The organism is Perlucidibaca aquatica (assembly GCF_001676655.1).
GTDB classification, from domain to species: Bacteria; Pseudomonadota; Gammaproteobacteria; order Pseudomonadales; family Moraxellaceae; genus Perlucidibaca; species Perlucidibaca aquatica.
Map to the genome: position 1 here is coordinate 286,824 of NZ_LZDB01000002.1, position 56,553 is coordinate 343,376.

55 protein-coding genes, 1 tRNA gene and 1 pseudogene (1 of these 57 cut by a window edge) are annotated in these 56,553 nt (G+C 53.3%); 22 read left to right on the forward strand and 35 right to left on the reverse strand.

Annotated elements, in window-relative coordinates; genetic code table 11:
* The 3 genes in view from A8710_RS04975 to ccoN are tightly spaced (at most 12 nt apart) and all read right to left on the reverse strand, a layout consistent with a single transcriptional unit that may run on beyond the window.
* Positions 1–97, reverse strand: the 5' portion of a protein-coding gene (locus tag A8710_RS04975; RefSeq protein ID WP_068858394.1) for a CcoQ/FixQ family Cbb3-type cytochrome c oxidase assembly chaperone. 89 nt of this gene lie to the left of the window's left edge; 97 of the gene's 186 nt are visible here — the first part of the coding sequence; the start codon lies at positions 95–97; its stop codon lies off the left edge, out of view.
* A gap of 2 nt (positions 98–99) precedes the next feature.
* A complete protein-coding gene (gene ccoO, locus A8710_RS04980) occupies positions 100–720 on the reverse strand; it encodes a cytochrome-c oxidase, cbb3-type subunit II (protein WP_068858395.1) in 621 nt (206 codons plus the stop codon).
* A 12-nt stretch (positions 721–732) separates the two neighbouring features.
* Positions 733–2,154 carry a cytochrome-c oxidase, cbb3-type subunit I gene (gene ccoN / locus A8710_RS04985; RefSeq protein WP_198341621.1) on the reverse strand — a complete coding sequence of 474 codons (1,422 nt, stop codon included), beginning with the start codon at positions 2,152–2,154 and terminating at the stop codon, positions 733–735.
* Positions 2,155–2,602: 448 nt separating this feature from the next.
* Between ccoN and glnK the strand changes: the two genes are divergently transcribed.
* From glnK to A8710_RS05000, 3 genes are all read left to right on the forward strand, one after another.
* On the forward strand, positions 2,603–2,941 hold the full coding sequence (gene glnK, locus A8710_RS04990) for a P-II family nitrogen regulator (protein ID WP_068858396.1): 339 nt from the start codon (positions 2,603–2,605) through the stop codon (positions 2,939–2,941).
* Between the two features lie 29 nt (positions 2,942–2,970).
* The gene (locus A8710_RS04995; protein ID WP_068858397.1) at positions 2,971–4,284 is read left to right on the forward strand and encodes an ammonium transporter; all 1,314 of its coding nucleotides are present in this window, start codon (positions 2,971–2,973) and stop codon (positions 4,282–4,284) included.
* A 191-nt stretch (positions 4,285–4,475) separates the two neighbouring features.
* A complete protein-coding gene (locus A8710_RS05000; protein WP_068858398.1) occupies positions 4,476–4,862 on the forward strand; it encodes an SCP2 sterol-binding domain-containing protein in 387 nt (128 codons plus the stop codon).
* Between the two features lie 83 nt (positions 4,863–4,945).
* Here A8710_RS05000 and A8710_RS05005 read toward each other — a convergent pair whose 3' ends face one another.
* The 8 genes from A8710_RS05005 to msrB form a co-directional block, all read right to left on the reverse strand.
* A complete protein-coding gene (locus A8710_RS05005; protein ID WP_068858399.1) occupies positions 4,946–5,368 on the reverse strand; it encodes an MAPEG family protein in 423 nt (140 codons plus the stop codon).
* 81 nt (positions 5,369–5,449) lie between these two features.
* The gene (locus tag A8710_RS05010; protein ID WP_068858400.1) at positions 5,450–6,847 is read right to left on the reverse strand and encodes a sensor histidine kinase; all 1,398 of its coding nucleotides are present in this window, start codon (positions 6,845–6,847) and stop codon (positions 5,450–5,452) included.
* Positions 6,840–7,511, reverse strand: a complete 672-nt coding sequence (locus tag A8710_RS05015) for a response regulator transcription factor (protein WP_068858401.1) — start codon at positions 7,509–7,511, stop codon at positions 6,840–6,842. The genes A8710_RS05010 and A8710_RS05015 overlap by 8 nt, the downstream gene beginning before the upstream one ends.
* Positions 7,512–7,538: 27 nt before the next feature.
* Complete coding sequence (locus A8710_RS05020; protein ID WP_068858402.1) at positions 7,539–8,318, reverse strand: PaaX family transcriptional regulator C-terminal domain-containing protein; 780 nt, start codon at positions 8,316–8,318, stop codon at positions 7,539–7,541.
* Positions 8,315–9,409, reverse strand: coding sequence for a fatty acid desaturase (locus A8710_RS05025; RefSeq protein ID WP_068858403.1), 1,095 nt, complete (start codon positions 9,407–9,409; stop codon positions 8,315–8,317). Before A8710_RS05025 ends, A8710_RS05020 begins: the two co-directional genes overlap by 4 nt.
* 130 nt (positions 9,410–9,539) lie before the next feature.
* Positions 9,540–10,562, reverse strand: a complete 1,023-nt coding sequence (locus A8710_RS05030) for an AraC family transcriptional regulator (protein WP_068858404.1) — start codon at positions 10,560–10,562, stop codon at positions 9,540–9,542.
* A 13-nt stretch (positions 10,563–10,575) separates the two neighbouring features.
* The gene (msrA, locus tag A8710_RS05035) at positions 10,576–11,175 is read right to left on the reverse strand and encodes a peptide-methionine (S)-S-oxide reductase MsrA (protein WP_068858405.1); all 600 of its coding nucleotides are present in this window, start codon (positions 11,173–11,175) and stop codon (positions 10,576–10,578) included.
* Positions 11,176–11,177: 2 nt separating this feature from the next.
* On the reverse strand, positions 11,178–11,681 hold the full coding sequence (gene msrB / locus A8710_RS05040) for a peptide-methionine (R)-S-oxide reductase MsrB (RefSeq protein WP_068858406.1): 504 nt from the start codon (positions 11,679–11,681) through the stop codon (positions 11,178–11,180).
* A gap of 139 nt (positions 11,682–11,820) precedes the next feature.
* On the opposite strand from msrB, the gene A8710_RS05045 reads away from it, so the two are divergent.
* The 3 genes from A8710_RS05045 (at position 11,821) to A8710_RS05055 (ending at position 14,421) form a co-directional block, all read left to right on the forward strand.
* Entirely contained in the window at positions 11,821–12,720 is a 900-nt protein-coding gene (locus A8710_RS05045; RefSeq protein ID WP_198341622.1) for an AEC family transporter, read from the forward strand.
* Between the two features lie 118 nt (positions 12,721–12,838).
* Positions 12,839–12,914, forward strand: a tRNA-Asn gene (locus A8710_RS05050).
* Positions 12,915–13,080: 166 nt separating this feature from the next.
* Complete coding sequence (locus A8710_RS05055; RefSeq protein ID WP_068858407.1) at positions 13,081–14,421, forward strand: tyrosine-type recombinase/integrase; 1,341 nt, start codon at positions 13,081–13,083, stop codon at positions 14,419–14,421.
* 201 nt (positions 14,422–14,622) lie between these two features.
* Here A8710_RS05055 and A8710_RS05060 read toward each other — a convergent pair whose 3' ends face one another.
* Both A8710_RS05060 and mobQ read right to left on the reverse strand, forming a co-directional pair.
* Complete coding sequence (locus A8710_RS05060; protein ID WP_157686300.1) at positions 14,623–15,261, reverse strand: hypothetical protein; 639 nt, start codon at positions 15,259–15,261, stop codon at positions 14,623–14,625.
* A 373-nt stretch (positions 15,262–15,634) separates the two neighbouring features.
* Entirely contained in the window at positions 15,635–16,975 is a 1,341-nt protein-coding gene (gene mobQ / locus A8710_RS05065) for a MobQ family relaxase (RefSeq protein WP_068858409.1), read from the reverse strand.
* Positions 16,976–17,152: 177 nt separating this feature from the next.
* Here mobQ and A8710_RS05070 point away from each other — a divergent pair, with 177 nt between their 5' ends.
* Positions 17,153–17,377, forward strand: coding sequence for a hypothetical protein (locus A8710_RS05070; RefSeq protein WP_068858410.1), 225 nt, complete (start codon positions 17,153–17,155; stop codon positions 17,375–17,377).
* Between the two features lie 149 nt (positions 17,378–17,526).
* Here the strand turns inward: A8710_RS05070 and A8710_RS05075 are convergent, their stop codons facing one another.
* Positions 17,527–17,889, reverse strand: coding sequence for a hypothetical protein (locus A8710_RS05075; protein ID WP_068858411.1), 363 nt, complete (start codon positions 17,887–17,889; stop codon positions 17,527–17,529).
* A 134-nt stretch (positions 17,890–18,023) separates the two neighbouring features.
* Here A8710_RS05075 and A8710_RS12310 point away from each other — a divergent pair, with 134 nt between their 5' ends.
* From A8710_RS12310 to A8710_RS12565, 5 genes and pseudogenes are all read left to right on the forward strand, one after another.
* Positions 18,024–19,757, forward strand: a complete 1,734-nt coding sequence (locus tag A8710_RS12310; protein WP_068858412.1) for a hypothetical protein — start codon at positions 18,024–18,026, stop codon at positions 19,755–19,757.
* Between the two features lie 234 nt (positions 19,758–19,991).
* Positions 19,992–20,270, forward strand: coding sequence for a helix-turn-helix domain-containing protein (locus A8710_RS05085; RefSeq protein ID WP_068858413.1), 279 nt, complete (start codon positions 19,992–19,994; stop codon positions 20,268–20,270).
* 3 nt (positions 20,271–20,273) lie between these two features.
* Positions 20,274–20,768: a hypothetical protein gene (locus tag A8710_RS05090; protein WP_068858414.1), complete on the forward strand. Its 495-nt coding sequence runs from the start codon at positions 20,274–20,276 to the stop codon at positions 20,766–20,768.
* Positions 20,769–21,012: 244 nt separating this feature from the next.
* Positions 21,013–21,438: a DUF6088 family protein gene (locus A8710_RS05095; RefSeq protein WP_068858415.1), complete on the forward strand. Its 426-nt coding sequence runs from the start codon at positions 21,013–21,015 to the stop codon at positions 21,436–21,438.
* Positions 21,439–21,515: 77 nt separating this feature from the next.
* Positions 21,516–21,644: pseudogene (locus A8710_RS12565) on the forward strand (OST-HTH/LOTUS domain-containing protein); the annotation flags it as partial.
* A gap of 66 nt (positions 21,645–21,710) precedes the next feature.
* Here A8710_RS12565 and A8710_RS05100 read toward each other — a convergent pair.
* Positions 21,711–22,052 (reverse strand): hypothetical protein, encoded by a 342-nt coding sequence (locus A8710_RS05100; RefSeq protein WP_157686302.1) that lies wholly within the window; start codon positions 22,050–22,052, stop codon positions 21,711–21,713.
* A 522-nt stretch (positions 22,053–22,574) separates the two neighbouring features.
* Complete coding sequence (locus A8710_RS05105) at positions 22,575–23,303, reverse strand: coiled-coil domain-containing protein (protein WP_068858417.1); 729 nt, start codon at positions 23,301–23,303, stop codon at positions 22,575–22,577.
* Between the two features lie 226 nt (positions 23,304–23,529).
* On the opposite strand from A8710_RS05105, the gene A8710_RS12040 reads away from it, so the two are divergent.
* The gene (locus tag A8710_RS12040) at positions 23,530–23,769 is read left to right on the forward strand and encodes a helix-turn-helix domain-containing protein (protein WP_082968676.1); all 240 of its coding nucleotides are present in this window, start codon (positions 23,530–23,532) and stop codon (positions 23,767–23,769) included.
* A 553-nt stretch (positions 23,770–24,322) separates the two neighbouring features.
* On the opposite strand, the gene A8710_RS05110 is transcribed toward A8710_RS12040, so the two are convergent.
* The 6 genes from A8710_RS05110 to A8710_RS05140 all read right to left on the reverse strand — a co-directional run bounded on the left by A8710_RS05110 (position 24,323) and on the right by A8710_RS05140 (position 33,739).
* Positions 24,323–25,429 carry a PDDEXK family nuclease gene (locus tag A8710_RS05110; RefSeq protein ID WP_068858418.1) on the reverse strand — a complete coding sequence of 369 codons (1,107 nt, stop codon included), beginning with the start codon at positions 25,427–25,429 and terminating at the stop codon, positions 24,323–24,325.
* A 37-nt stretch (positions 25,430–25,466) separates the two neighbouring features.
* Complete coding sequence (locus tag A8710_RS05115; protein ID WP_068858419.1) at positions 25,467–27,191, reverse strand: restriction endonuclease subunit S; 1,725 nt, start codon at positions 27,189–27,191, stop codon at positions 25,467–25,469.
* On the reverse strand, positions 27,188–28,657 hold the full coding sequence (locus tag A8710_RS05120; RefSeq protein ID WP_068858420.1) for a type I restriction-modification system subunit M: 1,470 nt from the start codon (positions 28,655–28,657) through the stop codon (positions 27,188–27,190). Before A8710_RS05120 ends, A8710_RS05115 begins: the two co-directional genes overlap by 4 nt.
* Before the next feature lie 30 nt (positions 28,658–28,687).
* The gene (gene hsdR, locus A8710_RS05125; RefSeq protein ID WP_068858421.1) at positions 28,688–31,093 is read right to left on the reverse strand and encodes an EcoAI/FtnUII family type I restriction enzme subunit R; all 2,406 of its coding nucleotides are present in this window, start codon (positions 31,091–31,093) and stop codon (positions 28,688–28,690) included.
* 548 nt (positions 31,094–31,641) lie between these two features.
* On the reverse strand, positions 31,642–33,066 hold the full coding sequence (locus A8710_RS05135; protein WP_068858423.1) for a heavy metal sensor histidine kinase: 1,425 nt from the start codon (positions 33,064–33,066) through the stop codon (positions 31,642–31,644).
* The gene (locus A8710_RS05140; protein WP_068860600.1) at positions 33,047–33,739 is read right to left on the reverse strand and encodes a heavy metal response regulator transcription factor; all 693 of its coding nucleotides are present in this window, start codon (positions 33,737–33,739) and stop codon (positions 33,047–33,049) included. Before A8710_RS05140 ends, A8710_RS05135 begins: the two co-directional genes overlap by 20 nt.
* A gap of 152 nt (positions 33,740–33,891) precedes the next feature.
* Between A8710_RS05140 and A8710_RS05145 the strand changes: the two genes are divergently transcribed.
* The 7 genes from A8710_RS05145 to cueR all read left to right on the forward strand — a co-directional run bounded on the left by A8710_RS05145 (position 33,892) and on the right by cueR (position 41,168).
* Positions 33,892–34,200, forward strand: a complete 309-nt coding sequence (locus A8710_RS05145) for a hypothetical protein (RefSeq protein WP_068858424.1) — start codon at positions 33,892–33,894, stop codon at positions 34,198–34,200.
* Positions 34,200–35,576, forward strand: a complete 1,377-nt coding sequence (locus tag A8710_RS05150) for a TolC family protein (RefSeq protein ID WP_068858425.1) — start codon at positions 34,200–34,202, stop codon at positions 35,574–35,576. The genes A8710_RS05145 and A8710_RS05150 overlap by 1 nt, the downstream gene beginning before the upstream one ends.
* Before the next feature lie 53 nt (positions 35,577–35,629).
* Positions 35,630–37,003, forward strand: a complete 1,374-nt coding sequence (locus A8710_RS05155) for a multicopper oxidase family protein (RefSeq protein WP_068858426.1) — start codon at positions 35,630–35,632, stop codon at positions 37,001–37,003.
* Between the two features lie 277 nt (positions 37,004–37,280).
* Positions 37,281–37,676, forward strand: a complete 396-nt coding sequence (locus tag A8710_RS05160) for a copper-binding protein (protein WP_198341623.1) — start codon at positions 37,281–37,283, stop codon at positions 37,674–37,676.
* Between the two features lie 352 nt (positions 37,677–38,028).
* Positions 38,029–38,229, forward strand: a complete 201-nt coding sequence (locus tag A8710_RS05165; protein WP_068860602.1) for a heavy-metal-associated domain-containing protein — start codon at positions 38,029–38,031, stop codon at positions 38,227–38,229.
* A 135-nt stretch (positions 38,230–38,364) separates the two neighbouring features.
* Complete coding sequence (locus tag A8710_RS05170; protein ID WP_068858427.1) at positions 38,365–40,773, forward strand: heavy metal translocating P-type ATPase; 2,409 nt, start codon at positions 38,365–38,367, stop codon at positions 40,771–40,773.
* Entirely contained in the window at positions 40,770–41,168 is a 399-nt protein-coding gene (gene cueR, locus A8710_RS05175; protein WP_068858428.1) for a Cu(I)-responsive transcriptional regulator, read from the forward strand. Before A8710_RS05170 ends, cueR begins: the two co-directional genes overlap by 4 nt.
* A 486-nt stretch (positions 41,169–41,654) precedes the next feature.
* On the opposite strand, the gene A8710_RS12205 is transcribed toward cueR, so the two are convergent.
* The 6 genes from A8710_RS12205 to umuD form a co-directional block, all read right to left on the reverse strand.
* Positions 41,655–41,801, reverse strand: coding sequence for a hypothetical protein (locus A8710_RS12205; protein ID WP_157686304.1), 147 nt, complete (start codon positions 41,799–41,801; stop codon positions 41,655–41,657).
* A 101-nt stretch (positions 41,802–41,902) separates the two neighbouring features.
* Positions 41,903–42,205: an MbcA/ParS/Xre antitoxin family protein gene (locus tag A8710_RS05185; RefSeq protein ID WP_068858430.1), complete on the reverse strand. Its 303-nt coding sequence runs from the start codon at positions 42,203–42,205 to the stop codon at positions 41,903–41,905.
* 31 nt (positions 42,206–42,236) lie between these two features.
* The gene (locus A8710_RS05190) at positions 42,237–42,578 is read right to left on the reverse strand and encodes a hypothetical protein (protein ID WP_157686306.1); all 342 of its coding nucleotides are present in this window, start codon (positions 42,576–42,578) and stop codon (positions 42,237–42,239) included.
* 31 nt (positions 42,579–42,609) lie between these two features.
* A complete protein-coding gene (locus tag A8710_RS05195) occupies positions 42,610–42,972 on the reverse strand; it encodes a DUF3024 domain-containing protein (protein WP_068858432.1) in 363 nt (120 codons plus the stop codon).
* 54 nt (positions 42,973–43,026) lie between these two features.
* Positions 43,027–44,298, reverse strand: coding sequence for a Y-family DNA polymerase (locus tag A8710_RS05200; protein ID WP_068858433.1), 1,272 nt, complete (start codon positions 44,296–44,298; stop codon positions 43,027–43,029).
* Positions 44,295–44,750 (reverse strand): translesion error-prone DNA polymerase V autoproteolytic subunit, encoded by a 456-nt coding sequence (umuD, locus tag A8710_RS05205; protein WP_068858434.1) that lies wholly within the window; start codon positions 44,748–44,750, stop codon positions 44,295–44,297. The genes A8710_RS05200 and umuD overlap by 4 nt, the downstream gene beginning before the upstream one ends.
* A 322-nt stretch (positions 44,751–45,072) precedes the next feature.
* On the opposite strand from umuD, the gene A8710_RS05210 reads away from it, so the two are divergent.
* Positions 45,073–45,627 carry a hypothetical protein gene (locus A8710_RS05210; RefSeq protein WP_068858435.1) on the forward strand — a complete coding sequence of 185 codons (555 nt, stop codon included), beginning with the start codon at positions 45,073–45,075 and terminating at the stop codon, positions 45,625–45,627.
* A gap of 161 nt (positions 45,628–45,788) precedes the next feature.
* Here A8710_RS05210 and A8710_RS05215 read toward each other — a convergent pair whose 3' ends face one another.
* The 3 genes from A8710_RS05215 to A8710_RS05230 form a co-directional block, all read right to left on the reverse strand.
* A complete protein-coding gene (locus tag A8710_RS05215; RefSeq protein WP_068858436.1) occupies positions 45,789–46,280 on the reverse strand; it encodes a hypothetical protein in 492 nt (163 codons plus the stop codon).
* A gap of 354 nt (positions 46,281–46,634) precedes the next feature.
* Complete coding sequence (locus A8710_RS05225) at positions 46,635–47,279, reverse strand: DUF4145 domain-containing protein (RefSeq protein WP_068858438.1); 645 nt, start codon at positions 47,277–47,279, stop codon at positions 46,635–46,637.
* A gap of 313 nt (positions 47,280–47,592) precedes the next feature.
* Entirely contained in the window at positions 47,593–48,765 is a 1,173-nt protein-coding gene (locus A8710_RS05230) for an AlbA family DNA-binding domain-containing protein (RefSeq protein ID WP_068858439.1), read from the reverse strand.
* 376 nt (positions 48,766–49,141) lie between these two features.
* Between A8710_RS05230 and A8710_RS05235 the strand changes: the two genes are divergently transcribed.
* The gene (locus tag A8710_RS05235) at positions 49,142–52,966 is read left to right on the forward strand and encodes a hypothetical protein (protein WP_068858440.1); all 3,825 of its coding nucleotides are present in this window, start codon (positions 49,142–49,144) and stop codon (positions 52,964–52,966) included.
* 652 nt (positions 52,967–53,618) lie between these two features.
* On the opposite strand, the gene A8710_RS05240 is transcribed toward A8710_RS05235, so the two are convergent.
* From A8710_RS05240 to A8710_RS05255, 4 genes are all read right to left on the reverse strand, one after another.
* Positions 53,619–54,887 (reverse strand): hypothetical protein, encoded by a 1,269-nt coding sequence (locus A8710_RS05240; protein WP_068858441.1) that lies wholly within the window; start codon positions 54,885–54,887, stop codon positions 53,619–53,621.
* Positions 54,888–54,976: 89 nt separating this feature from the next.
* Complete coding sequence (locus A8710_RS05245) at positions 54,977–55,342, reverse strand: HVO_A0114 family putative DNA-binding protein (protein WP_157686308.1); 366 nt, start codon at positions 55,340–55,342, stop codon at positions 54,977–54,979.
* Positions 55,302–55,607, reverse strand: coding sequence for a toxin-antitoxin system TumE family protein (locus tag A8710_RS05250; RefSeq protein ID WP_068858443.1), 306 nt, complete (start codon positions 55,605–55,607; stop codon positions 55,302–55,304). Before A8710_RS05250 ends, A8710_RS05245 begins: the two co-directional genes overlap by 41 nt.
* A gap of 119 nt (positions 55,608–55,726) precedes the next feature.
* Positions 55,727–56,551 (reverse strand): SDR family NAD(P)-dependent oxidoreductase, encoded by an 825-nt coding sequence (locus tag A8710_RS05255; protein ID WP_068858444.1) that lies wholly within the window; start codon positions 56,549–56,551, stop codon positions 55,727–55,729.
* Positions 56,552–56,553: the final 2 nt, after the last annotated feature.

Genomic DNA, 56,553 nt, shown 5'->3' on the forward strand with positions numbered 1-56,553 from the left:
GCTTGCGATTGGAAGGCTTGTAGGCCCACCAGCAAATCCCTAAGAAAGCCACCATCGCGAAGAGGGTGGCGATGCCGTGCAAAGTCCCGCTGTCCATGATTACCGTACCCCTCTGTCTTTAAAGGCATGACCGAGTTGCTGCAGGTAGACCACGAGGGCGTCCAGTTCGGACTTACCCTTGACTGCTTCTGCTGCGCCGGCAATATCCGCGTCGGTGTAAGGCACGCCGAAATTACGGAAAGTTTCCAGCTTTTTGGCGGTCAAACGGCCATCCAACGCAGTGGTTTCCAGCCATGGGTAGCTTGGCATGATGGACTCAGGCACCACATCGCGAGGATTGATCAAATGCGCACGATGCCATTGATCGGAGTAACGACCACCCACGCGAGCCAAATCTGGGCCGGTACGCTTGGAACCCCACAGGAAGGGGTGATCCCAAACCGACTCACCACCTACTGAATAGTGGCCGTAGCGTGCAGTTTCGGCACGCAGCGGACGCACCATCTGGGTGTGGCAGACGTGGCAGCCTTCACGGATGTAAACATCGCGGCCTTCCATGGCCAGCGGGCTGAGCTTGACCAAAGTTTTGACCGGCTCAGTGGTTTCTTTCTGGAAGAATTGCGGAACAATTTCGACCAGCGTTGCAAAGCTGATGGCAATGACCGTAAAGAATGCCAGCAGGCCAACATTCTTTTCGACTAATTCATGCTTAGAAGCCATGGTGCATTCTCCTTAGGCGGCCGGCAGGTCTTTTGGCGTATCGCCGCGAACCGTTCTGAACACGTTGTAGGCCATGATGAGCATGCCGGTGAGGAACATGGCACCACCGATCATGCGACCTATATACATCGGGTGGCTGGCTACAACGCTTTCAATGAAGCTGTAGGTCAGCGTGCCGTCGGCGTTAATGGCGCGCCACATCAGACCTTGGGTGATCCCCGAGATCCACATGGAGACGATGTAGAACACGGTGCCAATCGTCGCCAGCCAGAAGTGCAGGTTGATCAGCGAGGTCGAGTACATGGCCTGGCGTTCCCAGAGACGCGGAATCAGCACATACAAGGAACCAATCGAGATCATGGCAACCCAGCCGAGAGCACCGGAGTGCACGTGGCCAATGGTCCAGTCGGTGTTGTGTGACAGCGAGTTAACGGTCTTGATCGACATCATCGGGCCTTCAAACGTGGCCATGGCGTAGAACGACAGGGCAACGATGAGGAAGCGGATGATCGGATCGGAACGCAGTTTGTCCCAAGCGCCTGAAAGTGTCAGTACGCCGTTGAGCATGCCGCCCCAGCTCGGTGCAATCAGAATCAGCGAGAACGCCATACCCAAGGACTGTGTCCAGTCTGGCAGTGCCGAGTAGTGCAAATGGTGCGCACCGGCCCACATGTAGACCGAGATCAGCGCCCAGAAGTGCACGATCGAGAGACGATACGAGTACACCGGACGACCGGCCTGGATGGGCACGAAGTAGTACATCATGCCGAGGAAGCCGGCGGTGAGCAGGAAGCCCACGGCGTTGTGGCCGTACCACCACTGAATCATCGCGTCCGTTGCACCCGAGTACATGGAGTAGGACTTGAAGGTGTCAATGGGCATCGCCATCGAGTTCACGATGTGCAATAGCGCAATGGTGATGATGAAGCCACCATAGAACCAGTTCGCCACATAGATGTGCGATGTCTGACGCTTAACCAGCGTGCCAAAGAACACCGCAGCATAAGCAATCCAAACCACGGCAATCAGAAGGTCGATGGGCCATTCCAGCTCGGCATATTCCTTAGCCGAAGTCAGTCCCATAGGCAGTGTGATGATCGCGGCAACGATGACCGTCTGCCAGCCCCAGAACACGAACTGGGCGAGCTTGGGCATGAACAGCGGCGTTAATGTGGTGCGTTGCACGACATAAAACGAAGTTGTCATCAGCGCAGAGCCACCAAAGGCGAAGATCACCAAGTTGGTGTGCAGAGGGCGCAAGCGGCCAAAGGAAAACCAGGCGGTGTCAAAATTGAGAGCGGGCCAGGCCAGCTGAGAGGCGATTAATACGCCAACAGCCATACCCAGAATTCCCCAAATGACGGTCATGATGGCAAATTGCCTGACCACCTGCATGTGATACGCCGGCGCGGCGCCTGACGGAGCATGGGACATGATTGCTTCCTGTATAAGTAGCAGATTTAAGCGTTGGCAACCTGCATTTCGCAGTTTCCTGCGAGTTACAGAGGCTTGCCATAAGGCAGAGGGTGAACACGCTCTGGCCGCCTGACTCAACACCGAATAGTGGTGCTGGGCGGGCGCATTTTAGTCGCTGGCGCAAGAATTCGCACTGAAAATGTAAGGCTATTCAGGTAGTTTTTTCATAATTTAATTCAAGTACTGTTCGTATCCTGTTTTTAGCCGGACTTTCGGTTTCCGGGAAAAACTGGCTTAGTTTGTGCATGCTCTAAAACAGGGCGGCGCGAGTCGTCTGCCCAAATACAGTTCGCCATTTCTTGCCGATTTGGAGCGGATACCTTTAAGCCAGTAAGATGCTGGCTGAACGTTAGCTTGTAATCGCGTGCTGAAATTTTCGATCTGTTTAATAATCAAGGGGTTAGTTATGAAGATGATCACTGCAGTCATTAAGCCATTTAAGCTCGATGATGTTCGCGAAGCACTCTCCGATATCGGTGTAACCGGTTTGACCGTGACCGAGGTAAAGGGATTTGGTCGCCAGAAGGGCCACACAGAGCTCTATCGTGGTGCAGAGTATGTGGTCGATTTTGTGCCCAAGGTGCGTCTGGATCTCGCCGTCAGTGATGACCAATTGGATTCTGTTATAGAGGTGATTACCAAGGCCGCAGCCACCGGCAAGATCGGCGATGGCAAAATTTTTGTGACTGATCTGCTGCAAGTCGTTCGTATTCGCACCGGCGAAACCAACGACGACGCGCTCTAACGTTAAAACTACACTTTTAGGAGAACACCATGCTTCCTCGCGTGGCGGGCTTTATTAGCCTTTTCTTACTGCTGCCAAACCTGGCATTTGCCTCCGACACAGTCGCTCTGAATTCCGGCAACACCGCATGGATTCTCACGGCTACTGCGTTGGTGTTGTTTATGACCTTGCCCGGTCTGGCGTTGTTTTACGGCGGCTTAGTCCGCAGTAAAAACGTCCTGTCTATTCTGATGGCGTGTTTTGCCATTGCGGGTGGCGTTAGCGTGCTGTGGCTCTTAGGCCTGTATTCGCTGACCTTTAGTGACGGCGGCGTTGCTCAAGACTGGATTGGTGGTATCAGCAAGGCTGCCTTTGCCGGCATAAACCGCGACTCGATGCAGGGTGATATCCCGGAAGTGCTGTTTGCCGCCTTCCAGATGACCTTTGCCATCATTACTCCAGCGCTCATTATTGGTGCATTTGCCGAGCGCGTTAAGTTCTCCGCCACACTGATCTTCTCCTTGCTGTGGACGGCTGCTGTCTACGTGCCGGTAGCGCATTGGGTTTGGGGCGGCGGTTTCTTGGCTCAGCGCGGCGTCATCGACTTTGCCGGTGGTATCACTGTGCATATCACGGCAGGTATCGCTGCATTGGTTGCGGCTATTGTGATTGGTCCGCGTCGTGGCTTCCCCAAAACGCCGATGCCTCCGCACAACCTCACAATGACAGTCATCGGTGCGGGCATGCTCTGGGTCGGTTGGTTCGGCTTTAATGCCGGCTCGGCACTGGCTGCAAATGGCAGTGCAGGCATGGCGCTGCTGGTCACGCACATTTCAGCGTCCGCCGGCGCTTTGGTCTGGATGCTGTGTGAGTGGAAGCGTTTCGGTAAGCCCTCTGTGCTCGGTATTGTTACCGGCATGGTGGCGGGTTTGGGCACGATTACCCCAGCCGCTGGCAGCGTAGGCCCCATGGGTGCGTTGATCATTGGTGTGCTCGCGGGCTTGGTCTGCTTCAACATGACGCAAATCGTTAAGCGCAAATGGGAAATTGATGATTCGCTGGATGTTTTCCCGGTGCACGGCGTGGGCGGCATTTTGGGTAGCTTGATTGTGGCGGTTCTGGCCAGCCCGGATCTGGGTATCTTCTCGGGCTTTGGCTTCGGTGGCAGTAATGCCAGCATTGCCGATCAGTTCTCAGCTCAAGCCTTGGGCGTTGGCGTTGCGGTTGTGTATACCGCGGCCGTGACTTGGGTATTGTTGAAGGTCACGGGTGTGCTGACTGGCGGCCTGCGTGTTTCGGCTGAACAAGAAACGGAAGGTCTGGATCTCGTCTTACATGATGAGAAGGGTTACGACATCCGCTAATGTGGCAGGTTGCGCCGCGATCACCAAACTGGTGCGCGGCGCGACTTTGTTGCACCATTTTGTTGCAGCGTTTGGGCGCCAACAAAGTTCGTGACTGACTGGTTGCCAGTGTCACGGTCATCGTGTAGGTTCAACCTCCGGCGATTCACTAGACCGGTGTTTACACAATTACTTTTTTGGAGAAGAACAAGATGGCAGCTTTCCTGTCGCAACAATGGTTTGCAAAAGTCGCTGAACTGACCGCCGCTGCGGGCGACCTCAATGTACCTGCTGGCCTCGCTAATCTGCTGCTGAACGTCACCGTCAACGACGCTCCGGAAGGCAAAGTCGATCTCGCCCTGAATGGCGGCAAGTTTGAGCTGGGTCACAACGCCGCAGCCGGCACTAAGCTGATCTTGTCGGCTGAGCTGCTGCGTCGCATCTTCCTCGAAGGCGATGCCAGCGCGGGTATGCAAGGTTTCATGACGGGTCAACTGAAAGTTGAAGGCGACATGAGCAAGATCATGGCCATGCAGTCCGCTCGTCCAAGCGAGCCAATGAAGGCCCTGTTTAAGCAGATTTTGGAAATGACTGCTTAATTTAGTGCTGGATTAAAAAACCCACCAACAGTGCGCTGTTGGTGGGTTTTTTTTCGCGCCGATTTAGCCGAAGCTGCGGGTCATTACAGGCCCGAGCAAAGGTTTACGATCCAATAAGCCACGATAAGCATTTGCGCGATCCACAAGTTGGCACGAATGAAAACCATGGTGGGGCTGGTGCTGATGGCGTGAACTAAGACCTGACCAATGCGAAGGCCCAGAAATACCATGGCTAAGCCATCCACAATCGCGAGCTGATTGGTGGCATAGGCGGCCAGCACAATGGCGGCGAATACGGGCAGATTTTCAACACAGTTCAGGTGCGCGTGTTGAAGACGAACAAAGAAGGCAGGATCGCTCCAGGTTTGCGCGCCGCGTGTCCACGCATTGGCAGAGGCTTTGCCGGTTAACACCAAACCGACACGATAACTCGCATAGCTCAGGGCTAAGAGGGCCGTAAGTGCAGCAAAGCACAAGAGAGCGCAAATGGCGGGGGATAGGGTCATGATTTTTCTCGTTAAGTAAGTGACAGGAGAAAAGTACACGACTTAAGCCCTGAGTCACAGTCCTACACGGCTTTCAATCGTCTACAAAGGCGTTGAGTGACGGGTGTTTGCCAGAAGCACACGTACACATAGCCCCGGTTTTTCCTGGTGAGCTTGTGCCGGCAATAAGGCAATTTCGCCGCCGTGGAGTTGAACGACGGATTTCACCAGGCTCAGCCCAAGCCCCAGCCCTGGCGTTTGTCGGGTCGCATCGAGACGAAACAGCCGATCAAACACATTCGCCGTGGCGGAATCAGGAATCCCTGGACCTTGGTCACTGATTTCAAGCTGCCAATTATTGGCGTTTGGTTTCAGCGATATCGTGACAAGACTCTTTGGCGGGCTGTACTTCAGTGCGTTATCGAGCAAATTAATCAGTAACTGAAACAGCAAGTCGCGATGACCGAGACTGATGGCTTGGGTCGGTAGCGAGAACGTGAGGGTTTGTTCGCGGGACTCCGCAAGCGGCTCCATAAACTCCACCGCATCCACAACCAGAAGACTTAAATCAACGAGGGTGAAGTCCGCTCGAAGCACGCCCGAATCCACACTGGCAATTTTCAGTAGCGCATTAAAGGTGACCAAAACCTGATCAACATCCGTCAGGCTCGCCTCAATCAAGGGGACTATGTCAGTGCCTTTATGGGCATCGGCAAGCAGGCTTTCTAGTCGTGCTCGGTGACGCGTGAGGGGGGATCGTAAGTCGTGAGCAATATTGTCGGTGGCATTACGTACACCGGCGAGTAGTCGGTCAATACGGTCCAGCATGTCATTGAGGGTATTTGCGAGCTCATCGAACTCATCGCCGGTGTGGCGGATGGGGATTCGATGACGCAAATCACCTTGCATGATGAGACTCGCCGTGTGGCGAATTTCGCCAATGGGCCTTAATGCCAAGCGCGTGGTATAGCGCCCAGCAAGCCACGAAAGTAGCAGAACGAGCAGCAGACTCCAGGTTGCACCTTGGCGAATTTTGCGCTCCACATACGCCATTTCGCGCTCATCAAATCCCACCAGAATGCGATATCCCTGTGGCAGCTGGTGCCACATGACCACCAGGCTGTAGTCGTCGTGATCGTGGTGGCTGGGCAGCCAAACATATTCGTCTGCAGGTAGCGAATCGTATGGCCAGTGGGTCAGGTTGCCGGCAAGTTTTTGCGCGTTGGCGTCGGTTAAGAAGTAACTGCGTCTATCTAAGGGGGAGGACTCTTTAAGGCGACTATTAATCAGCGAAGTCACACCGCGTAAGCCATCGAGTTGAAATTCAGCGTCCAGAATATTGAGTTCGGCACGCACACTTTCTTCAATATGCTGGCGCATGAAGTACTGGCTCAACAGCATCACGCCTGCAGTTAAGACCAGAAAGCAGACCAGAATGACGCCTGCATTGGATACCGTAATGCGGGTCGCAGTAGACCAGTTAGGCGTTAGCTTATTCACGAAGGCTATACCCGGCACCCCTAACGGTGTGAATGAGCGGAGCCCACGGCGCCTTATCAATTTTTGCCCGCAAGCGCGACATATGAACATCAATGACATTCGTTTGGGGGTCAAAATGATAATCCCAGACATTTTCCAAAAGCATGGTGCGCGTAAGCACTTGGCCTGCATGACGCATGAGGTACTCCAAGACGCGATACTCCTGAGGCTTCAAGAGTATCTCTTCGTCGCCGCGATGGACTTGGCGAGTGAGTCGGTTGAGGCTGAGATTGCCGATGCGGAGCTCATTATTGGCTTCAAACGGTGTTTGGCGGCGAGTAATGACCTCTATTCGCGCTAGCAGTTCGCTGAGGGCAAAAGGTTTGACTAAATAATCATCGCCGCCGGCGCGTAAGCCTTTAATGCGTTCATCGACGTGGCTCAGGGCACTCAGAATTAATACAGGAACGGTCGCGCCGCTACTTCTTAAGGCGGTGAGTACCGTCAGGCCATCCATTTGCGGCAGTAGGCGATCCAGAATAATGGCATCAAAGGACTCGCCCGTTGCCAGATACAAACCATCGCGACCATTATCGGCGTGTTCGACGACATGACCTGCTTCCGTTAAGCCCTTGCGAAGGTAGCGTGCGATTTCAGCATCATCTTCAATTATCAGAATGCGCATGGGGCAGGCCTTGGATGAAAACAGTGATCAGCGAATTGAGGCGTAAAGCGTTTGCCAGATTTGATGCCCGACTTTATCAAAGGTGCGGACGCTGGCAACAAATGCCAGTCGGGCTTGGCTATCAATAAAGCTATCGGGAAGTAAGGGGTCGAAAACAACATGTCGAATGGCTTGGCCACCGAGCAAGAATGACTCACGTGCCGCTGTTTCGGCATCGAGCTCCTGTGCGTGTTGCATCCAGGTTTCTAGCGATTGCTGCCAATAACGGTAGTCTGCATTGAGGCGAGTGGTATCCCAAAGGCTTGTGAGCGCGGCTTCGTCGCTCCATTGCTGACTCAAACATAAGCGTGCTTCCGGCTCCAGGCCGAGCGTGTGCAGGCGCTTTAAGACCGCTTCTGGGCCGCTTTCTAAGTTATTTGGCCGAACATGCAGGCCTTGCTCAAGCTCGCGAAAACCCAACATGGTTAACGCACGTTCACGACGCTTTAGTGCGGTGCGATTGGTGCGCCCCAGATTAGCAGTGAACACCGTCATCCAGTCGCCATGCCAAGGTCTGAGGCGTTGCTCGGCGCTACGCCAGGTCGCAACATCGCCCGCTAAATCTAAGGCTTGCGGGCCGAGACGATAATGCCCGCGGCCCGCCGCCTGTACCAAGCCATCTGCAGATAAGCGCACCAGCGCTACACGCACCGAGTTCTCGCTGATCGCAAAAATTCCGCAGGCGGTAATGGCTTCACGCACGGACACCTGATGATGGTCACTGGCTAGCAGCAGATCGAGTATCAGGTGTCGTGCATTGAGTTTCATGTTGAGCGGGCAGTCTCTGGCGTGGTGAAAAAGCGATTAGCGCGCTTGAGGGCGGCGTAATCGTTAAATCGCACACCCATCTCGCGCATCGCATTATGCGCGATCTTGGCATTCCACTGGCGAATGTAGAACGGCTCTTTCACTGCGAAATGGTGAATGGCGTGCGTGCTGCCGAAATTGAAGCAGAACAGCTGCATCGGGAGCAACCACCAAGGATTCAGCACTTGGCACTGCTGCATGACGTTTTTCGCTTCGACATCACCGTAATAGTGCATGTTGGAGCTAATGAAGTGCAGGCAGAAGGTGCGCAGGAAGGAAGGCAGCATGTAAACCACGGCGAAGATATTCAGCCCCGCCACGCCCGCTTCAGCCCAGGACGGTAGCGTGATGGCATAGCCCGAGAGGTCTGCACCGAAGCTCACCAGATGCCAGATCACCCACGTGTGAAACAGCGCATAGTAAATATTGCCGAGTGGGAAATAGGCGCCGACTTGCTCTTTGATCATGGCGCGCACTTCGGCCTTGCTCTTCGGCTTCTGTGACTGAATATAGGCACGTGTAGCGTTACGCATGGTCATGGGGCGCAGGTAGACGGCGAGCATGTTGTCACCTGTCATGAGCAAACGGCGTAAGCCCCAGCGTTCGCCATTGGTGATGCCGCGTTCTTCCAAATCGGATTCGGTGCCGGAGAACTTGTGGTGATGCAGATGCAGCTTGCGACGCACAAACGGGCTGACCGTACTGGCTCGGGCAATCCAACCCATGAGCAACATGAAGTTGATGACTTTGGGCTGCTTACGGAAATACATGATGTGGATCAGGTCGTGCTCCAGCTCATGAATAAACGACGCAAAAATGGCGGTGATAGGCACACAGAGCCACCACGGAATAACACCCTGAACATAGAGCGTGCCACTGGCGATCATGCCGAGCAGGGAAACAATCATGATGCCGGCGCCGATAGCATCCTGATGCCGCAACCAGTGATGGCGTTCGCGAAGCGCGACACCCGCGGCCAGCACGGTATTTTTTATGTGTTCTGATTTTTGCGCATCGGTCATGGCCGATGCGTTGGAATGAGATGACGTCATGAAGCGATGCCTCGTTGAAAACGACGGACAGGAGAGTCCGACCGCATCAGATTAGGGCTTAGGGTTAGCCAAGTGTCAGGGGCAGTTGCGCCTAATATCTGTCAAATTAGGCCAACTTTAGGGGGCGGTTTTAGCGTGTATCAAAAGGTTGACGACGAAACGCCGAGGGCGAGCATCCCGTCCATTGACGAAATGCTCGCGTGAAGTTGGCGGGATCTTGATAACCCAAGGCTTGAGCTATTTGAGCTATCGTTGCATCGGGTCGCGCCAGTAAAGTTTTGGCTTGCTGCTCTCGGGCTTCGTCGAGTAGGCGCTGGTAGGACGTACCTGCTTCCTGTAATCGGCGCTTGAGTGTGCGTTCAGATACATGGAGCTTTTCTGCTAGCTCATGCAGGCGGTCATAGCGACCGGTATTTGCGTTCAGCTGAGAGCGAATCTGTGCAACCCAAGGGTCTAATGCTTCTGCCGCTGCGAGCTCAGCAAGCTCCTGTTCGCATTGGGCGATGGCCAGCTGCGCCGTCGCGGGGTTGGCCGTAGCAATGCGCTGGCGGAGCAATTGCCGTGGAAAGCGGATTTGCATACTGGGTTGGGCGAAGTGGAATTTGGGCAGGCGATCGCGCCAGGCGGCGTAATGCGGCGGCTCGGGGTAGGGCACGGCAATCTCGCTGCGCCAATGGGACGGTGTGGGTTGCCCACTGAGCAAGCGGTTAAACAAGCAGCAGAGTTCGACGAGCACAATGTCGCAGGTGAAGCTTTTCAACACCCCAAGCGGAATGGTTTCGGCCAACTCCACAATGACCCAGTCATCTTCATACTGGATGCGGCTGCGAAATAGCGGTGCGCGTGCCTCAAGGTAGCGTTGACTGAGCGCAACGGCTTCCTCCAGCGTGCTGCTACTCATTAGGCTGAAGCCAACAAAGCCGTGCTGAGTCAGTTGGCTCCGTAGGCCCAGCTCATAGGCCAAGGCGGGATCGCCACTGACGCGCAGTGAGTTTGCCAACATGCGACCGTACTGAAACCCCTCGATACGACGATTCTGCAGGCCAAGCTGGGCTTCCGTCAGGTCGGTACCTGCCAGCACATCGTCAGCCGCATGCCCACGTTCGAGCATGAGAGATAACAAATAGATGGCGTAGCTGGCAGGCAATTGCATAAGTTAAAAAGCATCAATGAGGCCAAAGCACCTTCATACGGGCATCGCGGCCACAAGACAAGCGGTAGTACTGATATCGGAAGCTGTTTTTCTTGTAGTAATCCTGGTGATAGTCCTCCGCCACATAGAATGTGTTCGCGGGCACGATGCGCGTGGCAATCTGCTTCAGACCACGGGCTTTCAGCAGAGCCGCTTTGCTCTGCTCGGCGATGCGCATCTGCGCGGCATTGGCCGTAAAAATAGCCGGGCCGTATTGCTCACCACGATCACAGAACTGCCCGCCGGCATCGAGAAAATCATGATGTCGCCAGAAGTAGTTCACCAATTGCCCATAGCTGATCACGGTGGGGTCGTACTGAACTTCCACAGCCTCCAAATGCCCCGTGGCACCACTGGAGACTTGAGCATAGTTCGGCTGAGCGACATGCCCGCCGGTATAGCCAGATATAACGGCCTTTACGCCCTTCAGCTTCTCGAAGTCTGATTCGCTGCACCAGAAGCAGCCGCCGGCAAAAATAGCTGTTTCCGTCTGGGCTACCGGGGCTGCGGCCGAGGCAGTGCTGGTGGCAAAGGGGAGGACGCAAAGCAGTAATGCCTTCCTGAGCAAATCCATGATTAACCTCTCAGAGCGGGCAGCGGCTTGCCTTGCTCAATAAAGCGCAGGGCTAGACCGTTATTGCAATAGCGCAACCCAGTCGGCTTAGGGCCATCTTCGAAGACATGGCCTTGATGGCCACCACAGCGCGAACAGTGATACTCCACGCGTGTCATAAAGAAGCGGCGATCCTCTCGCTGGCCAATGGACTTCGGCAGCGCTTGGAAAAAACTGGGCCAGCCTGTGCCACTGTCAAACTTGGCCATACTCTTAAACAGAGGCTGGAAGCAGGCGGCACAGAGGTAAGTGCCCGACGATTTTTCATAGTTAAGCTGACTGGAAAAACGCGATTCGGTGTTTTCTTCGAACAGCACATCCCAGGCGTCGTCACTGACTTTTTTTCGCCAGAAGACCGGGTCTTTAATGAAGCCTTTGACTTGATGAGTGGCGACCGTGGTGGCATGGCCAAAGCGCGTCGCTAACAGGGCAACCACTCCGCCCAGCAGTAAATTTCTTCGATTCATGATGATTTATGCTCGTAATAGCAGGGTGTCATGTTTTAGACGCTAAGACAGCTGAAACGCTACAACGTATTGGGGATATTTTCCTTTGCCCCGAATCGGCTACCCTAACGCCCTTTGACGGATCTGTCCCGGAGCTGAGATGAGTGCGTTGCTATTACTGTCGGTTTGTTTGCTCCTCGGTGTGCTCATGCGCCGCTATGGCAATCCACCGGCGGCGTTGGCTCCCAGCCTAAACTGGTGGGTCGTTCAAATTGCCTTACCAGCGATGGTGCTAGAGCTGATTCCTCGCCTACATCTTGATCCTAACCTCTGGTATTTGGTGGTCTCGCAGTGGCTGGTTTTTCTTGGCGCGTTTCTGCTTTGCCGCTGGTTGGGCAGACGCCTTGGCTGGTCGAATGCCCGGATCGGCGCATTGACCTTGGTGTGTGGCTTGGGCAATACCTCTTTTATGGGCTACCCCTTGCTCGAGGCTTTGCGCGGTCCCGAGCAATTGGCTCTGGGTGTCGTGGCGGATCAGTTGGGTTGCTTTGTCATGCTCAGCTTGGGCGGTGTTGTGGTTGGTGTAATTTATGCCGGCCAAGCCGCCACACCCGCCGCTGTGGCTAAGCGAGTATTGCTGTTTCCCGCATTTGTCTGCCTCATCATCGGTCTGTTGGTCGGGCAGTTGGGCGGATGGCCACCCTCCGTGGAAAGTGTTCTTCACCGTATTGCGCAATCGTTGGCGCCCTTAGCGTTGTTCTCGGTGGGCTTACGCCTAAAGTTGCAACTGGCTCGTCATCAGTGGCTGCCTGTGGGCGTGGCACTGGGCTGGAAAATGGCATTGGCACCAGTGGTGATGTGGAGCCTGGGTAGTGCTTTGGGTGTCTCGGGTGCCATCTTGAGTGTTGCGGTATTGCAGGCGGCAATGGCCCCGATGATCTCGGCTGCTATCTTGGCGGAACAATTTAAATTGGAGCCTGACCTAGCCAATGCTGTGCTGGGTATTGGCATTCTATTGTCGTTGGTGACCGTGCCTTTATGGAGTATGGCGTTACCTTAGGCTCGTCCGTTGTGCGAGAAGCAGGCGGTTTGCCGGTGAGCGGCTTATTTATGAGCAAACAGTCGCACAGAGGCTTGACCGGAAACGGCCTCATCACTATGATTCGCGTCCTCACCGATCCTCGATAGCTCAGTCGGTAGAGCAACGGACTGTTAATCCGTGGGTCACTGGTTCGAGTCCAGTTCGAGGAGCCATATATACGTTTCAACATGCATTAGCATGACCTGAAACGGCCGGATAAGCCCGCATTTGCGGGCTTTTTCGTTTTCAACACGTCTCACCACACCTTGACACACCTCAACCCTTTGGGGGTAAGTTTAGGGGCACGGAATCAGCCGTACCCCATTGAACGAGGTTGTCATGGCCCGCCAAGTCGTCCCGCTAACTGACACTAAATGTGAAGCTGCGCGCTACAACCCCGATGGAGGCAAGAAGCTTTCTGATGGGGGCGGACTTTTTCTGCTGCTAAATCCGTCTGGCAGCAAGTCCTGGCGGATGAAGTACACCCGACCGGGTGACAGAAAAGAAGATAGCTTGGTGATCGGCAGCTACCCTTCCACGACGCTCAAGATGGCCCGCAAACGACGCGAGGAAGTAAAAGAGCTACTAGCGCAAGGGATAGACCCCAAATCACACCTGCGTGAGCAGCAAGCGCGCCTCAAGGCCGACCACGAGAACAGTTTCGAGGCAGTGGCCCGGCTATGGCACAAGGCGGAGGCGAAGAAGAAGAAATGGTCAGAGGACTACACCACGACATATTTGGAAAGGATGGAAGCCAATCTTTTCCAAGCCCTTGGGCGGCGGCCCGTCACGAGCCTCAAGACCCGCGACCTCATTCAGCCCGTTAGAAAAATTGAAGAGCGCGGTGCACTGGAACTCGCGCAGCGGATGCAGCAGGCAATTTGCCGAGTGATGCGTTACGCCGTTCAGCAGGGACTGATTGATAGCAACCCTGCGTTGGATTTGGCGGGAAATAGCAGCTCGCCGAAGGTCAAACACCACCCAGCCCTGCCTGAAGAACGTCTGCCAGAATTCCTTATTAAGCTGGAGGGCTACAGCGGGCGCTCCCCGGTTACCCGTCTAGCGGTGCAGATCGCCCTTATGGTATTCATCCGGAGCAGCGAGCTGCGTTTTGCCCGCTGGCAGGAAATTGATTTGGAACGATCAATCTGGACGGTTCCCGCCTCGCGAGAGCCTATCGCGAACCTGGAAGGTAAGCGAGTGGTACCGCACTCGTATAGAGGTTCAAAAATGAGGGAAGAACATCTTGTGCCGCTATCTCGACAAGTTGTAAGGCTGCTACGGGAGGTTTACGAGATCACCGGGCGCCAAGAGTTAGTGTTTCCCGGCTCCGGCAAAAATGGGAAGTGTGTGCTGTCAGAAAACACCATCAACTCAGCCCTGCGCAGACTGGGCTTCAATACCAAGACTGATGTTTGTGGTCACGGATTTAGGAGTATGGCAAATGGAGCGCTTCGACAATCCAAATTGTGGCAGTCGGATGCTATTCGGTTGCAAATGAGCCACAGGGAAAGGAACAGTGTGGAAGCTGCCTACATTCATTCAGCAGAGTTCATTGAGGAGCGGCGGCAGATGATGCAATGGTGGTCGGACTATCTGGACGCAAATCGTCAGGAGCGGGTAACTCCGTATGACTTCGCCCACCCGAGGCTTAGAGCAGTGGCAATTAGGAGGGCCTGAGCTCGGCCCCGCTGCGCGCTGCGCGCTTCACTCTACCTGCATTATTAAGACTGAGAACTGAGCGGCCGCTAAGCCGCGGATTTGCTCGGGTCATGGGACAATTTAATTAGGTTGACTGACAAGTCAAAGCATTCTCAAGACAATTAATCAAATTTTTTGTCTTTCGTTGGTGGCGGCTCTATAATAGGGGGAGGCAACCGTTTAAGCCATGACTTCTGGGGTTGCGGACTGCTTTATCTCCAACTCTTTTTTCTCCAAATTTATTTTCGGGTACATTGTATTTTCCAATTCTTTTACCTTCAGTCGATACTCTTTTAAAAATAAAATTCGGTCACCTTTAAAGTACAAATGTGGATTAATCCAGAAAACATTGGGCGACTTTGGATAAATTAATCCACCCTCTATGATCTCTTTTAAGCCGCGCTGTAAGGTCTTCAAGCTAAAACTTATTTTATTTCCATTTAAAATGCACTCCTTGTTTTTATTTTCCATGAAATAAATATAGACTGAGTCAGCATATCCGCCGCGCATTGGCTCATCCATATAAATTTGAAGGACCTCTTCCAAAACCTGTCGAGCCGATAATGTAAGCTTCTGTTTTTCCGTGTTAAGTTCCGCAAAAATTTTTATGAATGCCTTTTTATCAATTTCAGTGACGCTAATAGCGCAAGAACCAAGAATCTCTCCGGTATCAACATCAGCGAGAGTCCTGTTAATCTGAGTGAACACCTTCTTTTTTTTCATTTTCATAGATATTTCATGTACAAAAGGATTCAGATTAGGAGAGAAGTCTAATTTTCTAAGGTTTACGCGTTCTTTTGGCTCGGTTTGTGTGTTCATTTATTAATTTCCTCGCCGAGCTTATTAATATAATCCTCTACATCGCAAACCCTATAATAAACTAATCCCTGTCGAGCTTTATTAAATTTAATTGGTTTTGGAAAATTTGGATCAGCTTTATGGCGATAAAAAGTTGTTCTTGAAAACCCAAAAGCTCGGATCAATAAGGTCTGGCTAATTAAAAATCGTTTGATGTTCATTTCTTATCCCTTAAAATTTGATAAGAAAATCCTACATAGTTCATCATGATGCATCAATTTTTAATAAAATTTATCAAATTGCGCTATAAATATATTATTATCACTATAGCGAAAGTTTTATTCTTTTCTGGAATTAAGAGGCTGAATTTTCGTTGTGGATATGAAAAAATATTCTAAAATTTAATCGACATTTTACTTTCATCGTCATTGTTCGACCTGCTAACCGTCTGCATATCGATTCTCAACGCATCTATCTCTTGTGCTTTTTTCCATAGTTTATCGAGCTCATCACTTTTATTTTTACTCAAGATCGGCTTTGGCGGAGATTTTAACTGCCTTTCAACTTCATCCTGTGCCCTCATCAATTCGACCTCAGCAAGCTTTAGTTTTCTTTCTGCATCGTGATCTACTTCCCTTAAATCAGTTTGGGATCGCTTCAGCTCAACCAGCTCATCATTAATAATTCGTAGGAGTGCCCTTACAGGGTGTGCATTCCGCCAATCATCTATCCTTTGTGAAATACCACGCCAATAAATCAATTTTTCAAAGGCTGATCGCGCTACTTTATATGCATCAATTGCTGCGCTTAGTGGCGTGTTTATTGAATTAGGCTGCCTGATGCTGTCGTCGGCGTGCCTTTGTTCACGCAGCTCTTGCAGTCGTTGATCATATTTTAATCTACTTTCTCGAGCGAAAGCAGCCTCATCCGCATCCAATTCCTCACCTAAAACCTGATCCCAACGCAGCTTCTCCAATTTGCTACTAGCTGTTGATACATCTATTTCTAGGGCAGTACGGGAGCGGTTAATGTTCCCTAAATCGGTTTTAATGCCTCTTCGCTCTAAAGCGCTTGCCAGCGGACCAAGGTGAGTAGTTGGCAATGCATCTAGCCCAGCATCTTCATGGTTACGATGGTCAATTCGTGTTTCATAACCATGCCGAGAAAGCGCAGCATTTGCATTGCTCTCCCACGCTTTTCTGCACTCAATAATCTGCTGTTTTGATGATGGCAGGCCCCGTCTTTTTAGTGTCAGCCCATCTAACTCGACATCCGATTTTTCAACCAGCTTACCGTCTTCGTTCATCTTACGGGTGGTCAACAGGATGTGAGCATGATGGTTTCTCTGGTCGCCTACGCGACTTGGCTTGTGGATAGCTAGGTCGGCGGCAACTTGGTAGCGCCCAATAAGCCATCTTACATAATCGCGGGCCACTTCAAGTCGCTGTGCCTCATTCAGCTCGGCGGGTAGTGCTATTACCCATTCGCGCGCTGTCCGACCATCTTTTCGCTTTTCGGATTCTTCGACTGTATTCCAAAGCGCTTCACGCTCAATCGCGAGGCCATACGGTGCAATGACCTCAGAGTGTGCAACGCCAGATTTCCGCGTGTAGTCGTGATTTTCGCCCGTGCGCTTATCGATCAGCTTACTGCCTGACCGGTAGGCAGCAGCGGCCACACTGGACCTGCCAGCGCGACGGCTCAGGGGTTTACAGGACGCGTGGTAGATCGCCATTGCTTTTTACTCTTTTTCTGTCGCCTGCAGGCCGCCGAGAGTTGTTCATCAACTCGTAAGTGCGCCCTTCCGATTTTTACGGGCAGGGTGTAGACCGAGCTGCTTGCAATATCATCAGTTTTACTTATTATGTCAATTGGTATGAATCATCAGAGCAAATGATATATGATAAAAACAATGGAGCAGCGGATCGCTGCCGCTGAAGCCGCGCTGGCACGTATGAAGTACAACACGAGCAAGCTCGCCCAGCAGCAGGACATTAGACGGAAAGTGCTGGTCGGCGCGTTCATCCTAGAACGTCTAGGCGGTGGCTTGCCGGATGGGTTTGATGAGTGGCTTGTCCGACCGCGTGACCGTGAAATTTTCGGTCTTTCGCCACGAGTTGGGGAACAAGAAATGTGAGTCGTGTATGGCTTGTCTTAAGAGAAACTGTGTCGATTTCAGTGAGGACCGCAATGGGGTTATATCTGGCCCTTCATCGTCTGCTTGCCGGGTGACTAGGCTATTAACTTGCAGAGCGGATGTTTTATTATGCTAGTGAGAGTGGTCGCTTATCCCTGAGCATCTGTGGACTCTAGCTGATCGATGCGCGCTTGCAGCTTGGAGTTATCGTCTTTTAGACGGCTACTATATTTTTCCCAAGACTCCACGGCCTCATCGGATTTTGTTACCAGTCTGGCATAGCGTTGATTGAGACTAGCGATCTCCTGCGCCTGCTGCTCATGCGCCTGTTGCCACTGACTCAGCACATGTTCCAGGTTGCGATAAGCACTCTGCCAAGCAGCCAAGTTGTTGCCTTGTCGTTGAAGCCGTCTGTCCTGATCCAGCAGATCATTCCTTAGGCCACGCAGGTACGCCTCGCTCTTGAAGTAATCCTCCGCCTGATACCCATTACCGCCATTGTTGTTGAGCATCTCGCTTGCCCTCTCGCTAACTCACAGTCTGCCTTATTGATAGGTAGCTAGGTTGGCTAACATCTGCAGCTAGTTGATGAATATATTCTGCAATACTATGATGAATATATTCATAAAAAAAGAGCTAGGACGCCATGTATATTTTCCTTACCAATCGAGCAGGTTTAGTTTCAGCCATCATTCTTTTGGCCACCTTGATGACGGCTTGCGGTGGCGCTGGTGGAGGCTCTGGTAGTGGTTCGTCCACCCCAGCACCGGGTGGTGGTACTCCCACCACTCCAACGACACCGACGACGCCACTGCCTGGTGACGATTCCACGGTGCCGGTGGCCACGCTGACGCGCTCGGCCTCTGGCACTGGTTGCACCGTGACCCAGCTCACGGGTGGCAAGGGTGACTACAGTCTGGAGATCAAGGACGTTTCTTGGTTGCAGGTTGTGCAACAGGACATGGTGGATACGGACTCCCGCCTAGCGGCGAAGAAGGAAACCCGTGTCCGCATCGATGTCACCACCTCGCGTACCGGCGTGCCGATGCCTGCCTCGGCTAAGCTGGTCTTGGGCTCCTCCACTGGAGCCTGCCAGACCGTCGCGCTCACTAGCGCGGCGACCACGGCACCGACGGCAGTTGACCGTGCCACGCTAACGAAGAGCTATGTTGGCGTCATCCCGGCAGGCCAGCTGGCTGCCGATGTCGTCAGCTGGCAGGTGGCTGTTGATGACATGCGCGCCTCCTCGGCAGCGGCGGCCGACCGCCTCTACCGGAGTGGCACCATCGAAGTGGTTCCTGAGATCACCGAGAATATTGTGGTGCGCCCGATCACCTTCCAAGGTCAGACGGGTGTCTTGCCTTCTGAAGCTGACCTCAAGGCGCTGCTGAAGCGAACCTATCCGCACAATGACTTCACGATCACCTACGAGGCGGCGATCACGCCGACCCCGCTCAAGCCTGAAAACGCTGAGAGTGTGTCCGGTGGTATCTACACATTCTCCTTCCAGCGCGCGACGGACACCATCGCTGAGCTGGACTTTCAGTGCTTTGATCGCAGCCCTCTGGAGATCAAAATGGACCCCAACGGACTGCGCCGGATGACAAAATGCTTTAGCGCATGGCCGAGTAACATTCGGTTTAATGCGCAGGGTGGTGGCAATTTAGGGGGCGTCGCCCTGGGCACCTCCTTGATGTCGCTGTCCTTTAGCTCCGTGGATGACAGCAGTGTCAGCAGCCCATACCTGGGTGGTCACTGGCTAAATCAAGGTGCCACGGTGTTGGGCCATGAATTCGGTCACGTGATGGCCTTGGGCCATGCATCTTGTGGCACCACTGACCAAGTGGACTCCGATCTGTATCCGGATGGTCGTATTGGCACCAATGGTGGCGGTTACGATACCGGTCGTGGTTATTATTTCAGCACGGCCGGTGGCAGCTTCTCTGACACCATGAGCTACTGTGGCAAAGGTTGGACCTCAGACCTCGCCTACCGCAAGGTCATGGCTTACAAGAATGGCGATCTGGACGCCGCCGCACCGACATCCAGTGCCCGTGTCATGGCCCGGGAAACTGGGGACCATGATCACGATGCCCATGCCAAGCAGACTGCACCGTCTGTTCAGGGCATGGTGATCCGCTTCTACAAGATCAAGGGTGTCTGGGTGCCCCGCCTAGGCTATGCACCGCCCAATGCGGTGGCCTCCGGCCTGCGCCAGGACGCGAGCTTCATCAGTCCTGTACTCAAGGGTATTTCGGTGCACACCATCGAGAGCCACTATGGGGAACTGGGCAGTGGTCCTTACTTCATCAAGGCCACGCCCCAGGCGCTGGCTCTGGTGAAGGGCCTCCTGAAGCCGGGCGAAGTGCTTAAGTTCTGACGGTAGCTACATGAACAAAGCTCATCCAAAAAGGCACTTAAGGCGCTTTTTTATGTGCTGTCTTGAGGGTAAAAGAGCGCTTTGCGTGCCTTAATGAGTATTCATATCGACCGATGGCGGGCAGGAGGCCCTTCACCAGAGCCACTTCGCATACACGACTCTCCATAACTGGTCATGGTGTGAAATCGTTAGGCCCTATGAAGATTGCATGCATACGTTGACGGAGGCCAGTTCATGGACAAGCGATTTCACACCATGACCCACATACAGCAGATGGAGGCGCGTCTGGCTGTTTACCGGAAAATTGAAGAACGCCCAGGGTTGCCCTTGCCTGAGGTGCTCAAATTGTTGCGGACCGGGTTGCGTATCACGCGCGCGGAGATTTCCCGCATGACTAATTTGTCTGTGCGCTACCTTCAAGAGATTGAGCATGGTCAGGCTAATCCAACGATGGATATTGCCGACCAGCTCTTAAAGCCATTCGGGCTCCGAATGGGTGTTGTGATGGAGTGATCTATGAACAAGCTGACTTGCGCTGTCCTTACGTTGGCTCTGTCACCGGCTTTCGTGGTGGCCGCCACGGCACCGGTCAGCCAGGCCGAGCGTGATATTTCGCGCTGGCTGAGCTGTCAGCAAGGAGACTTTGCAAAGGCTCTCAAGGCATACAACGCTGCAAGGGCCTATGGCGTCCAGAACAACGGCATGCAACCTGATCCCAAGCCCTATCGGCTGAAGCGCCCATTGATGGTGCTGGGCGTACCCCAGTCCACCATTAACAACGTCGCCTACAGCGCCGACCAAGAGGAGTTGAGCTGGAGCTATCAGACCACGCTACCCACGGCGGAAGTGCTCAAGCGCCTGAAGCTCAAGAATGAGCCTTTGCGCGAGCCGAACGGCAGTGTCACCTACTCCATGTGGCAGGAGATGGGCGGCCCAGATGGAGTAATGATCTACATCAGCAGCCGCAGTAAGCAGTTGACGGAAGTGTCATGCTCCTACGTGCGTGCCTAGTGATGTGGTAGGGCATAGAAGTGTCCTGCGTCAAGGCAGGTCGGGGTAATAGCAGATCATTTGCAGCACAGATCAGCAAAAATTGGATTATTTAAGTGCGCAGTGATCATGGGTTGGAGCATTCACCACACGAATTGGTAAAAATTCGTCTCATGAGGACAAGGCGTCCACACTTTGGTAGTACTACATGTAGTCATAGAATTAGCGCATCATGATGTCGTATGTTTGCAATGAGAATTTTGTCATGAAGACAAATAAGCCCAAGCCCCTGCTGGAGCGCATAAAGACCCGGATTGCCCGCAAGAAAGGCAATGTGTTTCTGCGCGAAGACTTCACCGACTTAGGTGGGTATGACCAGGTCGGCCGAGCGTTGAAGCAGCTCGCAGCCGATGGAGTAATCTGCCGCCTGGGCTACGGGGTCTATGCGCGTGGCTATTACAATCGCTATGCGAAGAAAATTCTTCCAGTCGAAGGCGTAGTGACCGTTCGACGTGCAGTAGAGCGTTTAGGCGTGACCATTCTCCCGTCGCCAAATCTTATGCGAATGAACGCCGATGGGGTGCAAGTGCCCAACGGACGAGTTATTGGAGTGAACAAGCGCCTCACCCGCAAGCTCGGTTATGACACCTTTCAGATCGTTTATAAGTTTGTGAGTGTGCCGAGAATTTAATTTCCCCTCAAATTTCGTCGAATAGTTTTCGGCAATATGGCTGTAATGAAGTGATGTTCGATGAGTCTGGCTAGCCATCATTCGACCCCAGCAATTATGGGTTTAAAAAACTCAGCGAGTTTATTAACGCGATTTGCTGTTTGAGATTGAGCGTCGGGTTGCGTTGGCCTACATCTAATACAGCAGGAAGAAGAGTTTTTTCTTAAAAGCAAGCTATCCATCATGCTATTCGCCATTCCGTTACCTACCGCAATGATTAACTCTGCTATCTATTATTTTGTCGGATCGAAGTCGATTAGATAGGCAGTAGTCCCACATGAGGCATCAGCCCATTCATGAGCTAGGGCCAGTGCTTCAGCCAGATGCGAAGAACGCACCAAAACCAGTTGCTGAACTAAAGGCAGGGTGGTGATTAATCGCTCGATGCTGCATTTGCTGTCAGCACCTGAGGTGATCACCATGACCACATGACCTTTTTGGTATGCACGGCGGAACAGCCTACCCAAGTACGCATCAACCAGTCGCTTGCGTAGCCCCAGTTGCCATTTTGAAGGAACTTGCAGTAATCGAGTGTCATGACGAGCAGTCATGAAGCCGTGCATGAACTTATTCACAATCTGGCAACTGATCGAGAGAAATATACGAGTATCGCTGCTTCAGCTCTTGCTGCATCTTGGGGCTTTCCTCATGCATCTCCTTTCGCAATGAAGCGATTGCGGAGGGTGACAACCCATGGGGTACTTTGTTCCTATCCATTAGCATCTCTGGTATGCGGCGTAAGTCCGCTTATTATCATCTGTTAAGGGAGATGCTGAGGAGTGGCATTAGCAAGGTTGCCCCCAAGCACACTCTGGTAGCTCACTGAGTAGCGCTCACGCCACGATTAGCTAACAGCTAACCGAAGCTCTGGATGCTGGCGCATCAGTGCACAGGATTGAGGCGTGTTTTGAAAAAGTTCGTCATTAAAGTCATCAACATGGAGAGGGTAGGGATGAAGTACTCCGTCGAAGTCCAGCAATAGGGTCATGCTCACCTGACTGTCTATGATAGGGGCATGGTTGATTAGCTCTGGGGCGAGCTGGCTAAAGATGGTTTTAATGAGTCCATCATCTTTTTGATCGTTTTATCAATCATTGTCATGGCTGCGCATTACTGAAGTCATATTCAAGTCGAAGATCATCAATTTGCAGAGCATCCTCTAGGTGAAGACTTTGTGCCTCAATCGCATCATTTAGACTCTGAAGTTCGGCAAGAATTCGCGTATTTATGGTCATATCTGCATGGAGGTTTTGGATGGTATCAGTGACCTTACTGGCCAAGTGTGCGTTTTGATTCACTAGATCAGTAAGGTGCCGTTCTCGCTCTCCTGCGTCTTCCAAGCGGAGGTCTGTTTCCATACTGGCGACCTGGGCCTGGAGCTGGGTGTTTAGCTCTTGAAGAGCAGTAATCGTTGCCTGGATTTCGTCAGCAACAGGCGCAGCGGTCTGGTTGACCCGGGCGAGCTGCAAAGAGTCGATCACCTTTTGCTGCTCGTTGACCTGGGCCTGGAGCCTAGTGTTGGTGTCAGAGAGCTTGCTACTGTGTAGCTTCCAAGATGCAATAGCTTCATCTGCATCTTGATCCAGACTGGCATAGCGTTGATTGAGTCTGGTGATCTCCTGCGCCTGCTGCTCATGTGCCTGTTGCCACTTACTCTGCACATGTTCCAGGTTACGATAAGCACTCTGCCAAGCAGCCAGGTTGTTGCCTTGCTGTTTTAGCTGATCGCTTTGGTTTCGGAGATCATTCTTGAGGCCAAACAGGTATGCCTCGCTCTTGAAGTAATCTTCTACCTGATATCCCTGACCACCATTGTTGTTGAGCATGATACTCCCTCGCTCTCAAATCGGCCGCAAGATGGCCGGTTTCATGTCAAAGCACTTTGGTCCGTAAGCTGCTAATCGTGACCTAAGTCGGTAACTAAGCTTTGCATGAAATGATGAATATATTCAACATTTTTGAAGATATCTAGTTGGTATCGCCTAGCGTTATATCAAGTGATGATGAATATATTCCGTGGATTAACAATCCCTGTAACCACACCCTGTGGGTATGGAAAAGGCCTATAAAATAACCCTTAAACACCTCGCCAATAATGTTCGACAGCGGCGCAAATCTCTGCATTTGTCTCAGGAAGAACTGGCGCTTCGCGCGGGTGTCGACCGAACTTACGTTAGCCAGATCGAGCGACGGGTGAGCAATCCTTCATTGCTTATTTTAAGTCGTTTGTCCGATGTCTTGCAGATGGATGTCACACAACTGCTTAGTCCTCCAGTGCCGGAAAAGGGTTAAAGATATCTGGGTAGGTGACGTTTCCTTTGTCGATATTTTATTTTGATTTCAACCGGTAACATGCTGGATGGGGTACCAGAATCGTCAAAGCCCCCCGACGTAATCTGAGAACAAATTCCAACAGATCACTGATTCAGAGCTGTTTCTACACGCTTAATGCGCGTAATTTCGATTTCGGCGATCTTGACGATCATTCAATGTCGAATATGAATTGAGGAGCATTTCCCTGTCTCAATCGTATTGCTACATGAGAGTACGCCCAGCCCATCATTCCACCGGATCTGCGCGAAAGGCTGCGCAGGTCAGTTAATTCAAACGTTAGGGGGCCACTTTTGGGCTAAGTTAGCCAGTTTATTTCGGTTGTAACAGGCTGGACAAGCTGGATACGGCCTCCCACACAGGGCAGGCTCCGAGCCTCGCTCCAGAGCTGCCCTAGGTCGACATCTTCGCTGGCAAGCTGCTTATGGTCAGGCAAGCGGTTGATTTGAATGACCATCGGGAGGTCAAACGCAGTTACCGAGACCACACAGCATCCCTTGAGACAAGGAGATGTCTAGTGAAATGAGTCCTTATCATTGTCGTAGTTTTTAAAGTGCTCTTTGAGCCGCTCAATCGTCCAGCGCCACTTCGGCGTGGTGGGTCGGCATACGGTATTTTGATTGCCAAACATGCCCACTTCCCTGATGGCTTGATCGACAGCAATGGTTTGTAGCCACTCAATAGCCACGAAGTACTCGCACAGCTCAGGATCATTTACATGCTCTACGTGATAAGTCCCAAGTATGTCGGCGGTTAGCACCGGCACATCAACGCCGTCTTGCTTAACTGTGAAATCAGCCGCGGCTGTTGCCAGTCCAGTGACACGGCCTACGCCAACATAACCTTGCTGCGGAACTTTCACCCATACGCGATCGCCGGGTGTGAGCATCTTCAAACTTCTGCTGTACCAAATGCCGCCGCCACCTGAAATGAAGCCGAACTTCATGGCATCTTGCCAAGAGCGTGTCGCGTCATGACCAAAGGAGCAGTAGTACTCGCCATTCCATGGCTCTGCTTGGCCCCCAGCATTCCCGCTGCTGGCATTGACCTGGGTCTTGGCAGGATCGATTAGCCAAGAGCGGCTGATCAACTGCTGAGTGCCATGCTGAAACACTTGGAAGCACAGTGCATTAATTGGAATGTCGCGCTCACTTAGGTAGGCCACTATTCGTTCTGTGCTGGCATCAAGCCCGGAAGCGACGATGATTATTTGGTGGCTCTGGTTAAGTGCATCTTCATCGAGCGAGAGACCGAAGTATTGGTAGAAATCGGCGGCTAAGTCGGCATCTTTTTTGAACCTTTTGTAGATGGCGGCAATGTCCTCTGCCCCCAGTTGCTCGACCCAAGAGGCATAGTCCAGCGCTTGCGCCACGACCTCACGCGGCGTGCGGTCGCGCTTGAGCTCAATCAACACCAGAGAAGCGTCAGGGGCTATAGCAAGCAGATCAATTCGCCCCCCCATGCCGGTGCTTTCCTGACGACCGATCAGCATCCACTCTTCTGACAGAACGCGTGGAGCACTGACGATCATGTCTTCCAGTAGTTGTTCACTGCTCAGGGTGCATTCCTTTAGCTGGCTTGGCTGGCTGCCTACAGTCCAGATTTGCGTTTTGATGGGCATGGGCGTGTCCTTACAAATAGTTCTTAATGGCTATTTCTCATGCTACAGCCTGTTCAACCAGTGTGCTGGCTAGTTGCTCGTTGAGCTGACGAGCTTGGGTTAGGCGGATTTTCAGTTGCTCGCATAGGGCCATTAGCTGATCGACTAAGGCGACAATTCGGTATTGTTCTTTGAGAGGTGGTAAAGCAATTGGCAGGCTAAGAATCTGCTCGCGTGAAACGTTTTTCATGGAGCTGCTAGTGCCGCCAGCAACTCGGGCGTAGTACTTGCGAGCATAAGTAGCGCTGTTCATTAGGTTTACATAATGGCGATTACAAAGATTGGTCAGTTTCAGTCGTACGATCTTGTCACTCAGCATCAATCGGTTCGGTGTCGCATCCACAACGACGCTTCTCGCTACGAGCTCCGCCGTGTTGGCACGGGAAACTAGGAAATCTCCCTCAGCAACTTCATGTTCGGGACGAGCATCCAAGCTGACAGGAAGTGCCTTGTTTTCTTCGGGGCGGTATACACCCCATGAAACGGCACTGACTTTAAGAACCCCCCAGTCGCTTCCCTCTCTTGGCCTCGGTTCACAGCTAGGGCTCCATCCAGCCCCGCTTTCGATCACCTGATCACCCAAACGACTCCATTCCCAACCTGTTGCTAGCTCGAACGACTTCTCGTCTTCAGCAATCTCAGCCAGCAGCTTCTGTTTCTTAAGCTTGCCTGCGGCCACCAGTTGCGCCTTTTCCTCAGTAATACGTTTTAGCAGCTCACTAGCCGACTCATCGTTGGGATCTTGCGGCACCAACTTACCCATCACGGCTAGCTGCAGCAGAGTATGTTTGAGGGCGTCGATGCTGGGCTCAGTGGTGAACAGGGTGTGGAAGTGTTCAGCCAGGCGTTGCCAGCTAACGGCGAAATCAACAGCGTGGCTGGCTTGGGCTAGGCTGTCGAGCAGCGCTTGCACCAGTTGGGCGTGGGCACTTTCGGCGTCGGCTTGCTGAGCTTCTAGGCGATCGCAAAGTGCCATCAGCGTATCGACTTTGGCGATTATGCGGTGTTGTTCGGTTAGTGGTGGTAAACCAAATGGCCTGGCGAAAAGCTTTTCGTAAACAAGGCTTTGGACCGTAGTTCCTTGTTTGACATCTTCCTGCAAGATGAGACGCTCAGTGCCACGCAGAAAAAGCTGTAAATAGTTTGATGGCTGAGGTTGGAATGGTGAAATTGCTTTTAAGTCTTGGTTGATCGTGCAAGGCACGGCGGTTATTTGAACAGGTAGCTTTCTTTTTAGAATGCCGCTTCGGCCCACTAACAAAATAGAGCCAATTGGCACTAACTCGAGACTTGTCTTTTCAAGTGCTAACTGCGTGACTTTTAGTTCGCTATCTGTGATATCGCCATCATGCATGTCTTTAGGAGAGACCCAAGGGATGTCACCATCCCAAAACTCTGGTTTTGACATCGATGGTGTGCTGCCACCTCGCATAGCTGCAATCTCGGTTAGGGAGGTCCAACACCATCCTTCAGGCAAGCCAAACGGCATTTCTGCTTCAGCAATGTCACCCAGCGGCTTCGGCCTCTTAATCTTGCCCTCAGCCAATAAACGCGCTTTTTCCTCGGCAATCCGCTTGAGCAACATATTGGCGGGCTCATCGCTAGGATCTTGCGGCACCAACTTGCCGCGGATCGCAAGTTCAAGAATCAGCTCACGCAGCTTCTTTATGCCATTGGGTGCACCGGCCAGTAACGGCAGGTTGCTGGTCAGCAATGCCGTCATACCTGACGCTCCAATGCTTCAGTCAGCACAGTCCTGAGCTGGTCACGCAGGTCACTGATTTCACCCTGCAGAGTGGCGTATTTACGCAGTAACTCGTCCGGGTCTTGACTAACTTGCTCGCCGACATGCGGGTTCTTGCAGTCCAAGTTCCAGTTTCGCGCTTGCAGCTCTTCAAGGCTGACTTTCCAGGCGAATTGGCTCTCCACCCGTGTGGCAAAGGCATCCGCCTCGTTGCCCCACCATGCTTCTTCCACCGCGAACTCTTCAATGCGCATCGGGCGTGTTTTGGAGTAATTCTTCACGCCTGCTGGGTACTGATGCTCGTAAAACCACACCTGCTTAGTTGGCGTGCCCTTAGTAAAAAACAACAAGTTGGTCTTGATGCCGGTGTAGGGGTTAAACACGCCATTGGGCAAGCGAACGATGGTGTGCAAGTTGCAGTCGGTCAGTAGCTTTTCCTTGATGCGGCTCTTGATGCCCTCGCCAAACAGAAAGCCATCGGGCAGCACGACGGCGGCTCGGCCACCGTCTTTCAGCAGCTGCATGATCAGTACCAAGAACAGGTCAGCAGTTTCACGGGTGCGGAAGGCAGCGGGAAAGTTCGTCTCAATACCGTCTTCTTCCATGCCACCAAACGGCGGGTTGGCGACGATGCAATGTACTCGCTCGCTTGGCCCCCAACTGATCAGCGGTTTGGCGAGCGTGTTGTCATGGCGAATCTGGCTTGGCACTTCGATGCCATGCAGGATCATGTTAGTGGTGGCCAACAGATGCGGGAGCGGCTTTTTTTCCACGCCGAAGATACTGGCCTGCAAGGTGCGCTCATCCTCCGCTGTTTTTACATAGCGGCTGCGCTTGTGCTCGATGGTGCAGGTCAGAAAACCACCCGTGCCGCAGGCCGGGTCCATGACCTTTTCATCCAGCTTGGGATCAACCATGCGTACCATGAACTCAGTGACCGGCCGCGGTGTGTAGAACTCCCCCGCGTTGCCGGCATTCTGCAGGTCACGCAGCAGGGTTTCGTACATGTCACCGAAGGCATGGCGTTCTTGTGACTTGTTGAAGTCCACGCCCTCTTGAATCTTGTTGATGACTTGGCGAATGAGCTGGCCCGACTTCATATAGTTATAGGTATCTTCGAAGACGCCACGAACCACATAGGTCATCGGGTGAGCACCTTGGCTCCCCAGTGACTGCAGGGTGGGAAAGAGCTCGTTGTCGATAAAGCCTTTCAGCGTTTCGCCAGTCATGCCTTCGGAATTGGCTGCCCAATTGCGCCACCGATAGGTCTCGGGAATAGGCGAGCGATAGTTGTCATCGAGCATTTCCCACTCTTGCTCGCGGTCATCAAGGATTTTCAGGAAGAGCATCCAGACCAGCTGGCCGATGCGCTGCGCATCGCCATCGACGCCCACATCTTTCCACATAATGTTTTGAATGGATTTGATCGTACCGCTAACAGACATAGATGAATCTCAATAAAAGCAAAGCCGGCATTAGCCGGCGTAAAGTTCGTCTTCCAGCTCGTGCAAGGCTTTGTTGTATCCGACCTTGCCGCCAAACGCCTTGACCAGCTCAATTGGCGCGCCAATTTGGCTGAAGGGGTCGAGCTGGAGAATCTTGATGTCTTCAATGTGTTCGATGCCAGTGTCGGCATACTTGTCGAGCAGAGCTTCCAGGACCTGGCGCGCTGCGCCTTGGTACTTGGTGAAGTAGTTGCGCTTCTTGACCTGATCCGCGCGCTCTTTTCGAGACAGCGGCGGCTGATCAAAAGCGACATGGCAAATCAGATCAAAGGGATCGAGGATCTTGCCCAGTTTCTTGCCGACTTCCTCAGCCAATGGCTCCCAAAGCACGCCTTGTGTGGCCAGCTCGTCGATGATGACTTTCTTCTGGTCTGCATCGGACCAGCGCCGCAGAAAGTCCTTGAGTGAGCCGAACTCTTTTTGCACGCACTGACGCGTGTAGTCGTGCAGCGACTCGGTGATGAGCTTGCCGTCAGGCCCGTAGTATTGAACGCGCTCAGCAATCACATAGACGGCTTGATTGGCGATCACATACTTCACGCGAGGCGTCTTGCTGTCGCCATCCTCAAAAGGTGGAGGGTCAATTTCAACACCGGTGTCACCAGCTTCTGGCGTATCCCCATCTCCACCTTCAGGGGTGTCATCGAGATCGTCTGGCGGCACAGGCGAATCATCTTCGCCGGGCTCGTAGATTTGCACGGGGTCACCATCAAAGCCCGGATCAGCAAATAGCTCCGTGGCTTTCTTGAAGTCCATGATGGTGAACCAGTATTTGCCGTAGTCCTCGTTGATGCGTGTGCCGCGCCCGATGATCTGCTTGAACTCGGTCATGGACTTGATGTGTTGGTCGAGCACGATCAATTTGCAGGTCTGCGCATCGACTCCGGTGGTCATGAGCTTGCTGGTGGTGGCAATGACCGGATAACGCTCTTCGGGGTTGATGAAGTTGTCTAGCTCGGCTTTGCCTTCCTGCTCATCCCCGGTGATGCGCATGACATATTTGCGGCTTTCTTTCAGCCGCTCAGGGTTCAGGTTCACCAGCGCTTGGCGCATGCGCTCGGCGTGATCTATGTCGTCGCAGAACACGATGGTCTTCTGGTAGACGCCGGAGGCTTTCAGAAATTCCGTGATCTTTTGCGCGACTTGCAGCGTGCGCTTTTCCAATACCAGATGCCGGTCGATGTCTTTCTGGTTATAGATGCGATCTTCGATCAGCTCGCCGTTCTTGTCGCGCTGCCCCTTGGCGGGTCGCCAGCCTTGCAAGTCAACATCGAAGTCGATGCGCACGACCTTGTAGGGTGCGAGAAAGCCATCGTCGATGCCTTGCTTGAGCGAGTAGCTGTAGACCGGATCGCCAAAATAGTAAGTGCTGGAGACTTCCTTGGTTTCCTTCGGCGTGGCGGTGAGGCCGATGTGCGTGGCGGCACTGAAGTAGTCAAGAATTTCACGCCAGGCTGAATCTTCAGCGGCGCTACCGCGATGACACTCGTCGATGACGATCAGGTCAAAAAAGTCAGGTGAGAACTGTTTGTAGATGTTCTTCTCTTCGTCCGTGCCGGTCACGGCTTGATACAACGAGAGGTAGATCTCGTAGGAGGTATCAATGACATATTCGCCTTTGTCATTGCGCTTCCGCTTGATCTTCGACATCGCATTGCCGAACGGCTTGAAGTCGTTGCTCTTGGTCTGATCCACCAGAATGTTGCGGTCGGCCAAGAAAAGGATGCGTTTCTTCTGGCCGGACTTCCAAAGCCGCCAGATGATCTGGAAGGCCGTGTAGGTCTTGCCGGTGCCAGTGGCCATGACCAGCAGGATGCGATCCTGGGCCCGTGCCACCGCCTCGACGGTGCGGTTGATGGCGTTGGTCTGGTAGTAGCGCGGCATGCGACCAGAGCCGTCATCGAAGTAGGGCGCTTCAACGCGCTTGCTTTGTGCCGTGTCAAAGCCTTTCCACTGGCAGTAGCGCTGCCACAGCTCATCTGGGCTGGGAAATTCATGCAGCGCCAGCTCGGTCTCGGTTTGAGCGCCCGTGCCACTGCGGTCATGAAACAGGAAACCATCACCATTGCTGGAGAACACGAACGGTACATCCAGTGCGTCGGCGTAGCCCAGCGCTTGCTGCATGCCTGCGCCGACTGAGTGCTTGTTGTCTTTGGCTTCGATGATGGCCAGTGGCAGGTTGGGCTTGTGGTAAAGAATGAAGTCGGCCCGGCGTGATTCGCCGCGCGTATGCAACTTGCCGCGCACGATGATGCGGCCCTTGGTAAAGCTCACTTCTTCGCGGACTTGCTTCTGAATATCCCAGCCGGCCTGTTGTATCGCAGGGGCAATGAACTTGGTGCAGATGTCGCGTTCAGAAAGTGACTTCTTGTCCATGAATCCGGTTCCGTCTCACGCTACTTCAAGTAGCGTGCCTGTTTATATTTATGCAGAGAATATAACGGTTTACGGGCTCATGGAGCGAGCCCGTCAGCTTTCGTTTTGCACGCAGTGATAACTCACTCCGGAATAAAGCGAAGGAGTGCGCTGATTCAAATTCAGTGGTGGATTTGGGGGTAGTGGGGCGGCCTTGCTGTTCCCTGTACCGTACCACGTGGTTTTCATAGTCAAAGATTTCCTCCGTCTCAAATTGGCCGAAATGAGTCATTCCTGATCGGGCCGCTATCGACCCTAAGCGGACGGATGGGGCCGTATAAAGAGGTATTTTATGAGGCAGGGGACTGTCTAGAAAATTGTGTCCGTAACACCCTTTGCCAAGCTGTCATGGCAGCTCATGCTCATCGGAGCCCGCTGGCCCGCCGACACGGCAGCTCTCACAACTGCCGCCTGCGCTATACCCTGACAGAACAGGAAAGCTGTCATCAACATACTCAGGAAAAAAGCAATGCGTCGGCATCGGATACATATCATGGACATCAGTATGCTCAATGCAGCTCCGTCGGGAGCGCAGGCAGCTCTTGAGCTCCGGGGAGGTTAATATGGAAACAGGTTTTCCCTTCGCCGGATGAAACGGTGATCTCTCCTTTGTGAGTCCTGATGATGGAACGGGTAATGGCCAAGCCAAGCCCGGCTCCTTCTTCACTGCGCTGCCGGGAAGCATCAGCCCGATAGAAGCGATCAAAAACGCGCTCCAGTTGCTCGGGTGCAATGACATCTCCGGTGTTTTCCACGATCATCCTCGTGGCGGGTGGATCAGAGACCAGCCTGACATTCACGGCGGTGTTTGGCTGACTGTGGCGAACGGCATTAGACACCAGATTGCTGATGGCCCGTCTCAGCATCAGGGGATCGCCCATCACCGCGGCATCTCCTTGCAGCTTGAGTGAGACAGATTTTTCAGCGGCGAGCGCATCATAAAAATCAAACACGGCTTTCACTTCCTGCCTTAAGTCCACGGGCACCCGATGCGGAATCATCAAACCGTTATCCGCCTTGGCTAAAAACAGCATGTCGGCAATCATGCGCGCCAGCCGCTCGAATTCCTCCAGATTGGAATACATCACTTCACGGTATTCATCCGCTGTCCGTGGCTTTGCCAGCGACACTTGAGTTTGTGTCATGAGGTTGTTGATAGGCGTGCGTAATTCGTGGGCCAAATCTGAGGAGAATTCAGAGAGACGGGTTAACGAGTCACCAAGGCGATCCAGCATTTCGTTAAAGGCACGTGCCAGTGGCTGCAATTCAACCGCGACATTGTCCGCCGGTAGCCGTTCCTGAAGTCGTTGTGCTGAAATCCCTTCGGCCACCCGAGCCATTTTCTGCACCGGGCGCAAACCGCGGCGCGTTGCTAGCCATCCGAGGCTGGCCATTAGAAACAAACCACCAGCCCCGATCAGCAACAACTCACGCTCAAACACCGCCAGAAATTCCGCATGATGACGGGTATCAACGGCGATGCTTACCACCCAATTTTGGTCGGGTTCATCGGTGGCGATGTTTACGCCCACCGCCCGATAAGCCACGCCATCTTCTGACCAGGTCAGCAAAGGCAATAACGTTTTTGATACCAAGGGCCGCGCTTCCTGCAAAACGCTGTCAGGAATAGTGGCGTGCCCTGCTGCAAACAGGGTTTCACCCGAAGCCTCGCGAACGAGTACAGACAGGTCGTGATGCCCGATCAGGGCATCGCCCATCTGCCGGCGAATGCGTGCGCCATCGCCTGGCGTTGTCAGTAAAATATGCCGAACCAACTCCAGCTTGCCCTCCAGAGTGGTGCGATCTTGTTCGCTGAAGTGATGATTCACCGAAGCGCGGATAACAAAGCCCATCACCACAAACACAACGGCTGCCAGTAGCGTAAACAGCAAGCTGGTGCGTACCGTGATGGATTTACGAGAGAGCTGAATCATCGGTCGGTGCTTCCAGAACGTAGCCCATACCGCGCACGGTGTTGATCAATTTGGCATCGACGTTGGTATCAACCTTGGTGCGCAACCTTTTGATGGCGACTTCCACCACATTGGTGTCACTGTCGAAATTCATGTCCCAGACCTGCGAAGCGATGAGCGAACGCGGCAACACTTCGCCCTGGCGACGCATCAGTAATTCCAGCAGTGCAAATTCCTTGGCGGTGAGATCAATGCGCCGGCCACCCCGAAGAGCACGACGTCGCAGGACATCCAGCTCCAGATCCGCTACCTGCAGGAGTTCGGGCTCACGACTGCGCCCACGCCGTAACAAGGTACGCACCCGGGCCAGCAGTTCGGCAAAAGCAAAAGGCTTGACCAGATAATCATCGGCGCCGAGCTCCAGCCCTTTGACCCGGTCTTCTACCTGATCACGAGCCGTCAGAAACAACACCGGCATGGATTTGCCGGCACGGCGGATAGCGGCCAGCACCTGCCAGCCGCTGATCTCGGGCAACATCACGTCCAGGATGACCAGATCGTAATCCTCGGACAGGGCATGATGATGCCCGGCCAGTCCATCCTTTACCCAGTCGGTGGTGTAGCCCGCCTCGGTGAGCCCTTGCTTCAGGTACTCCCCGGTTTTGGTTTCGTCTTCCACCAACAAAATTCTCAAGGCCTGTGCCTCACGCAATAGTGACTAAGGGCAACCATACCGACTTTTTCAAAGATTAAGCAAAGCTGACAGGAATGTAATTTTCGCGTCAGGCTGGTGTACTTCGCGTCGCCGCATGATTGACCCATCGGAAATCCCCAATGGAGTCCTCCATGCGTTTCCTGCTTGTACCCATCCTCTTATTGATCCCCGTCACTGTCCTTGCGGCAGAGCCTGTATCACCCCCGACTCCTACTGTTTACGTCAGCCCGTTTAATGGCTATCAGGGCTGGACAGAACCTGCTGTGCGTGACTGGCAGGAGACCCATGCTCTTGTTGCGGATGAGCCGACCGGCCATGCGGGCCACTCTATGGGCTCCATGGGTTCTCCTGCGACCTCTAATGGCGACGTTAAAGAGGAAGCCCCCAAATCGCCGGCTGAGTCGCACGACATGCCCGTCATGAAGCACGGGGGTCACTGATGAAGAGGCCCCGTCATCATATTACCCGGGTCGTCGCTGTTGCCCTTCTGGCCAGCGCTCTTGGTTCCTGTGCCAGCCTTTCCCGTGATGGCAGTGAGGGCGAGGTTCGCGCCAATGCCAGCCGGATTCTGGGCCAGCCGCTGGACGACCCCAGCCGCCTCTCACCAGAGAGCCGGCTTCAGTACCAGCAGGTTCTGCTGGCCGAGCCCCTCAACGTAAACGAAGCGGTGGCGCTTGCGCTTAATAACAATCCTGGTCTGCAGCGAACCTTCGCTGAGTTGCGCATGACCGAGGCCGAAGTGATCGCCGCCACGCGCCTGCGCAATCCCGGCATTTCACTGGCTCGTCTCACGCAGGGCGGTGATCGCGAAATTGATCGAGCCATCAGCTTTGATTTGATCGGCCTGCTGACCTTGCCAGTGCGTGGCCGAATCGAAAAGCAGCGTTTTGAGAGTGCCAAGCTTGATGCGACCCGATCCATTCTCATGCTGGCACGTGATACGCGGCGGGCCTATTTCGCCGCCGTGGCAGGAACGCAACGCGCCCGTTATGCCGCTGACGTGCAAACCGCTGCCGAAGCCGGCCGCGAGCTGGCCCGGGGCTTGGCGCAGGCGGGCAATATCAGCCGCCTCGATGCCGCCAGAGAACAGGCGTTTTATGCCGAAGCGACAGCACAACGGGCACGCGCCGACGCCGAAGCCCTCACCAATCGCGAACAACTGATACGCCTTTTAGGGCTGCCCGATGCTGCTGCGCTCAAACTACCCGACCTGCTGCCTGAGCTCCCCGGCGCTGCGCGCGAACTGGGCAATGTGGAGCAGCAGGCCATGGATCAGCGCGTGGATGTGCAAATCGCCAAGCGCAGTGCCGAAAACACGGCTCATGCACTCAAGCTCAGCAAGATCACGCGCTTCGTTAACGTGCTGGACGTGGGCTATCAGTACAACACTTTCAGTACGCAGCCCAAGGAAACGGGATTTGAAGTCAGCCTTGAGCTGCCGCTCTTCGACTTCGGCACTACTCGTGTTGCACAAGCTGAAGCTATTTACCGCCGCTCGCTTGCCGATGTGGCCGAGACCGCCATCAATGCCCGCAGTGAAGCGCGTGAATCCTATGCGCGTTACCGCACAACCTACGACTTAGCCAAACATTATCGCGATGAGGTTGTGCCTTTGCAGAAGCAGATCTCGGATGAACTGCTGCTGCGCTACAACGGTATGCTGATCAGCACCTTCGAGCTGCTCGCCCAGTCACGGGAGCAGATTGCCAGCACCGATGCCTATCTCTCTGCGCTGCAGGATTTCTGGGCAGCGGAAGCGGACCTTGCCAGTGTGCTGCAAGGTTTAAACAGCAATACAAACACCCCCCCTAATTAAAAACAGCATGAGCACCGGCAACGCTGCCGCCGGCCACTGAGCGAGAACGTACTATGACCAATCGACGTGATTTTCTCCGGAGTGCTGGCGCCGCCATTCTGAGTGCCGGCGTGGTATCGCGTGTACAAGCGGCTGGCATTCCGGAAGCCAAGATTCAATACAAACCCGGCACCGAAGGTCCGCTCGCTCCGCAAGGCGGGCCGGCCTACAACCCGGTGGTGACGCTGAACGGGTGGACACTTCCGTATCGCATGAAAAATGGGGTGAAGGAATTCCACCTCGTGGCCGAGCCGGTGGTGCGTGAATTTGCGCCCGGCATGGTTGCGCATATGTGGGGCTACAACGGGCAGAGCCCCGGCCCCACCATCGAATGCGTCGAGGGTGATCGCATCCGAATTTTTGTCACCAACAAATTACCCGAGCACACCACGATTCACTGGCACGGCGTGTTGTTGCCTTCCGGCATGGATGGAGTGGGCGGCTTGTCGCAGCCCCAGATCAAGCCGGGGCAAACTTTTGTCTACGAATACACGATGAAAAAATCCGGCACTTTCATGTACCACCCGCATGCCGACGAGATGGTGCAGATGGCCATGGGCATGATGGGTTTTCTCGTGGTGCATCCGAAAAATCCGAATTTCATGCGTGTTGATCGCGATTATGTTTTTCTGCTCAGCGCTTATGACATTGATCCGGGCAGTTACACGCCGCGCACCTCGGAGATGACAGATTTTAATTTGTGGACGTTCAACAGCCGAGTTTTTCCGGGCATCGATACCATGGTTGCGCGCACGGGTGAAAAGGTGCGCATCCGGGTCGGCAACCTCACCATGACCAATCACCCCATCCACTTGCACGGTCACGATTTTGAAGTGACCTGCACGGATGGTGGCTGGGTGCCAAAAACTGCCCGCTGGCCAGAAGTCACCACCGATGTTGCCGTGGGACAAATGCGCGCGGTGGAGTTCACTGCGACTGCGGGCGACTGGGCTCTGCATTGCCATAAGTCGCATCACACCATGAATGCCATGGGGCATCAGATACCCAATTTAATTGGCGTGCCGCAAAAAGATATCGCCGCCAAGGTGCGCAAATTGGTGCCGGATTACATGGCCATGGGCGACAAGGGTATGGCAGACATGAGCGAGATGGGCGAGGCGATGCCGCTGCCGGATAACACCTTGCCCATGATGACAGGCCAAGGCCCCTTCGGCCCCATTGAAATGGGCGGCATGTTCACTCTGCTCAAGGTCCGCGATAAGCAGAAACGTGGTGATTACAGCGATCCAGGTTGGTATGAGCATCCCCCGCGTACCGTGGCTTGGCTCTATGGCAGCGAGGAGCCCGAGGCGGTAAAAGCCGCGCCGGCACCTTCCAGTGGTCATGACCTCAAGATCCGCAAACCCACTGGCCACGGAGCGCATTGATGTTTCGGCCGACGCTTGGTGCTCTATGTCCCACGCCCACGCCTCTTATTAGGAGAGCGACATGACTGCAAATACCCGATAGCTCCTGCCGGTGGCCCACGATTCAGAAAGTACGCCATTTTTATCTTTGTTGAGGTGGCCGTGTTGCTGCTTGGCGGCCTCGGTTTCTTCTACTAAGGACATTGGTGATGAGGATGGACACCACGATCATGCTCACTGAGATCCACAGACCAGTTAATACTTTTCATGCCCACGTCCGCGCTCAGGAGAACGACAGATGCAAACGATGAAAATCTGGCTATTGGCAGCAGCCCTGGCAGTGCCGATGACTTTGGCCAGCACCTCAGTCTGTGCCCGTGGCGATGGCGGAGACATGCCGGGAATGGACACGTCGACTCACGATATGAAGTCAAAATCTGAAGGCGCCATGAAGGACATGCCGGCCGCTAATCGCTACACCCAGGGCGTTATCCGCAAGGTGGACATGGCGCAAGGCAAGCTCACCATCAAGCACGGCGAGATCAAGAATCTGGGCATGCCGGGCATGACCATGCTGTTCCGGGTGAAAGACCCCGCCATGTTGAAAATGGTCAAGGCTAATGATGCTGTTTTGTTTACGGTGGAAAAACATGGCGGTGCCCTTGTCATTACCGAGCTGAAAATGGCGCCTTGACGTTTTTGTGAGTTCCTGTGTTTGGGCGGGCTTGATGCCCGCCCTTTTTTGGAACTTAGTTTATGAATTCGCTGAAGGAAGCATGACGTTACCGCGCACAGAAGAGCTTGATATCCCATTGCGTGCAGAAGAGTCACACAAAAGAGTCGCACAAAAAAACGACAACTCTTTTGAATAATGCCGGGTGGCTTATGGCAGCAACCATGATCACGGGTGAAAACGATTAAATAAATTCAGGGGTAGAGAAAATAATTTATCCCAGTGTATTGACCTTCCCACTGTGGCAAGGCCGAACGTATGCAGTAGGTCATCAAGACCTGATCAGATGGTTAACGTATTCAAGGAGAACATCATGCATATATTCAATGTCTCAGGTATTGGTTGCGGCAGTTGCGTGGGCAAAATCACCAAGGCCATTCAAGAGCTGGATGAGTCGGCCAAGGTCACGGTAGATCGCGCGCAAGGAAGAGTCGAGGTGGTGTCTGTCGAGAGCGAGGAAGACATATGTCAGCGCATCACGGATATCGGCTTTCCGGCCGTACCCCGCAGGTAACCAAGTGCAGATAATGAAAGTTAACGGTCGCCATGCGGCCGTTTTTTTACAAAGTACTTTACAAGGATTGCTTGACCTTCCCCTTGTGGGAAGCCCGAAGCTGAGTACCTGCCAATCAATGTGGAGTAACAAATCATGACTTCTCAGCTCTCCAATTCCACGACTAGGTACTCCCTGGGAGTCGAAGGCATGACCTGCGCCTCCTGCGTAGTGCATGTCGAAAAAGCCTTGAGGCGCGTGCCAGGCGTCACTGACGTGTCTGTCAATCTGGCGACGGAGTCCGCCAGTATCAAAACAACAGGTGAGGCTCCTATATCCGCCGTCAAGAAAGCCGTTGAAGAGGCCGGCTATCATGTGGCTGAAACGCAAACGGATCTCGCCATCGAAGGAATGACCTGCGCGTCCTGCGTAGCGCGTGTCGAAAATGCCTTGGCGCAACTGCCCGGTGTTTTGGCTGTCTCCGTGAATCTGGCGACTGAAAAAGCGCGTGTCAGTTCGATTAGTGCCATTCCCATGCAGACGTTGATCAGTGCGGTTAATAAAGCCGGCTATATCGCGCATCCAGTGGAGGTGTTGCCGGCGAGTCTTGGCAAAAAAAAGAGGGTGACACGCGATCTGGTGATGCTTCTGATTGCGGTCGTGCTCACGTTGCCGCTGGTATTGCCCATGCTGGCGTCAGTGTTGGGGAAAGACTGGATGCTGCCTGCGTATCTGCAGTGGATCTTGGCAACACCGGTTCAGTTTGTGGTGGGCTGGAGGTTCTACCGGGCCGGTTGGAAAGCGCTCATGGCGGGCACCGGCAATATGGATCTGCTGGTCGCGGTCGGTACCAGTGCGGCCTATGGGCTGAGTGTGTACCAAGTACTTGCCGGACATTCTGCTCACGGTGCTCACCTCTATTTCGAAGCCTCTGCCGTGGTGATTACACTGGTGCTTTTGGGGAAATGGCTGGAGGCGAGAGCCAAACAACAAACCACGGAGGCCATCCGTGCCTTGCAGGCGCTTCGCCCGGATACCGCCCGAGTTCGCCGCAATGGTCAGGAGATTGAGGTTTCACTGGATGCGCTTCAATTGGGTGATCGGGTTGCTGTTCGTCCTGGAGAACGTATGCCGGCCGATGGCATCATTGAAGAAGGGAAAAGCCTGGTCGATGAATCCATGCTCACGGGTGAAAGTCATCCCGTGGCCAAGGAAGCGGGAGACAAAGTGGTGGCCGGCGCCATCAGTACGGACGGCCTTCTGGTGTTTCGGGTGGAGGCGATCGGGGCCGAGACCATGCTGTCGCGCATCATCAGGCTCGTCGAGGACGCTCAAGCCGCCAAGGCCCCCATTCAACGTCAGGTAGACAAGGTCAGCGCCGTCTTTGTGCCGGTAGTCATGATGATTGCCTTGGCAACTTTTGCAGCGTGGTGGTTTCTTACCGGCCAATTGGATCAGGCCATCATCAATGCCGTAGCCGTGCTGGTCATTGCTTGCCCCTGTGCATTGGGGCTGGCCACACCGACCGCCATCATGGCGGGGACAGGAGTGGCGGCTCGCAGTGGCATTCTCATCAAAGACGCAGAGGCGCTTGAAATTACGCATGGCGTAAAAGTGGTGGCATTTGACAAGACCGGAACGTTGACCTTGGGCAAACCGGAGCTGGTGGCCGAAGAAGGAGTGAAGGGAAATACCCTATCCCTATTGTCCATTGCCGCCAGCCTGCAAGCAGGTAGTGATCATCCTCTGGCTTTTGCAGTCATCGAGGCAGCCAGGAAACGAGAAGTGATTGGGGAGCCGGTGATCGAGAGCCGGGCGTTACCGGGACGGGGAATATCCGGGCAGATGAATGGGGTTACTTATTTGCTCGGTAACCGGCAGCTCATGCAGGACCAAGAGCTTCAGCTGGGTCTGTTTAATGATCGTGCTGCTGCACTTGAAAACGAAGGCTGCACTATTTCATGGCTTGCACGAAAGAATGACAAAAGCGTGCTTGGGTTTATGGCCTTTAGAGACCAAGTTAAACCCGAGGCAGCAGAGGCCATAAGGCGTCTGCATGCTTTGGGCATAGAGACGGTCATGATCACCGGAGATAACAAGGGAAGTGCAGCCGTTGTGGCTAAAGCGCTTGGTGTCGATCGCTATGTCGCCGAAGTTCTGCCGCAGGAAAAAGAAAAAGAGATCAGCCGATTAAAGCAAAAGGGATTGGTTGCCATGGTGGGCGATGGCATCAATGATGCGCCTGCACTGGCAGCGGCTGATGTAGGCATTGCAATGAGTGATGGGACGGATGTGGCAATGCATACGGCCACGATCACGCTTATGCGTGGCGATCTGCTGCTAATTGCGGATGCTATCGATATTTCCCGTCAGACCTGGCGCAAGATTCAGCAGAATCTCTTTTGGGCATTTTCCTATAATTTGGTGGGGATTCCATTGGCTGCCTTTGGTCTTCTGAATCCCATGGTGGCGGGGGCGGCAATGGCCTTCTCCAGTGTCAGCGTCGTGACGAATGCCTTGCTGCTCAAGGCGTGGAAACCATTGAGTGAGGGGCACAAGCAATGAATATTGGCGAAGCAGGTCGTTTGAGTAGCGTTTCTGCCAAAATGATCCGGCATTACGAGGAAATTGGCCTCATTGTCCCCACTGCGCGTACGGATGCGGGCTACCGAACCTACCGTGAAAAAGACGTGCATGAGCTGCGCTTCATCAAGCGCGCAAGAAACCTCGGGTTTTCTCTGAATCAGATCCGTGTGCTGCTTTCGCTATGGCAGGATCGCAGCCGCGCCAGTTCCGACGTCAAGAAAATAGCGAATGCGCATGTCGATGAACTCAATGTGCGCATTCTGGAGCTCACGGAAATGCGCGATACGCTGATTAATCTGTCTGACGCCTGCCGCGGTGACCATCGTCCCGACTGTCCCATTATTAAGGGGCTGGAGACAGATGGGATTGGCTGAATCGTGTGTTTTGGCGTGCCTCGTTTCAACCACTATTTTTGAGCTCTGAAAAATTACCGTAATACGCTAGTTGGACTCCTATCGAGTAAGGAGCTGGCCAGCCATGGCCATGCTCCCTAAAGACCTCGCCTATTGGGGGTTCTTGCCTTTTGGTCGAGTTCATCTCATGTCTCACTCAACTTATGTGGTCATAAATTACCTTGCGCAATCGTTTTGTTACTGCGAGTGGCCTATGTGCAGGCAAGGCATACCACGGTGTAAAAGAAAGGTTTTCACAAAATTCGTTTTGAGCCGGAGTATCGAAAATCTGCTGGGGATACGAATCGTTGCCACCGGGTAAAAAGGGGCTTGCGATTCCTTCCACTCTGTCATGGAGTCTTCTACATCTATATTTTTTGATGTCCTTGGTTGCACCAGAAACTCCATGCAGGCATCGTTCTTTTTCAGAGTGATACTGATACAGCCCCATCAGTCCGCTTCGGGTCGTTATTGGACATCGGCCTCGTCAAAGAAAATTACCGACAACAGCTGCATGTAGGCCAGACGTTCCATCAGTTCTGACTTTTTCGTATCCAGTAGTGCTATCTGCTTTTTCATATCTGCAATTTGCTGTGCTGCTTCTAGTGCTGTCATGTCGAGCTCACTGTGATTGTTCACACTAGTGATAGAGCACGACTTCTTAGTTCGCTAGGTCAGCCTGAAAAATATTTCTTACCTTGGTCCGACTGGCTGGCTCAACGCTGCATCGCGCAGCGTAAGTAATGCAAAGCATGTGCGATGCCATTGGGTTCGTTGAGCATGACATTCAACGGCGTTCTCCCATCAAAGGCTCTGTTATTGGTAGTGACCCAGCTGTAGCCAAGTTCTCGGTCGTACGGAAAGAGTGTGCGTAGGCACGCATGCATTTCCAGCAGTTGGTCATACCGGGAACCGCAGTAGTCCGATAGCCAGGCTTGCTCCGCGACTTCGCCCGCCTGCCAATGCTTTAGGAGTTGAGCCACCATCTTGGCTTTGTTTTCATCAATTTGATGCAGCATGTTCCATCTCCAAAATACGAGGCCACCGTGGCTACACATGTTGAAACTCAGCAGGCGTTTCCATGGTGACAACGTAGACGCGTTGCTCATCTCCCCAGGTCGCGAGCAATCCTTGAAGCACAGCCCCCTCCGGGGCTTTCACCCAGTAGGGCTTGTTCTTTAGGTCGCGCTCCATGTATCGGTCCATCACGATTTTGACCGAGCGTGGATTGAAGCGATTCCATTTGCGCTCTTTGATGGACTCCAACCGTGCGCACGGACCTTGAAAGAACGGGCTTTGCACGCCGTGTCGCTCGCCCCAGCGTATCCACTTCAGCGAACCATCGCGAAGTCGAACAGGAAGGTGTACCTCTTGGTCTTTCCAGAGATGCATTTGACCCTCGTATTCGATGCCGCTGCACATATCAGCCTGCCATGTCGAAGCTAACCGGTGGCTGAGTAACGCCTGCCACCAATCGAGCCATTGCCATCACATCCGTCAATTCGCTGGTAAAGACCATGCCCGCGTGTGGTTGCCAGTGACCCTCAGCATCGAGTTGATAGAGCATCCAGCCTTCGGGCTCTTCAGCATGGACGACCTTTAAGACTGGCTGAGGAACTTGAATTTCAGTATCCATTGCTCGTGCGTGCTTTTGCAAAATGAAGGCATCGCTGTTCAGTCGGTAGCTGAAATCCAGTCGAGAGCGCTCGCTAGGCAAGGGGCGAATCTCTGCCATCAGCGTATCGAGTAACTCTTTAATTCGAGCCTGCAACAGTGAGCTCATCATGGTTGCCAGTCTCCATCTCGGCATGGATTGTCAGTATAGCGATAGCCCAGTAAGTCAGGCATACGCAATCGGTAGCTCGTCCCAACAGGTGGTGTAGCGCGGTGATCGATCACCGGCGCGCATCTGCCAAGCGGCACTGAGTTGTGTGCTGGCGAGATGCAGAGTGCCAGAGCCTTGGGTCTTGTTAATCGAATCCATCAGGCTCATCAAGCGTAGTCGCTTAGGATCATCGACAGGCGCAAACAGGTCAGTTTGCTGAATGCCTGCAGGCTCAATCTCGCCAAGCATGACGCCACATTTGTGATATTTCAGGCCTGGCACAAAGATCTGGCGCAGGCCTCTGAGAGCGGCCTTCATGAGAACGCCAGTATCGGCAGAGGCATGGTCAAGCGGTACGAGGGTGGTGCGCCGATACTGCTGATCTTGTTCTCTGAACGGATTGGTTCTGAGCATCACATAGACATTCGCACAGACTGATTGCTGTGCTCTCAGCTTTTCAGCTGCACGGCTGATGTGATGGGTCAGTGCGGCTTTGATCGCGTGTGGATCGCTCACGGTTGTCCCAAAAGAGCGTGAAGCCATGATCTGCTGTTTGGGCTGGCCGACATCCTCGAAGCTGAGGCAGGACTCGCCACGTAACTCACGCACCGTCTTTTCGAGCACGATGCCATAGCGTTTGCGAATCGAGACGCCATCGCAGCGCGCGAGATTGAGTACGGTTTCAATCCCATCCACACCGAGGCGCTTTGTGAGCTGCCTTCCAACGCCCCAGACTTCAGACACGGGGTAGGCGGCCATCCAGCGGTTCATCTCTTCAGGGGTGTGATCGAGTGTGTTGAACACACCACCAAACTCAGCATTTTTCTTGGCTAGGTGATTGGCGAATTTTGATAACGTTTTCGTTGGACCAATGCCGACACCGCAGGTCACCTTGATGTCCTGCTGGAGACGCTGACGAATCAAATACCCGTAGGTACTCGGATCGGCATAGCCTGCCAAGTTCAAAAATGACTCATCAATGGAGTAGCTCTCAACTTGAGGACACATGTCCTGCAGGATCGAGAGCATCCGCGAGCTCATGTCGCCATAGAGTGTGTAATTCGAGCTCTTGATGACCACACCATGCTCCGTGCAAAAGTCTTTCCACTGATGAATGGGCGCCCCCATGGGAATGCCTAAGGCCTTCGATTCCGCTGAGCGCGCCACGATGCAGCCATCGTTATTGGAGAGCACGACTAAAGGCCGAGTCGCCAAAGCAGGGTCAAAGATCTTCTCGCAGGTTGCGTAGAAGTTGTTGGCATCCACCAGGGCATAGATAGGCTTCATTGCTTTGCCTTCCTCGTGGGTTTCTTCAGATGCTCAACGATGTGGCTGGTGACCACACCAAAGATCTGCAGATCACTGCTCGGGCGCAGCACCGGATATGCCACCAAGACATTCTCCGAGTGCAGCTCAAATTGGCCACGAACTTTTTTGAGTCGTTTCACGACATATTTGCCATCGATGCTGGCGACAACAATATGGCCCGACTCGGGTGGGCGAGAGGCATCAACCACTAGGACGGAGCCATCCACAATGCCGGCATCACGCATGGAGTCTCCAGTCGCCCGCACGAAGAAAGTAGCCTGAACGTTGTGGATCAGCCGCTCGTGAAGATCGATGGCATTCTGCACATAGTCAGCCGCTGGTGATGGAAATCCAGCAGGGATCAGCGTCTCTAACAAGGGGAGGCGCAAGGTACACGGGGAGGGATGGGGCTTTCCAATGATACTGATCATAAGAACAGTATCGTGGTGAGATAGCCCAGTGGTCAACAGGGTCGTTCGATCATTGTGAGTCTGGTATTGGCCGAAATCGACCCGAAGCGGACGCATGGGTCTTTCACACCATTATTAATTGATGGTTGTCCGAATTGCTTAGCGCTGGCATGCTCAAGCTGTGATGATGTTGCAGTATTGGTCGGCAAAAAGTGCTGTGCCAGGTTTTTCAAGCCGTTGAAACTGCTGAAGCCTTTCTTCTCCCTCCGACGTTATGCAGCAGCCTGATGTCACTACGCAGCTATGGGCGCTGCATAAACCAAGTTAGGGTACTCTGACTCCGATGTTAATCACCATTGATCGAAACATCCTTATCGCCGCGCTCAAAATCGAGCCAACGTCTTCGTTGGTCGCCACGATATTCACAGCGCATCGGGATGGAAACATTGCCATAGCAATTTCCGCGGCTAATCGTGTCGAGTATCGGGTCGGCGACGAGCACCCACAAACAGAGGAACAATTCCTGCATGATTGCTCCACGGGGGGACTCGACAATCCAACGCTGCTCGATTATCCGCTCGACTGGGAGATGGGCTTGTGGGAGAGCTCGATTATAGACGCAGAGGGGTTTGACCTTGATACCCGAATACATGCTGTGCTGTTCCCAAATCTTCCCAACTTTCTTTCCACAGACCAAAACGACAAGGAGCGACGCAGGATACGAAACGTTAGATGTGACGTCTTCGCTATATGGGGCCACATCAGGTTCGATCGCGACTATTTCATCACATCTGACCAAAGGTTCTTGAAGCGCAAGGACGCATTGGTCAAGCTCGGTGCCCGCGGCATTTGCACGCCAGAGGAATTCGTCAAAAATGTTCTCATCCCAGCGCCCTAACAAGCAGTTCGAGTCGCTGTTTCGCGGCTGGTATGGCGTTGCCGCCGTCCCTCAACATGGTCGCTAGGCGTCACTAAAAATGAAGCGAAGCAGAACGGTCGGCGTTGCATTGTCAATTTTTTTGGGTTGTTGGATCTCAGGAGGTCCGGATGACCGAAGGGTTAGGCACGGAACGCATCGGGGTACTTGAGTCCGAGAAATGCAACATTAAGAGCGAGAGCGACAGCTTTCTTTGCATCGTGCCGCAAAGTCTCACGATCGAATAGCACCTGTTCAATACTGACTTCAACATCATCATCAGCGTTTCGGTGAACTAAGGCATTTCTCCGTAGCCTCAAGCGGTTTGCTCTTTCGTCATAGTCGTATTTCTTCAGAAAATCTTCCCGTTTCTTGGATGTGTCGTAGCCATGAAATGCCAACGTTATTTCTATTACGGCTTGGGCAAGTAGAACAGTTGCGAGCCAAGCACCTGCACAGTAGGCGTGCTCTAGTTCTTGAACTAATGTCTCCCGCTGATCGTGTGAATCTTGGCCGTACTTGCCTTCACCAACGGCAACAGCCTCGAGATTGCGGAATTGAGTCCGCCTTCCGTTCCATACATCCTCGGGCGGACAGTAGCCTGCTTTGTCTAGCGGATCGTTATTGATGTCCATTGGAATGTCTAACGCTCAAGTTAAGCGGCGGGAGTAGCCCCGTCCGCTTGAGTTTCTTGTTAAATGATGGCGATACAACAACATTTCAGCTTCTGTCGACAACGTTGTGTTTAACGCAGTCGTTATCGAGCTTTTTCTCTAAATCTTGGAGGGACCAGGATGAATATATGAGATCTCCGTTAACCTCAACCGTATAAGAGCCATTTTCGTATTTTCTAATGCTAGTTACTTGGTGATCTATTGTTGCGGTGCCAATGTATTTGTGACTCATCGATGCCTCTCAAAAAGTAGATTTAATAACACCTAACGTGTGAGCTCAGGGCGCGGCCGGCAGCGATTTGTTAGCCCCCTTGCTTACAGATAGCCTTCTAACAGCTCTCTTACGCCGTCTATGGCGCTTCCAATATCTCTAAGGTCAAGCTTGTCCCATTCCGCGTGTAGAGCATGATTGCGGACCCCCGCAAAGGACTTAACGCGCTTGGCCTTTACTGGAGTAAGTACATTCGCCTTTGTAAGGTCGTCGATTAAAGGCTCCAAGGTCTTACCTTCAACCTCTATGCCATGCTTTCTGGCAATTCGCTTCACAACATCTTCGAGGACGGAAGAAGCAAGGATTGCCGACTCTTTCACTTTTCCGCCTCTATGGAAGTGCGAAGCATGGTCAAGGAAGTCATCAAATGCTGTTGCGTAGATCTGATACTCAATCTTGGCAAGCAAACCACTCTTCGCTTCCTCCTCGATTGATACCAGAACGCCAAGCACCTTCCTAAGCACTTCTGTCTGGATACCGTTTACATCCGGAAGCTTAACAAGACGCGCTAGTTCCTCTTGGTAGAAGCTGCCTGGCGGCGCGATTTGCACGATCGCATTTGCAGCCGACGACATCCATGCCTGCGCCGCAATAACGTCACCAACCCAATATTTGTCTCCTGCCCGGGAAAGCACCTGCCTTCCTCGCGCTACGAGCTCTTCAATTCTTTGGAGAATTTCTTTTTGCATTGCGGAACCTCCATATTCAAGGGGCTAACTTAGTTTATACCGCAGTGGTGCGGTGTAATAAATTCGACGCGCTGTATAAGGCGGGGTCGCGAAGGGGGAGTCCAAGGCTTCCAATGCCTTGATGAAGCAGGCGCAGCACTCACTGCCGGCAAATATCGCAAATTCGTTGCTCCCGAGCATGCCAGAACATTGCCAGCGGAGCAGCCAGCTTATAAGTATCGCACAGCATCTCGAACGGCATCAGCGATACACCAGTGTTTGCGAAGTACTATTAGCAGCAGGTCAAATGTACAGTGCAACGATTTGTTAGCTTTCACCTTCTCGGCGCCCAATTGCCATTCGCATCGAAATTGGGCGATTGGGTCATGCCGAATGCATTCCAGATCAAATCAATCGTTGGCCTAAGCGCCCTCATTAAATCTTCCACCTCGCCCTCAATAACCAATTCCGGCAGAAGCACGATGCTTCTATCTGAAGTTGGCGGTTCCCCGAAACGGAACGAAACAGTATCGAGGCCAATCTGCGCCCCAAGAACGTCGAGCAACGTAATGAAGCAATAGTACGGCCCTGGAACATTTTGGTTGGAGTAGAAATCCAGATACGACTCCAGCCCTTCCCTAAGATATGACTCGACCGACGATCCAGAGATCAGAATGTTTCCATTTTCGTCAGGGTATCCGACCGATGCAGCAGCTTCTATGGAGCCATTTCTAAACAGCTGCACATACGACAAGCTCGGCTCACCAACGCGGCCAGAATAATTGACTTTCCCATCCAGATTGATCCGGTTGTTCCAGCCCCGTGAACCGGGCGGGCGAAGCATGCTGTTGATCAAGGTATCCGTATCAATTATGCCCGCCCCGCCAGGCCCAAAAGAGGCTAGTGGAACTAGGTGGATAGCCAACACCGAGCGCTCATACAGTTCAACTGGAAGCTCGTGGCGCTCGTTGATTTTGTTTGCTCTATCTAGCCGAAACTGCCGTGCTCTTGCTGGAATGGCTTCCGACGATAGAAATGCATCCCGAATTTCGAAGACGTCCATGGGGTATTTCCCTGCAGAGTTCCGGCCGTAAAACTTCGAGTGCTCCTTGAAAGAAATCAGATGCGGCCCCGTCCAACTCTTTGGTACTTCTACAGCCAACACAGATAGATCACCTACTGCAATTGGCTTGATCGAGAATTGAAGACGCGGAGATGCCCCAGACCTCAAGATTTGATCGAGCCTCAAAATTTCAGCGTCAACATCTACGTCACCAATCCCAGATATGGCTTGAGGCGATCCTTCGACATCTTCGATACCAACAAGTAACAGCCCACCTCGCGTATTTGCAAAAGCGGTAACTTCAGCTATGAATCGAATCTTATCGCCGTCAGAATTACCGGGAAGCTGAGATTTATACTCAAGCACAGCACTTTCAGCAGCACCAGCCTCTACCAGTGCCAGGATGTCTTGATCGGTAATGAGGTCAAGCGGTTTGGATATCACTGTTCCTTCCCGTGAAAGCTAACTTAATTTATGCCGCAGCACTGCGGTGTAATAATTTTTTTGCTTGCTGCATAAGGCGAAGGAAGGAGATAAAGTGCCATGTATTTCAAAGCTTTGGCGAAGAAAATACAATACTCCCTGCCGACAAATACCGCAAATCCTTTGATCCTGAGCATGCCAGCACGTTGCCAGCGGAAAAACCAGCTTGGATGTATCGCTAAGCATCCGTCCGCTTCGGGTCGATCCCTGCCTAACCAGTCGCTTAAGTAAGGTAAGACTCAATAATCATTAACACGCTTTTCCATAGCGGATATATAGACTTTGTAGACCCACCCTGCTTTGATCCCGAAGACTTGTTTTTGACTTCTAACCCGACATGACCTTCTTTGAACTCGCAGCTGCCGATATCTCCGTTCTCAATGATGGTGACCTTCGCGAGCTCGTCGCACGTTTGTGTGAAGCGGAGCTAATTCAGCAGGGTATGCAACCATCTTGCGTCATTTGGGGTGGTGCTCAGGAAGCCGCCGATGGCGGGGTGGACGTGCGCATAAAAAATGCCGATGGAATCTCCAATCCGAACTTCGTTCCTAGAGAACACACGGTGCTTCAAGTCAAGAAGTACTCAATGAGCAAGTCAGCATGCAAGAAGGAGATGGTGGAGGACGGAAAGCCCAGAGCGATAATTGAGGATCTAGCAGCACGGAAGGGTGCATATATCATCGTCAGCGGCAGAGACAGTTGCTCTGAAACAATGCTATCCGAGCGCCTGACCGGCATGAAGGAGGCGATCGCCTCTCTGCAAAACAAGGACGACTTGCATCTGGACTTTTATGGACCAGACCGCCTTGCAGTATGGTTGAGACGGCACCCCTGTGTTGCCCTCTGGGTTCGCTCACGCTTGGGGAAGCCTTTGGCTAGCTGGAGGCCTTATGGCCGATGGGCTGCTACACCTCCCGGCCAAGATGACGAATTCCTCTTAGACGACCACCCTTGTGTTATCGATATGAACTCCCGCGCAAAGGAGCCAAAATCCATTGCAGAAGGAATACAGCTAGCTCGTGACAGGCTTAGGAAGCCAGGAAGTACCGTACGAATTACCGGACTTTCAGGCGTCGGCAAGACCCGATTCGCGCAAGCGCTATTCGAGCCTAATGTTGGGTGTGAGGAGCTACCTGCAAGTGATGCTATCTACGCCGATCTCGGCAATGACCTCACCCCCACAGCGTCGGAGCTAGTTACTTATCTAATAGTCCATGATTTCGCTACTTATCTGGTGTTGGACAACTGCCCACCTGACGTACATCGAGGCCTTCAGAAGCAGGTCGCAGAAAGCGGCGCCAAGTTGCGCCTTCTCACCATTGAATATGACATCTCCGAAGACAAGCCCGAAGAAACAGAAGTCATCCACCTTGAGCCGACCAGCGAAAAGACTGTTTCCTTGCTGACCCAAAAACGATTCCCCGACCTAGGCCGCATCAATGCCGACCGGATCGCCGAATTCGCTGGCGGAAACGCGCGCGTTGCGCTGGCACTTGCCAGCCGGGTGAATGCAGACGAGACGCTGTCCAACTTCTCTGATGAAGACCTTTTCAGGCGGCTGTTCTCCCAACGAAAGGAGAGCTCCCCAGAACTGCTGCATAGCGCAGAGGTATTGGCTCTTGTGTACTCCTTCAATATTTCCCGCTCTGAGCGGCATGACGAGCTAAGCACTTTGGGCGCCATCGCCGGCGTGACTCGGCAGTCTCTATACCGAGACCAAGGCGAACTATTCCGTCGCCAAATAGCGCAGCGACGTGGAAGCTGGCAAGCGGTTCTCCCGCACGCACTAGCTAACCGCCTGGCCAAGCGAGCACTCGAGAACATCTCGCCTGACGACATCAACGCCGAACTATTTAAACCCGAAAATTTCCGTCTATTCCAATCGTGTGCCCACCGCTTGGGTTACCTGCACGATGCTGATGCCGCGCGACAATTGGCGCTCTCTTGGATTAAACCAGGCGCGCCCTTGCACAACATTGCCACCTGCAACGCACAGTACCTGACTTCGCTCAACTACATCGCACCGATCTTTCCTGACGTCGTACTTCGAATAATTGAACACGCATCAGCAGATCCTCAGTTCACCTCGAGAGAAAACGAGAGTTTCACTCCATTCGTTAGTCTTCTTTGCCACCTTGCCTACGACGACGAGACATTCGATCGTGCAGCAGATGTACTCCTGAAGTTTGCCGAGACAGAACGAGATGGGGAGAACAACAACAGCATCGTCAAGCAGATGCAGCACCTGTTCTCGCTTCATCTTTCTGGAACCGAGGCCACGCCTGAACGACGGCAAGCCTTTGTCCAAAAGTTGCTCCTCTCAGGCAACTCCAGACATCGGGAGATCGTTAGCAAGCTCCTGCACTCTGCTTTCGAAGCACACCATTGGAGCTCTTTCGGCACGTTTCATTTCGGAGCGCGCAAGAGAGGTCAGGGCTGGCTGCCCAGCACTGATGACGAGTGTATTGCTTGGTACGTAGGCTACATCCAATTACTACAACCTATGCTGAGCTCGGCTCAATTGGGAGATTGCGACTGGGCTAAGTCGTTGCTGGCAAGTCACTTCCGTGGACTATGGTCCTTTGCTGGATGTTTCGATGTCCTTGAGCAGATCATTCACGTTCATGGGCAAGGCGGGACATGGCCTGAGGTATGGATTTCCATAAAGCAAACCATTCACTACGATGGTGACGAGCTTGGACCCGAGCTACTTTCGCGGCTTGAGTCGCTTGAGAGGCTAACCGCACCGTCTGATCTCTACTCTGAGATTGAGGCTTATGCCTTGGTCGATGAATGGGACCATATCGCACGACCCAATCAAGACTTTCCAGAGCAACATCGTCAGATTTACGATAAAGCAATAGGTCTTGGGAAGGCCGTAGCGGCCCAGCCGGAATATCTTGATCGACTGGGGCCTAAGCTCTGGACAAAAAACGTCCAACCCCTTTCTTGCTTTGGGCAAGGCCTTGCTATCGGAAGCACTGAAAGACTTTCGATGTTCAATCGCCTCGTTGAGTCCTTTAAGAAAAATCGACCCGAAGGGAGTAACCTTCTTTTATTGGACGGCTACTTAAAAGGCGTCCATGGCATCGACCCTTACCAAGCTCGTCAGCTCCTTGAGAGAGCATTGGAAGTTCCCGAGCTGAAACCATATGCGGTAAGCCTCTTGGCGATAGTTCCGATTACCCCTTGGGTATTTCAGAGGCTGCTAGAGCTTGCAAAAAAGAAGGCTCTTGAGGCATTGCGCTTTGAGAGGCTTAGTTATGGCCGAATACACGAAATGATGAGTGATAGCCAGTTGGCAGCTCTCCTTAGTGCAATTTCCGAACTGGATAAAGGCTGCCTTTCAACAATCAGAATACTGTCCATGCGCTTCTACAAGAAAGAGCATCACGAGTACACGCCGAGTGAAGAGCTTCGTATGATTGCTAGAGCGGCTATTCGCAGACTCGTTTCGATGCACCGGAACGAGCTAGAGCGCACCCAGCTGCATGGAGTTAATAGGGTTCTAGAGGAAGCTCTAACGGCCTCAGCACCAGAAAACGAGGTCAAGGAGATCATTAATCTTCTCTTTGAGGGCTTTGCTTCATTCCGTCTCTATTCTTTTGAGCTACCTGAGATCATCACGGCATTGATCAAGATGCACCCAGAGCTATTCCTCGACGCCGTCTTCAACGGCGACGACCGTGAGGCCGGGTTGGCGCATATGTTATTCAGAGAGCACACAAACAGAAAAAATCCATCTCTGAATGATGCACCATTGGACAGAGTATTGGCGTGGTGCGGTAGCGACCAAGAGCGTCTTATGAAGGCTGCTAAGGCAGCGCACGTCTACTTCGTAGTCGACCCAAGTGACATGTCAGATGACTCTTCCAAGAAAATAGCTCTTAGTGAGCACATCAAGTCACTCCTGAAGGTGGCAGATAATAAGCTGGCCATGGTCGAAACCATCTTCGAAAATACTTGTCCCAATAGTTGGTCGGGATCACGCGCCATTATTCTTGAGAACCGCTCAAAGGCCTTCGCGGAGCTGCTTGAATACCCTGACGTGCAAGTTCAAGCTCTTGTCAGAGCCAAAATGGCTCTTTTTGAACAGATCATTCAAAGGGAGCGCGAACGCGAGGCTGAAGAAGATAGTAAACGCGAACAGCGCTTTGAGTAACGGCCCTTAGAGAACTGGAAGCTCAAGCATAAGAGTACCTATGGCTGTGCGTCCGCTTCGGGTCGAAAGCAGCTAGGTTAGTTTAAAAATCAAAGCACATATTTATGGCAAAACGGTAAGCCCGGCACAGTTTCGCGGAGGGAAAGTTTGGAATTCCGGCTTGGCATTGGCTGTCGAATGAAACAACACAGCCATAACCTACAGTGAACCTCGCCCGACAGTGCTCATAATCAGCGACAGCCCATGCTCGCGTGGACACCTGCCCTAAAGGGCAGGCCGCAGGATTGGTCTATGGATAGCCTGTGGAAGGCTGACGCCGTCCACAGCCTTCCCACAGCCCACTCCCGCTTGCCCACACTGCGCGCGGACAGCTACCTGCCTTCGGCCACACCATAAGTTTTTATTTAATTGTGAAAGTCTAAATCACTTCATATTTTAGGGGTATTATTAGGGGTATTTTTACAATTAAATATAAATAAATATCTATTTATTCAATGTATTAGATATGGAAATCTATTCCAGTTCGAGGAGCCATATTGTGGTAACAAAAAGCCTCAGCGTTTGCTGGGGCTTTTTGCATTCTGGGGTTTCTATTCTGGGGTTTCTATTCTGAGGTGAGCCTTGTCTGAGGTGAGCCTTGGCAACATTCGACTCAGGCAAAGCCCAACAACAGCTGTGCCGTGCCCGCAATCAAGCCCGTGACTGCACCTAGCAGGAGTAGGATCCACTCGTCTTGCTGGAAGGCGGGGCGCAGCAAATCCTGAAATTCGCCAGGCGTCATTTCTTTCATTTTTCCCGCCAGTAATACGGCCAATGCGGCTGAACGTTCCTGATTGAATTGCTTGTTGGCCAACGGTTGCAGGGCAAAGGCTGCGCCCTGTTCAGCAATGCGTGTCTTGAACGCAGAATAACCGGTGGCGCCCATGATCACTTGTGCGCCACTGCGGGCAATAGGCGAGTCATCGACTAGGGTGCTGATGTGGCGCTTGATAAGACGGCGAGCGCGTTCGGACTTTTCACCAATAAGCATTTCGCTCATGAAGCGGTGAATGGTGAGAATTTCCTGCGAGCAGAGCTCGGCGAACTTGTCCGAGACAGCCGCTTGCCGGCGCAGGAACAGGCCTTGAAAGCTGAATGGGCCGATACGCACGGGGTTGAGCGGACGAAAAACCATCGCCAGTGCCAGCCAGTTGGTGGCAAGACCCAGCACGGCCGCATACAGTGGCAACATGCCGTGCCAAGGAATGAAGTAGAACAACAGCATTTGCAACAGGCCAAACCCTAGGCCAATCCAAAAGCTCACGTTCACGATGAATCGGAACTCAGCGTCGCCAACCTCGCTAAATAAGCGCACGACTAAGGCGCGGTCGGCTTCGAGCTGGCGGCCGCACATCTCCTTCACATCCACCAAGTTATCAATGTCGTCGATCACAGCATGAATCAATCGCTGCATCACTTTTGGCAGGTTGTTTCGAACGTGACGGTAAACACCTTTGCGCACCAGCGGCGGCAGGTTTTCCCAGAACACTGCATTGCGCTCGGTCATGGCCTCGTCGGTGTATTCCTCGATGCGCGAGCTGACATGCTGCGCCACATAGTTGCCAATTTTCTCGGGCTCCATCTGGCGCACGAAGTCGCTGACGGAGCCCATCTTGCTGATGGCGTTATCCACCACGATGTCGGACATCCGGCGCGCCCCGCGCGGGATGATGCCTTGCCAGCCGAGCAGGTCGATGTTGATGCCGAATAGCTTGCGCAGACGTGGCGTGCGGATGCCGATGTAGTTAATGGGATACATCATCATTTTTACCGCCCACCAGACATGGGCCCAGGTCACCACGGCGGCTACGATAGGAATGCTGACAAAGCCCCAGAAGTCGGGGCGGGCATAAAGCTCCTGCCAAAGCGCGGTAAGGTCCATCGTGTGTATCTCGGTGACTAGCGGGTCAGCGAAAGGCTACCATCGGCGTGACGTGGATGATTGGCTGAAAGCGCGAGACTGGCGGTCGGTCAGGCCACCTGCAGCTGGAAATCGACATGAATGGTCAAATAGGGAAAACTGAGCTTGCCTTCATCGCTGCGATCGATAACACCGGCGAGCGCTAGTAGCTGGGCATCGGCATGAACTGCTCGCACATCACGATCGGCTAGCCGTGCCAGCTCGCGCACGCCTAACTCGCCCTTGCCGCCCATGTATTGCAGTAGCTCCAGGCGCCGACCGCCTAGCGTCTTGAACATCAGTTCGGCAGACGCAAAGCTGATGCGCGGCGTCTGCGGCACGGCATCTGCCCAAGCGGCTGAAAAGTTGTCCAGAGCACTATCCAGCGAGCGAATATCAAAGATCACGGTGCTGGAAATTCCACTGTTTGATGTCATGAAGAAAGTCCTCGCGTAATTGTCCGATGCTTGAGAAGTGATAAGGCGTTTCGACCTGTTGCCAGTGTCGGTGATCGCCTTTGCCGGCTTCGTTGTCATAGCGCAACACGCAGACATCATTCACCACATAAGCCAGTCGGTATTTGTAGTGATGCTGGCTGCCGCGCACAGGCGAGGGTAGTTGCCAGATCACCAAATCGACATGACGCCCGATGGCCAGAATGAGTCGTTCGCGTAGAATCAGCGTTGCTGTTGTGTTGTTCATTGAAGCAACACCTCCGTGTGTTGTCAATACGAGCAACAAAATGTTGCGCGAGCTGAACGGTATTCAGCAAAGCATGTTCTAGTACAACTTTGGCGCTTTCGCGAACGGCCAGCCTGGATTCAAGAAGGCTTCAACTTGCGGAACCACGCGGTGCGCTGCATGGCATCCATGACGCCGGGCAGCAAACGCTTGCCGGCATAGAGCGCCCAAGCCTCTGGGCTGACCGGCACCACGGCGCGATTGCCAGTGATGGCGCTGACCACGGCCTCGGCGACATGCTCCGGGCCGTAATTGCGCTTCTGGTAGATCGCCACCAGCTTGTCCTGCGATTTTGCGGTGCTGCCGTGCATGCGCGTGGCGGCGACGATGTTGGTGTTGATCACGCCGGGGCAGATGGCGCTGACGCCAACGCCGTGCACAGCCATCTCCAGGCGCAGCGACTCGGTCAGGCCCATGACGGCATGCTTGCTGGCGGAATAGGCCGACATGTCGGATGCCGCGTAGTAGCCCGCCGCCGACGCGATATTGACGATATGGCCGCGCTTGTCTGCCGCCATGCGCGCGCCGAAGGCTTTGCAGCCATGCACCACGCCCATCAGATTGATGCCCATGACCCACTGCCAGTCTTCGATGGGCGTGTCGAGAAATGGTCCGGCTGTGCCCACGCCGGCGTTGTTGACCAGCACATCGAGCGTGCCATGGCGGGCGTGAATGCGATCGGCCAGTGCCTGCATCGCGGTCCAGTCGGAAACATCAACGATCTCCTGATCGACGCGCGTACCTTTGGTGGTGAGCAGGTCGGCGGTTTCCTGGAGCGCGACGGGGTTGCGGTCACACAGCGTCAGGTTGGCACCGAGCTGGCCAAGCAGCAGGGCGGTGGCGCGGCCAATGCCGGAGCCGGCTCCGGTGATGAGGGCGTGTTGATTGGCGAAGGCGTTGGGCATGT

Bases quoted from the DNA above. Each gene is read 5' to 3' on its own strand.
- A8710_RS05190 (WP_157686306.1), bottom strand. From the start codon at position 42,578: ATGCATCTCTGGAAAGACCAAGAGGTACACCTTCCTGTTCGACTTCGC.
- msrB (WP_068858406.1), bottom strand. From the start codon at position 11,681: ATGAATCGAAGAAATTTACTGCTGGGCGGAGTGGTTGCCCTGTTAGCG.
- A8710_RS05105 (WP_068858417.1), bottom strand. From the start codon at position 23,303: ATGCTCAACAACAATGGTGGTCAGGGATATCAGGTAGAAGATTACTTC.
- mobQ (WP_068858409.1), bottom strand. From the start codon at position 16,975: ATGGCGATCTACCACGCGTCCTGTAAACCCCTGAGCCGTCGCGCTGGC.
- A8710_RS05150 (WP_068858425.1), top strand. From the start codon at position 34,200: ATGAAGAGGCCCCGTCATCATATTACCCGGGTCGTCGCTGTTGCCCTT.
- hsdR (WP_068858421.1), bottom strand. From the start codon at position 31,093: ATGGACAAGAAGTCACTTTCTGAACGCGACATCTGCACCAAGTTCATT.
- A8710_RS05030 (WP_068858404.1), bottom strand. From the start codon at position 10,562: ATGCAATTGCCTGCCAGCTACGCCATCTATTTGTTATCTCTCATGCTC.
- A8710_RS04995 (WP_068858397.1), top strand. From the start codon at position 2,971: ATGCTTCCTCGCGTGGCGGGCTTTATTAGCCTTTTCTTACTGCTGCCA.
- A8710_RS05165 (WP_068860602.1), top strand. From the start codon at position 38,029: ATGCATATATTCAATGTCTCAGGTATTGGTTGCGGCAGTTGCGTGGGC.
- A8710_RS05025 (WP_068858403.1), bottom strand. From the start codon at position 9,409: ATGACGTCATCTCATTCCAACGCATCGGCCATGACCGATGCGCAAAAA.
- A8710_RS05060 (WP_157686300.1), bottom strand. From the start codon at position 15,261: ATGAACACACAAACCGAGCCAAAAGAACGCGTAAACCTTAGAAAATTA.
- A8710_RS05110 (WP_068858418.1), bottom strand. From the start codon at position 25,429: ATGCCCATCAAAACGCAAATCTGGACTGTAGGCAGCCAGCCAAGCCAG.
- umuD (WP_068858434.1), bottom strand. From the start codon at position 44,750: ATGATCAGTATCATTGGAAAGCCCCATCCCTCCCCGTGTACCTTGCGC.
- A8710_RS12205 (WP_157686304.1), bottom strand. From the start codon at position 41,801: ATGACAGCACTAGAAGCAGCACAGCAAATTGCAGATATGAAAAAGCAG.
- A8710_RS05085 (WP_068858413.1), top strand. From the start codon at position 19,992: ATGGACAAGCGATTTCACACCATGACCCACATACAGCAGATGGAGGCG.
- A8710_RS05185 (WP_068858430.1), bottom strand. From the start codon at position 42,205: ATGCTGCATCAAATTGATGAAAACAAAGCCAAGATGGTGGCTCAACTC.
- A8710_RS12040 (WP_082968676.1), top strand. From the start codon at position 23,530: ATGGAAAAGGCCTATAAAATAACCCTTAAACACCTCGCCAATAATGTT.
- A8710_RS05215 (WP_068858436.1), bottom strand. From the start codon at position 46,280: ATGGACATCAATAACGATCCGCTAGACAAAGCAGGCTACTGTCCGCCC.
- A8710_RS05160 (WP_198341623.1), top strand. From the start codon at position 37,281: ATGCAAACGATGAAAATCTGGCTATTGGCAGCAGCCCTGGCAGTGCCG.
- msrA (WP_068858405.1), bottom strand. From the start codon at position 11,175: ATGGATTTGCTCAGGAAGGCATTACTGCTTTGCGTCCTCCCCTTTGCC.
- A8710_RS05245 (WP_157686308.1), bottom strand. From the start codon at position 55,342: ATGACATCAAACAGTGGAATTTCCAGCACCGTGATCTTTGATATTCGC.
- A8710_RS05020 (WP_068858402.1), bottom strand. From the start codon at position 8,318: ATGAAACTCAATGCACGACACCTGATACTCGATCTGCTGCTAGCCAGT.
- glnK (WP_068858396.1), top strand. From the start codon at position 2,603: ATGAAGATGATCACTGCAGTCATTAAGCCATTTAAGCTCGATGATGTT.
- A8710_RS05195 (WP_068858432.1), bottom strand. From the start codon at position 42,972: ATGATGAGCTCACTGTTGCAGGCTCGAATTAAAGAGTTACTCGATACG.
- A8710_RS05240 (WP_068858441.1), bottom strand. From the start codon at position 54,887: ATGGACCTTACCGCGCTTTGGCAGGAGCTTTATGCCCGCCCCGACTTC.
- A8710_RS05090 (WP_068858414.1), top strand. From the start codon at position 20,274: ATGAACAAGCTGACTTGCGCTGTCCTTACGTTGGCTCTGTCACCGGCT.
- A8710_RS05135 (WP_068858423.1), bottom strand. From the start codon at position 33,066: ATGATTCAGCTCTCTCGTAAATCCATCACGGTACGCACCAGCTTGCTG.
- A8710_RS05170 (WP_068858427.1), top strand. From the start codon at position 38,365: ATGACTTCTCAGCTCTCCAATTCCACGACTAGGTACTCCCTGGGAGTC.
- ccoO (WP_068858395.1), bottom strand. From the start codon at position 720: ATGGCTTCTAAGCATGAATTAGTCGAAAAGAATGTTGGCCTGCTGGCA.
- A8710_RS05045 (WP_198341622.1), top strand. From the start codon at position 11,821: ATGAGTGCGTTGCTATTACTGTCGGTTTGTTTGCTCCTCGGTGTGCTC.
- A8710_RS05225 (WP_068858438.1), bottom strand. From the start codon at position 47,279: ATGCAAAAAGAAATTCTCCAAAGAATTGAAGAGCTCGTAGCGCGAGGA.
- A8710_RS05075 (WP_068858411.1), bottom strand. From the start codon at position 17,889: ATGCTCAACAACAATGGCGGTAATGGGTATCAGGCGGAGGATTACTTC.
- A8710_RS05095 (WP_068858415.1), top strand. From the start codon at position 21,013: ATGAAGACAAATAAGCCCAAGCCCCTGCTGGAGCGCATAAAGACCCGG.
- A8710_RS05145 (WP_068858424.1), top strand. From the start codon at position 33,892: ATGCGTTTCCTGCTTGTACCCATCCTCTTATTGATCCCCGTCACTGTC.
- A8710_RS05200 (WP_068858433.1), bottom strand. From the start codon at position 44,298: ATGAAGCCTATCTATGCCCTGGTGGATGCCAACAACTTCTACGCAACC.
- ccoN (WP_198341621.1), bottom strand. From the start codon at position 2,154: ATGTCCCATGCTCCGTCAGGCGCCGCGCCGGCGTATCACATGCAGGTG.
- A8710_RS05055 (WP_068858407.1), top strand. From the start codon at position 13,081: ATGGCCCGCCAAGTCGTCCCGCTAACTGACACTAAATGTGAAGCTGCG.
- A8710_RS05070 (WP_068858410.1), top strand. From the start codon at position 17,153: ATGGAGCAGCGGATCGCTGCCGCTGAAGCCGCGCTGGCACGTATGAAG.
- A8710_RS05115 (WP_068858419.1), bottom strand. From the start codon at position 27,191: ATGACGGCATTGCTGACCAGCAACCTGCCGTTACTGGCCGGTGCACCC.
- A8710_RS12310 (WP_068858412.1), top strand. From the start codon at position 18,024: ATGTATATTTTCCTTACCAATCGAGCAGGTTTAGTTTCAGCCATCATT.
- A8710_RS05250 (WP_068858443.1), bottom strand. From the start codon at position 55,607: ATGAACAACACAACAGCAACGCTGATTCTACGCGAACGACTCATTCTG.
- A8710_RS05005 (WP_068858399.1), bottom strand. From the start codon at position 5,368: ATGACCCTATCCCCCGCCATTTGCGCTCTCTTGTGCTTTGCTGCACTT.
- cueR (WP_068858428.1), top strand. From the start codon at position 40,770: ATGAATATTGGCGAAGCAGGTCGTTTGAGTAGCGTTTCTGCCAAAATG.
- A8710_RS05210 (WP_068858435.1), top strand. From the start codon at position 45,073: ATGTTAATCACCATTGATCGAAACATCCTTATCGCCGCGCTCAAAATC.
- A8710_RS05120 (WP_068858420.1), bottom strand. From the start codon at position 28,657: ATGTCTGTTAGCGGTACGATCAAATCCATTCAAAACATTATGTGGAAA.
- A8710_RS05235 (WP_068858440.1), top strand. From the start codon at position 49,142: ATGACCTTCTTTGAACTCGCAGCTGCCGATATCTCCGTTCTCAATGAT.
- A8710_RS05155 (WP_068858426.1), top strand. From the start codon at position 35,630: ATGACCAATCGACGTGATTTTCTCCGGAGTGCTGGCGCCGCCATTCTG.
- A8710_RS05000 (WP_068858398.1), top strand. From the start codon at position 4,476: ATGGCAGCTTTCCTGTCGCAACAATGGTTTGCAAAAGTCGCTGAACTG.
- A8710_RS05015 (WP_068858401.1), bottom strand. From the start codon at position 7,511: ATGCGCATTCTGATAATTGAAGATGATGCTGAAATCGCACGCTACCTT.
- A8710_RS05255 (WP_068858444.1), bottom strand. From the start codon at position 56,551: ATGCCCAACGCCTTCGCCAATCAACACGCCCTCATCACCGGAGCCGGC.